At 63.5% G+C, this 57,671-nt stretch carries 48 protein-coding genes (1 of these 48 running past the window's edge); 28 read left to right on the plus strand and 20 right to left on the minus strand.

What is annotated here, in order from left to right; translation table 11 throughout:
- Nucleotides 1-348: 348 nt before the first annotated feature.
- The 9 genes from V6M89_RS23390 to V6M89_RS23430 all read left to right on the plus strand — a co-directional run bounded on the left by V6M89_RS23390 (nucleotide 349) and on the right by V6M89_RS23430 (nucleotide 8,814).
- On the plus strand, nucleotides 349-1,821 hold the full coding sequence (locus V6M89_RS23390; RefSeq protein ID WP_332855443.1) for a B12-binding domain-containing radical SAM protein: 1,473 nt from the start codon (nucleotides 349-351) through the stop codon (nucleotides 1,819-1,821).
- A gap of 68 nt (nucleotides 1,822-1,889) precedes the next feature.
- Nucleotides 1,890-3,017, plus strand: coding sequence for an MlaE family ABC transporter permease (locus V6M89_RS23395; RefSeq protein WP_332855444.1), 1,128 nt, complete (start codon nucleotides 1,890-1,892; stop codon nucleotides 3,015-3,017).
- Nucleotides 3,017-3,874 (plus strand): ABC transporter ATP-binding protein, encoded by an 858-nt coding sequence (locus V6M89_RS23400; RefSeq protein ID WP_332855445.1) that lies wholly within the window; start codon nucleotides 3,017-3,019, stop codon nucleotides 3,872-3,874. The genes V6M89_RS23395 and V6M89_RS23400 overlap by 1 nt, the downstream gene beginning before the upstream one ends.
- Nucleotides 3,874-4,812 (plus strand): MlaD family protein, encoded by a 939-nt coding sequence (locus tag V6M89_RS23405; protein ID WP_332855446.1) that lies wholly within the window; start codon nucleotides 3,874-3,876, stop codon nucleotides 4,810-4,812. Before V6M89_RS23400 ends, V6M89_RS23405 begins: the two co-directional genes overlap by 1 nt.
- Nucleotides 4,813-4,823: 11 nt before the next feature.
- Nucleotides 4,824-5,432 carry an ABC-type transport auxiliary lipoprotein family protein gene (locus V6M89_RS23410; RefSeq protein WP_332855447.1) on the plus strand — a complete coding sequence of 203 codons (609 nt, stop codon included), beginning with the start codon at nucleotides 4,824-4,826 and terminating at the stop codon, nucleotides 5,430-5,432.
- Nucleotides 5,433-5,434: 2 nt separating this feature from the next.
- The gene (locus tag V6M89_RS23415; RefSeq protein ID WP_332855448.1) at nucleotides 5,435-6,589 is read left to right on the plus strand and encodes a VanZ family protein; all 1,155 of its coding nucleotides are present in this window, start codon (nucleotides 5,435-5,437) and stop codon (nucleotides 6,587-6,589) included.
- A 41-nt stretch (nucleotides 6,590-6,630) separates the two neighbouring features.
- Nucleotides 6,631-6,948 (plus strand): (2Fe-2S) ferredoxin domain-containing protein, encoded by a 318-nt coding sequence (locus tag V6M89_RS23420; protein ID WP_116994064.1) that lies wholly within the window; start codon nucleotides 6,631-6,633, stop codon nucleotides 6,946-6,948.
- 6 nt (nucleotides 6,949-6,954) lie between these two features.
- Nucleotides 6,955-7,620: an alpha/beta hydrolase gene (locus tag V6M89_RS23425; protein WP_116994063.1), complete on the plus strand. Its 666-nt coding sequence runs from the start codon at nucleotides 6,955-6,957 to the stop codon at nucleotides 7,618-7,620.
- A 48-nt stretch (nucleotides 7,621-7,668) separates the two neighbouring features.
- Nucleotides 7,669-8,814, plus strand: a complete 1,146-nt coding sequence (locus tag V6M89_RS23430; RefSeq protein WP_332855449.1) for a D-alanyl-D-alanine carboxypeptidase family protein — start codon at nucleotides 7,669-7,671, stop codon at nucleotides 8,812-8,814.
- A gap of 85 nt (nucleotides 8,815-8,899) precedes the next feature.
- Here V6M89_RS23430 and V6M89_RS23435 read toward each other — a convergent pair whose 3' ends face one another.
- Nucleotides 8,900-10,198 (minus strand): EAL and HDOD domain-containing protein, encoded by a 1,299-nt coding sequence (locus V6M89_RS23435; protein WP_332855450.1) that lies wholly within the window; start codon nucleotides 10,196-10,198, stop codon nucleotides 8,900-8,902.
- A gap of 208 nt (nucleotides 10,199-10,406) precedes the next feature.
- Between V6M89_RS23435 and V6M89_RS23440 the strand changes: the two genes are divergently transcribed.
- Nucleotides 10,407-11,333: an aldo/keto reductase gene (locus tag V6M89_RS23440; protein ID WP_332855451.1), complete on the plus strand. Its 927-nt coding sequence runs from the start codon at nucleotides 10,407-10,409 to the stop codon at nucleotides 11,331-11,333.
- A gap of 48 nt (nucleotides 11,334-11,381) precedes the next feature.
- Here the strand turns inward: V6M89_RS23440 and pssA are convergent, their stop codons facing one another.
- Nucleotides 11,382-12,137 carry a CDP-diacylglycerol--serine O-phosphatidyltransferase gene (gene pssA / locus V6M89_RS23445; RefSeq protein WP_332855516.1) on the minus strand — a complete coding sequence of 252 codons (756 nt, stop codon included), beginning with the start codon at nucleotides 12,135-12,137 and terminating at the stop codon, nucleotides 11,382-11,384.
- A gap of 185 nt (nucleotides 12,138-12,322) precedes the next feature.
- Between pssA and V6M89_RS23450 the strand changes: the two genes are divergently transcribed.
- Nucleotides 12,323-13,294 carry a CAP domain-containing protein gene (locus V6M89_RS23450; protein WP_332855452.1) on the plus strand — a complete coding sequence of 324 codons (972 nt, stop codon included), beginning with the start codon at nucleotides 12,323-12,325 and terminating at the stop codon, nucleotides 13,292-13,294.
- Nucleotides 13,291-13,860, plus strand: coding sequence for an Hpt domain-containing protein (locus tag V6M89_RS23455; protein ID WP_332855453.1), 570 nt, complete (start codon nucleotides 13,291-13,293; stop codon nucleotides 13,858-13,860). Before V6M89_RS23450 ends, V6M89_RS23455 begins: the two co-directional genes overlap by 4 nt.
- A 15-nt stretch (nucleotides 13,861-13,875) precedes the next feature.
- On the opposite strand, the gene V6M89_RS23460 is transcribed toward V6M89_RS23455, so the two are convergent.
- A complete protein-coding gene (locus tag V6M89_RS23460) occupies nucleotides 13,876-14,082 on the minus strand; it encodes a hypothetical protein (protein ID WP_332855454.1) in 207 nt (68 codons plus the stop codon).
- A gap of 335 nt (nucleotides 14,083-14,417) precedes the next feature.
- On the opposite strand from V6M89_RS23460, the gene V6M89_RS23465 reads away from it, so the two are divergent.
- From V6M89_RS23465 to V6M89_RS23500, 8 genes are all read left to right on the plus strand, one after another.
- The gene (locus tag V6M89_RS23465) at nucleotides 14,418-16,601 is read left to right on the plus strand and encodes a sensor histidine kinase (protein ID WP_332855455.1); all 2,184 of its coding nucleotides are present in this window, start codon (nucleotides 14,418-14,420) and stop codon (nucleotides 16,599-16,601) included.
- Entirely contained in the window at nucleotides 16,598-17,212 is a 615-nt protein-coding gene (locus V6M89_RS23470; RefSeq protein ID WP_332855456.1) for a response regulator transcription factor, read from the plus strand. Before V6M89_RS23465 ends, V6M89_RS23470 begins: the two co-directional genes overlap by 4 nt.
- Before the next feature lie 60 nt (nucleotides 17,213-17,272).
- A complete protein-coding gene (locus V6M89_RS23475) occupies nucleotides 17,273-17,677 on the plus strand; it encodes a response regulator transcription factor (protein ID WP_332855457.1) in 405 nt (134 codons plus the stop codon).
- Nucleotides 17,674-19,830, plus strand: a complete 2,157-nt coding sequence (locus V6M89_RS23480; protein WP_332855458.1) for an EAL domain-containing protein — start codon at nucleotides 17,674-17,676, stop codon at nucleotides 19,828-19,830. Before V6M89_RS23475 ends, V6M89_RS23480 begins: the two co-directional genes overlap by 4 nt.
- Nucleotide 19,831: 1 nt before the next feature.
- Nucleotides 19,832-20,713: a sensor histidine kinase gene (locus V6M89_RS23485; RefSeq protein ID WP_332855459.1), complete on the plus strand. Its 882-nt coding sequence runs from the start codon at nucleotides 19,832-19,834 to the stop codon at nucleotides 20,711-20,713.
- A gap of 18 nt (nucleotides 20,714-20,731) precedes the next feature.
- Nucleotides 20,732-21,694 (plus strand): cytochrome-c peroxidase, encoded by a 963-nt coding sequence (locus V6M89_RS23490; protein ID WP_332855460.1) that lies wholly within the window; start codon nucleotides 20,732-20,734, stop codon nucleotides 21,692-21,694.
- Nucleotides 21,691-23,487 (plus strand): DAHL domain-containing protein, encoded by a 1,797-nt coding sequence (locus V6M89_RS23495; protein WP_332855461.1) that lies wholly within the window; start codon nucleotides 21,691-21,693, stop codon nucleotides 23,485-23,487. The genes V6M89_RS23490 and V6M89_RS23495 overlap by 4 nt, the downstream gene beginning before the upstream one ends.
- Before the next feature lie 71 nt (nucleotides 23,488-23,558).
- The gene (locus V6M89_RS23500) at nucleotides 23,559-24,548 is read left to right on the plus strand and encodes a sensor domain-containing diguanylate cyclase (protein ID WP_332855462.1); all 990 of its coding nucleotides are present in this window, start codon (nucleotides 23,559-23,561) and stop codon (nucleotides 24,546-24,548) included.
- Between the two features lie 16 nt (nucleotides 24,549-24,564).
- Here the strand turns inward: V6M89_RS23500 and V6M89_RS23505 are convergent, their stop codons facing one another.
- Nucleotides 24,565-26,535 carry a S9 family peptidase gene (locus V6M89_RS23505; RefSeq protein ID WP_332855463.1) on the minus strand — a complete coding sequence of 657 codons (1,971 nt, stop codon included), beginning with the start codon at nucleotides 26,533-26,535 and terminating at the stop codon, nucleotides 24,565-24,567.
- A 240-nt stretch (nucleotides 26,536-26,775) separates the two neighbouring features.
- Between V6M89_RS23505 and V6M89_RS23510 the strand changes: the two genes are divergently transcribed.
- Genes V6M89_RS23510 through V6M89_RS23525 form a run of 4 tightly spaced genes read left to right on the plus strand, consistent with a single transcriptional unit; the run spans nucleotide 26,776 to nucleotide 32,453 of the window.
- Nucleotides 26,776-27,555 (plus strand): SDR family NAD(P)-dependent oxidoreductase, encoded by a 780-nt coding sequence (locus V6M89_RS23510; RefSeq protein ID WP_332855464.1) that lies wholly within the window; start codon nucleotides 26,776-26,778, stop codon nucleotides 27,553-27,555.
- Between the two features lie 3 nt (nucleotides 27,556-27,558).
- Nucleotides 27,559-30,549, plus strand: coding sequence for a beta-galactosidase subunit alpha (ebgA, locus tag V6M89_RS23515; RefSeq protein ID WP_332855465.1), 2,991 nt, complete (start codon nucleotides 27,559-27,561; stop codon nucleotides 30,547-30,549).
- A complete protein-coding gene (locus tag V6M89_RS23520; protein ID WP_332855466.1) occupies nucleotides 30,546-31,001 on the plus strand; it encodes a beta-galactosidase subunit beta in 456 nt (151 codons plus the stop codon). Before ebgA ends, V6M89_RS23520 begins: the two co-directional genes overlap by 4 nt.
- Before the next feature lie 6 nt (nucleotides 31,002-31,007).
- On the plus strand, nucleotides 31,008-32,453 hold the full coding sequence (locus V6M89_RS23525) for an amino acid permease (protein ID WP_332855467.1): 1,446 nt from the start codon (nucleotides 31,008-31,010) through the stop codon (nucleotides 32,451-32,453).
- On the opposite strand, the gene ygjK is transcribed toward V6M89_RS23525, so the two are convergent.
- The 5 genes from ygjK to gcvPA all read right to left on the minus strand — a co-directional run bounded on the left by ygjK (nucleotide 32,395) and on the right by gcvPA (nucleotide 41,504).
- The gene (gene ygjK, locus V6M89_RS23530) at nucleotides 32,395-34,752 is read right to left on the minus strand and encodes an alpha-glucosidase (RefSeq protein ID WP_332855468.1); all 2,358 of its coding nucleotides are present in this window, start codon (nucleotides 34,750-34,752) and stop codon (nucleotides 32,395-32,397) included. The two genes, V6M89_RS23525 and ygjK, sit on opposite strands and share 59 nt — an antisense overlap.
- Before the next feature lie 76 nt (nucleotides 34,753-34,828).
- The gene (locus tag V6M89_RS23535) at nucleotides 34,829-37,339 is read right to left on the minus strand and encodes a TonB-dependent siderophore receptor (RefSeq protein ID WP_332855469.1); all 2,511 of its coding nucleotides are present in this window, start codon (nucleotides 37,337-37,339) and stop codon (nucleotides 34,829-34,831) included.
- 54 nt (nucleotides 37,340-37,393) lie between these two features.
- Nucleotides 37,394-38,527: an ATP-NAD kinase family protein gene (locus tag V6M89_RS23540; RefSeq protein ID WP_332855470.1), complete on the minus strand. Its 1,134-nt coding sequence runs from the start codon at nucleotides 38,525-38,527 to the stop codon at nucleotides 37,394-37,396.
- Nucleotides 38,524-40,101 (minus strand): aminomethyl-transferring glycine dehydrogenase subunit GcvPB, encoded by a 1,578-nt coding sequence (gene gcvPB, locus V6M89_RS23545; RefSeq protein WP_332855471.1) that lies wholly within the window; start codon nucleotides 40,099-40,101, stop codon nucleotides 38,524-38,526. Before gcvPB ends, V6M89_RS23540 begins: the two co-directional genes overlap by 4 nt.
- Nucleotides 40,102-40,106: 5 nt before the next feature.
- Nucleotides 40,107-41,504 carry an aminomethyl-transferring glycine dehydrogenase subunit GcvPA gene (gene gcvPA, locus V6M89_RS23550; RefSeq protein WP_332855472.1) on the minus strand — a complete coding sequence of 466 codons (1,398 nt, stop codon included), beginning with the start codon at nucleotides 41,502-41,504 and terminating at the stop codon, nucleotides 40,107-40,109.
- A 100-nt stretch (nucleotides 41,505-41,604) separates the two neighbouring features.
- Between gcvPA and gcvA the strand changes: the two genes are divergently transcribed.
- A complete protein-coding gene (gene gcvA / locus V6M89_RS23555) occupies nucleotides 41,605-42,540 on the plus strand; it encodes a transcriptional regulator GcvA (protein ID WP_332855473.1) in 936 nt (311 codons plus the stop codon).
- On the opposite strand, the gene V6M89_RS23560 is transcribed toward gcvA, so the two are convergent.
- The 9 genes from V6M89_RS23560 to rpmH all read right to left on the minus strand — a co-directional run bounded on the left by V6M89_RS23560 (nucleotide 42,524) and on the right by rpmH (nucleotide 49,025).
- Nucleotides 42,524-42,982 carry a hypothetical protein gene (locus V6M89_RS23560; RefSeq protein WP_332855474.1) on the minus strand — a complete coding sequence of 153 codons (459 nt, stop codon included), beginning with the start codon at nucleotides 42,980-42,982 and terminating at the stop codon, nucleotides 42,524-42,526. The two genes, gcvA and V6M89_RS23560, sit on opposite strands and share 17 nt — an antisense overlap.
- Nucleotides 42,960-43,352, minus strand: coding sequence for a hypothetical protein (locus V6M89_RS23565; RefSeq protein ID WP_332855475.1), 393 nt, complete (start codon nucleotides 43,350-43,352; stop codon nucleotides 42,960-42,962). The genes V6M89_RS23560 and V6M89_RS23565 overlap by 23 nt, the downstream gene beginning before the upstream one ends.
- Before the next feature lie 64 nt (nucleotides 43,353-43,416).
- Nucleotides 43,417-44,241 (minus strand): TIGR04255 family protein, encoded by an 825-nt coding sequence (locus V6M89_RS23570; protein ID WP_332855476.1) that lies wholly within the window; start codon nucleotides 44,239-44,241, stop codon nucleotides 43,417-43,419.
- 76 nt (nucleotides 44,242-44,317) lie between these two features.
- Nucleotides 44,318-44,983: a glutathione S-transferase family protein gene (locus tag V6M89_RS23575; protein WP_332855477.1), complete on the minus strand. Its 666-nt coding sequence runs from the start codon at nucleotides 44,981-44,983 to the stop codon at nucleotides 44,318-44,320.
- A 9-nt stretch (nucleotides 44,984-44,992) separates the two neighbouring features.
- Complete coding sequence (mnmE, locus tag V6M89_RS23580; RefSeq protein ID WP_332855478.1) at nucleotides 44,993-46,372, minus strand: tRNA uridine-5-carboxymethylaminomethyl(34) synthesis GTPase MnmE; 1,380 nt, start codon at nucleotides 46,370-46,372, stop codon at nucleotides 44,993-44,995.
- Between the two features lie 70 nt (nucleotides 46,373-46,442).
- Nucleotides 46,443-48,140 carry a membrane protein insertase YidC gene (yidC, locus tag V6M89_RS23585; protein ID WP_332855479.1) on the minus strand — a complete coding sequence of 566 codons (1,698 nt, stop codon included), beginning with the start codon at nucleotides 48,138-48,140 and terminating at the stop codon, nucleotides 46,443-46,445.
- Between the two features lie 11 nt (nucleotides 48,141-48,151).
- Nucleotides 48,152-48,418, minus strand: coding sequence for a membrane protein insertion efficiency factor YidD (gene yidD / locus V6M89_RS23590; RefSeq protein ID WP_332855480.1), 267 nt, complete (start codon nucleotides 48,416-48,418; stop codon nucleotides 48,152-48,154).
- Complete coding sequence (rnpA, locus tag V6M89_RS23595; protein ID WP_116994020.1) at nucleotides 48,415-48,855, minus strand: ribonuclease P protein component; 441 nt, start codon at nucleotides 48,853-48,855, stop codon at nucleotides 48,415-48,417. The genes yidD and rnpA overlap by 4 nt, the downstream gene beginning before the upstream one ends.
- Nucleotides 48,856-48,890: 35 nt before the next feature.
- Nucleotides 48,891-49,025 carry a 50S ribosomal protein L34 gene (gene rpmH / locus V6M89_RS23600; protein ID WP_040378179.1) on the minus strand — a complete coding sequence of 45 codons (135 nt, stop codon included), beginning with the start codon at nucleotides 49,023-49,025 and terminating at the stop codon, nucleotides 48,891-48,893.
- Between the two features lie 386 nt (nucleotides 49,026-49,411).
- On the opposite strand from rpmH, the gene dnaA reads away from it, so the two are divergent.
- From dnaA to gyrB, 3 genes are all read left to right on the plus strand, one after another.
- Nucleotides 49,412-50,809 (plus strand): chromosomal replication initiator protein DnaA, encoded by a 1,398-nt coding sequence (gene dnaA, locus V6M89_RS23605; RefSeq protein WP_332855481.1) that lies wholly within the window; start codon nucleotides 49,412-49,414, stop codon nucleotides 50,807-50,809.
- Nucleotides 50,810-50,914: 105 nt separating this feature from the next.
- A complete protein-coding gene (dnaN, locus tag V6M89_RS23610) occupies nucleotides 50,915-52,021 on the plus strand; it encodes a DNA polymerase III subunit beta (RefSeq protein WP_008453129.1) in 1,107 nt (368 codons plus the stop codon).
- 134 nt (nucleotides 52,022-52,155) lie between these two features.
- Complete coding sequence (gyrB, locus tag V6M89_RS23615) at nucleotides 52,156-54,660, plus strand: DNA topoisomerase (ATP-hydrolyzing) subunit B (protein ID WP_332855482.1); 2,505 nt, start codon at nucleotides 52,156-52,158, stop codon at nucleotides 54,658-54,660.
- Between the two features lie 98 nt (nucleotides 54,661-54,758).
- On the opposite strand, the gene V6M89_RS23620 is transcribed toward gyrB, so the two are convergent.
- Both V6M89_RS23620 and V6M89_RS23625 read right to left on the minus strand, forming a co-directional pair.
- On the minus strand, nucleotides 54,759-55,892 hold the full coding sequence (locus tag V6M89_RS23620) for a response regulator (RefSeq protein WP_332855483.1): 1,134 nt from the start codon (nucleotides 55,890-55,892) through the stop codon (nucleotides 54,759-54,761).
- Nucleotides 55,893-55,904: 12 nt separating this feature from the next.
- Nucleotides 55,905-57,671, minus strand: partial view of a sensor histidine kinase gene (locus tag V6M89_RS23625; protein ID WP_332855484.1) — the 3' portion only. 432 nt of this gene lie beyond the right edge of the window; 1,767 of the gene's 2,199 nt are visible here — the last part of the coding sequence; the start codon falls outside the window, past its right edge; its stop codon occupies nucleotides 55,905-55,907.

Genomic DNA, 57,671 nt, shown 5'->3' on the forward strand with positions numbered 1-57,671 from the left:
AGGCCACTATTTTCATAGCGCCTATTTCATTACTTCTTGTGAACATTTGATATTTTAAGTTTCACGCTGCCTAAGCAACGTGTGCACTTTCATCAAACGTCCACACTTATCGACTGTAAATTTTTAAAGAACTTCAATTCGGTACTGCTTGCAACCGGCGACAAAGCGTTGTGTTTGTCAGTTGCGAAGAAGGAAGATTATGAGGCGTTTCGCCGTTTTCGTCAACCCTCTTTTTCACCCCGCTTCACTCTGCAACATGTGCACCGTTTTGCGGGGAGGCGAACTATAGCAAAGGGGACCCACGCTGGCAAGGGTAAAATAGCGGTTTCACCGAAACATAAGTACGTCATGTCCATTCTGCTCACTACCCTCAACGCCCGCTACACCCACGCCTCGCTGGGACTGCGCTATCTATTAGCGAATATGGGAGAGCTGCAGGAGCAGACCCGCTTGCAGGAATTCGTCATCGGCGCGAAAACCACCGAGATCGTCGAACGCATCCTGGCGCATGCGCCGCAGATCGTCGGTTTCGGCATCTATATATGGAACGTCGAGGAAACCACCAAAGTCGTGGCCATGCTCAAGCGCGTGGCGCCGCATGTGGTGGTGGTTCTGGGCGGCCCGGAAGTGTCCTATGAATCGAACGAGCAGGAAATCGTCAAGCTGGCCGATTACCTGATTACCGGCTGGGGCGACGTCACCTTCCCCAAGCTGTGCGGCGAGATCATTCACGGCCCCAAGCCGCTGATGAAGATCCACGCCGGCGTGCAACCGCCGATGGCCGAGATCAAACTGCCCTACTCGCTCTACGCCGACGACGATATCAAGAACCGCACCATCTACGTGGAAGCCTCGCGCGGCTGCCCGTTCAAGTGCGAGTTCTGCCTGTCTGCACTGGACAAAACGGCGTGGCCGTTCGCGCTGGATAACTTCCTGGCGGAGATGGAGTCGCTGCACGCGCGCGGCGCGCGGTTGTTCAAGTTCGTCGACCGCACCTTCAACCTGAATATCAAGACCAGCCTGAAGATCATGCAGTTCTTCCTCGATAAACTGGAAGCCAACCCGGACGACCCGGTCTACGCCCACTTCGAGCTGGTGCCGGACCACCTGCCGGACGCACTGAAAGAGGGCATCAGCAAATTCCCGCACGGCGCGCTACAGTTCGAAATCGGCATCCAGAGCTTCAACCCGGCGGTGCAAACGCTGGTCAGCCGCAAGCAGGACAACCAGAAAGCCGCCGACAACATCCGCTGGCTGACCGACCACTCCAACGCCCACATGCACGTGGACCTGATCGCCGGCCTGCCCGGCGAAACCGTGGAGAGCTTCGCCGCAGGCTTCAACAAGCTGTGGGCCTTGAATCCGCACGAGATCCAGTTCGGCATCCTCAAGCGCCTGCGCGGCACGCCCATCATCCGCCACACGCAGGAGTTCGGCCTGGTGTTCGAGCCGTACGCGCCGTACACCATCCTCGCCAACCGCGACATTGATTTTCCGACCATGCAGCGCCTGGTGCGCTTCGCCCGCTATTGGGACCTGGTGGCCAACTCCGGCCGCTTCGGCCACACGCTGCCGGTGCTGCTGGGCGACGACGCCTTCGGCCGCTTCATGGCGTTTGCCGACTGGTTGTACGCCAATACCGACGCCACCCACCGCATCGCGCTGGAGCGCCTGGTGGCGATGGTGTGCAAATACCTGCAAAGCCAGGGCATGGACAAGGACGCCGCCGAAGCGCTGCTGGCCAGCGATTATGCGGGCGCCAAGCCGAAACCGGTCGAGACGCCGGCGCCCAAGCGGCAGGCCCGCCGGCTGGCCGCCTGAGTGCGGGAGCGCACTCCGCTGCACATCCATTGGTAGCCGCCGGGGCGAAACTCCCTTAAACTGACGAAATGCCTATTGCCAAAGAGCCCACACTCACTCTCAATCCCGGTGCCGCCAAGGGGCCTTCGGTCGCCGCAGGCGGCACGTGGCAAGTGCACGCGCTGGCGCAGGGCAGCACCATGGCCACCATCACCGCGCTGATCAAGACCCTCAAGGCCGACAACGTCAAATGGGATTTGACGGCAATCGACAGCATGGACCACATCGGCGCCCAACTACTGTGGAACGCCTGGGGCAAGACCCGTCCCGCCAACCTGCAACTGGCGCCCGGCCAGGAAGAATTCTTCAGCCGGCTGGAAACCACCGGCAAACTCGAACTGCCGCGCGCCCGCGCGCAGCGCCTGACGTGGGTGATGAAGCTCGGCTTCGCGATGATGCTGTTCTTCGAGCACCTGATCGCCCTGACCGCGCTGATCGGCCAGGTGGTGCAGGAATTCTGGCGCTTCCTGCGCGCGCCCATGCGCGGGCCGTGGAAGGAAATCTCCGCGAACATCTTCCATGCCGGCTTCCAGGCACTCGGCATCACGGCGCTGGTCGGTTTCCTGATCGGCGTGGTGTTCTCCTATCTGTCGGCGCAACAGCTGCGCAACTTCGGCGGCGACATCTTCCTGGTCAACCTGCTCGGCATGAGCATCATCCGCGAACTGGGCCCGCTGCTGGCGGCGATCCTGGTGGCCGGCCGCTCCGGCTCCTCCATCACCGCGCAGCTGGGCGTGATGCGCGTGACCGAAGAACTCGACGCCATGCTGGTCATGGGCATCTCGCACGGCTTCCGCCTGATCATGCCAAAAGTGCTGGCCCTGGCGATCGCCATGCCGCTGCTGGTGATCTGGACCGACACCATCGCGCTGTTGGGCGGCATGGTGTCGGCCAAGGTCGAACTGAATTTGTCGCCGCAGTACTTCATCCTCAAGCTGCCGGATGCGGTGCCGCTGGCGAACTACATGATAGGCCTGGGCAAAGGCGTGGTGTTCGGCATCCTGATCGCGCTGGTGTCCTGCCACTTCGGCCTGCGCATCAAGCCGAATACCGAAAGCCTGGGACGCGGCACCACCACCTCGGTGGTCACCGCGATCACCGCGGTGATCCTGGCCGACGCCGTGTTCGCAATCGTCTTCAGCGGCGTGGGGTTCTGATGGTCAGTCACGCACTCGTCCCCGAAAAAGCCTGCGGTCCCGGCGCCGGCGAACTGACGCTGGACGGCAGCGTTCCCATCGTCGAGATCACCGGCCTGTGGACCAAGTACGGCCGCACCGTGGTCCACCAGGATTTGAACCTGGAGATCGAACAGGGCGAGATCCTGTCCATCGTCGGCGGCTCCGGCACTGGCAAGACCACGCTGCTGCGCCAGATGCTGGGCCTGGAAACGCCGGCGCGCGGCTGCGTGCGCGTGTTCGGCGAAGACATCAGCGAGATCGGCTCCGAGCAGCTGCAGCAGCTGCGCAATCACTGGGGCATGCTGTTCCAGCAAGGCGCGCTGTATTCGGCGCTGACGGTGTTCGACAACATCGCCCAGCCGATGCGCGAGCTGCACACGCTGCCCGAAGACCTGATCCTCGACGCCGTGCTGCTGAAGATGAACATGGTGGGCCTGGGCCCCGAACACGCGAACAAGATGCCGTCCGACCTGTCCGGCGGCATGGTCAAGCGCGTGGCGCTGGCGCGTGCGCTGGCGCTCGAACCCAAGCTGCTGTTCCTCGACGAGCCGACCGCCGGCCTCGATCCCGACCTGTCCGAAGCCTTCGTCTCGCTGATCAAATCGCTGCACCGCGAGCTGGGGTTGACGGTGGTGATGGTCACCCACGATCTCGATACGCTGTTCGCCCTGTCGACCCGCATCGCCGTGCTGGCCGAAAAACATGTGATCGCGCTTGGCCCGCTGCGCGACCTGCTGAAAATCGATCACCCGTTCATCAAGGAGTTCTTCCTCGGCGACCGCGGCCGCCGCGCGCTGGAAGCGCTGGACGAAAAAACCAATACGGAGTCCCACTGATGGAAAACAGATCCCACGCACTCACCACCGGCTTCTTCACGCTCACGCTGCTGATCGCGGCCGTCCTGTTCGGCCTGTGGTTCAACCGCGACCGCGTCGAACGCGCGCCCTACGTCATCGCCACCGCGCAATCGGTGCCGGGCCTGAACCCGCAGGCGCCGGTGCGCTACCGCGGCCTCGAAGTGGGCAAGGTCGCCAGCATCGCCTTCGATCCCAAGATGGCCGGCCAGATCCTGGTCACCCTCAACATCAACACCGACGCGCCGATCACCAAGACCACCTTCGCCACGCTGGGCTACCAGGGCGTGACCGGCATCGCCTTCATCCAGCTCGACGACGACAAGGTCGGCTCGCCGCTGCTGGCGACCAACAGCGACAACCCGGCCCGCATACCGCTGCGCGCCGGCTTCTTCGACCAGCTGGAAAAACGCGGCAAGGAAATCCTGACCCAGTCCGAAGAAGTGACGCGCAAGCTGAACAACCTGCTCAGCCCTGAAAACCAGAAGACCATCATCGGCGCCTTCGCCGACGTCAGCGCCACCGCCAACGCCTACCGCGAACTGCCGGCCAAGCTGGAGCCGACCATCGCCAGGCTGCCGGCGCTGACCGAACAAACGCAGCGCACACTGAGCTCCTTCAACACGCTGGCCAACGATTCCGACCGCCTGGTGAAAACCCTGCAAGCGCCGGACGGTCCGATCGCCCGCATCGCCGCCACCGCAGAACGCATCGGCAGCTCGGTGGACGCGGTGGCCGGCGGCATAGAACTCGACACGCTGCCGCAGGTGAACTCGCTGTCCGACGACACCAAGGCCTCGATGCGCGCGCTGCGCAAGACCATGAACAAGATTAACGACCGTCCGCAAAGCCTGATCTTCGGTTCGCCCGGCACGCCGCCGGGCCCCGGCGAAGAAGGCTTTTCCGCCTCGTCCAAATAAGGATTACTGAGATGACCATCGCCATCCGCAACGCCATCCTCGTCGCCGCCATCGGCGTGCTGCTGGGCGCCTGCGCCAGCAAGGGCCAGTCGACCGCGCAGTACGATTTCGGCCCGCTGCCGCAAACTCCGGCACCGGCGCAGGCGCCGGCCGCCATCGGCTCAGTGATCGTGGCCGATATCGTCGGCCCGGCAGCGCTGGACACGGAACGCATGCAATACCGCCTGCTGTACGCCGACGCGCGCCAGTCGCGCCCCTACGCCTACAACCAGTGGACCGCCACGCCGTTCCAGCTGATGACCCAGCGCATGAAGGCGCGCATCGCGCAAGCCGGCGTCAAGGTGCTGTCGACCACCGACGCCGCCGCCAGCCCGACCGTGCTGCGCATGGAGGTCAACGACTTCGCGCATAACTTCGACAGCGCCACCAGCAGCGCCGGCATCATCAGCCTGCGCGCCTCGCTGTTCCGCAATCACAAGCTGGTGGACCAGAAGACCTTCAGCCGCAGTAGCCCGGCCCCGAGCCCGGACGCCGCCGGCGGCGCCCACGCGCTGGCCGCCGCCACCGACGCCGTCACCGCCGATGTGCTGGCATGGCTGACGGCGCTGCCGCCGCAGTAGGAATGACGGAGACCACCACCCTCACGCCGCCTCCGCCAGCGCCGGAGCCGGCCAGCAAGCCGTCGCCCTTCACGCGGGCGGCGCTGCTGGCCTATGTGCTGCTGATCGTCTACGCCAGCTGGTTCCCGTTCTCGGGCTGGCACAACCAGGGATTGTCGCCGCTGATCTTCCTGGAAAACACCAGCATGCCGCGCTACTGGACCAAGTTCGACGCCATCATCAACGTGCTCGGCTACATGCCGCTGGGGACGCTGATCGTCTACTCGCTGTACCCGCGCTTCAAGGGCATCGCGGCCTGGCTGATGGCGGCCGCCGGCGGCGTGCTGATCTCGGGCCTGATGGAGGGCGTGCAGACCTACCTGCCCAGCCGCGTGTCCTCCAACCTGGACTTCTACACCAACGCCGCCGGCTGCGCGCTGGGCGCCGTGGTCGGCGTGCTGACCGTGCGCCGCCTGCTGGACCGCAGCCAGTTGCAGCGCCTGCGCCAGGCCTGGTTCGCGCCGCACGCCAGCCAGGGCCTGGTGCTGCTGGCGCTGTGGCCGCTGGCGCAGATGTATCCGCAAAGCTTTCTGTTCGGCCTGGGCCAGCTGCTGCCGATTTTTTCGGAATGGCTGTCGCAGCTGCTCGACACCGAGATCGACCTGGCCAGCTATGTGCGGCCGGACGCCATCCTGACGGTGGAACAATACTGGCTGTCCGAGACCATCATCACCGCCTGCGGCATGGTGGGCGCGGCGCTGACCCTGCTGTGCCTGCTGCGCAAGCCGGCCCCGCGCGGCCTGCTGGTGACCGCCATGATAGGCTCGGCCATCGTCGTCAAGGCGCTGGCGACGGCGCTGCTGTTCTCGCCGGAAAACGCCTTCGTCTGGGTCACGCCGGGCGCCGAGGGCGGCTTCCTGATCGGCGCCATCATGCTGGCCGGCCTGGCGTTCGCGCCGCATGTGGCGCAGCGGCGGCTGGCCGTCACCACTCTGCTGCTGAGCCTGGTGATCGTCAACACCACGCCGGCCAATCCCTACTTCGTCGCCACCCTACAGACCTGGGTGCAGGGCAAGTTCCTCAACTTCAACGGCGCGGCCCAGTTCCTGACCTTGCTGTGGCCCTTCTTCGCGGTCTGGTTCCTGTGGCTGCCCTCACACAAGCTCAATAAGCCCTGAGCGGGTATCATAGCGGCTACAACTTTCCCCGAGATACAGCGATGAGCGATACACCCTATTTCAAACACCACGTCTTCTTCTGCATGAACAAGCGTGACGACGGCCGCAACAGCTGCGGCGACCACGGCGCGGAGACCGCGCAAAAGCACGCCAAGAAGCGCTGCAAGGAACTCAACATCAACGGCCAGGGCAATGTCCGCATCAACCAGGCCGGCTGCCTGGACCGCTGCGAAGAAGGCCCGGTGCTGGTGGTCTATCCCGAAGGCACCTGGTACACCTACGTCGACACCAGCGACATCGATGAAATCATCGACACCCATCTGGTGCAGGGCAAGGTTGTCGACCGTCTCAAAATCTAAAGAACCATGAACAAGAACGAAAAATTCACCCTGGCCGGCGGCGCCGGCCAAATGGAAGGCATCCTCGACTATCCAAAGAGCGCACCGCGCGGCGTCGCGCTGGTGGCCCATCCGCATCCGCTGTACGGCGGCACCATGGACAACAAGGTCGCCGTCACGCTGGCGCGCACCTTCGTCAACCTGGGCTACGTGGTGGCGCGCATCAACTTCCGCGGCGTCGGCGCCTCGGAGGGCGTGCATGACCACGGCCACGGCGAGACCGACGACATGGCCGTGCTGCACGCCTGGATGACGGCCAAGTATCCGGGCCTGCCGGTGGCGCTGTCGGGCTTCTCCTTCGGCACCTTCGTGCAATCGCAGCTGGCGCAGCGCCTGGCCGCCGCCGGCACGCCGGCCGAGCGCCTGGTGCTGGTCGGCGCCGCCGCCAAGAAGTGGGAAATGGCCGCCATCCCGGCCGACACCATCCTGATCCACGGCGAAAACGACGACACCATCCCGCTGATCGACGTGCTGGACTGGCTGCGCCCGCAGGACATACCGGTGATCGTGATCCCCGGCGCCGACCACTTCTTCCACCGCAAACTGCAGCACATCAAGAGCTGGGTGACGCAGCTGTGGCACCGCAGCACCGATGTTGCCGAGACGGAAACGGACACCGCAGCGGCCGACTAAGGCCCTATAATCGCTACGCCTTTAACTTTTCACCGAATAAAGCAACCCATGAAAAAAATTATCGCGGCACTGGCCACCAGTGTGATGTTGATGTCCTCCGCCGTCGCCCAAACCCTGCCGCCGCCGACCATCGCCGCCAAATCCTGGCTGCTGCTGGACGCCACCAGCGGCCAGATCATCGCCTCGCAAGACCCGAATGCCCGCATCGAGCCGGCCTCGCTGACCAAGATCATGACGGCCTACGTCACCTTCGGCGCGCTGCGCGACAAGAAAATTGACCTGAAGCAGATGGTCAACGTCTCCACCAAGGCGTGGAAGGTCGATTCCAGCAGCTCCAAGATGTTCATCGACCCGGCCACGCCGGTCAGCATCAACGACCTGCTGTACGGCCTGATGGTGCAGTCGGGTAACGACGCCGCCGTGGCCCTGGCCGAAGCGGTCGCCGGCGACGAGTCCGCCTTCGTGGTGATGATGAACAAGGAAGCCCAGCGCATGGGCCTGACGAATACCCACTTCGCCAACCCGCACGGCCTGCCTAGCCCGGAAAACTATTCGACCGCGCAAGACCTGTCGGTGCTGGCCAAGCGCGTGATCCTGGACTTCCCGGAGTTCTACAAGATCGATTCGGTCAAGAGCTTCACCTACAACAAGATCACCCAGCCCAACCGCAACCGCCTGCTGTGGCTGGACCCGACCGTGGACGGCATGAAGACCGGCCACACCGAAGCGGCCGGCTACTGCATGATCGCCTCGGCCCACCGTCCGAACGGCGCCGGCGAGCGCCGCCTGGTGTCGGTGGTGCTGGGCACCTCGTCCGACCAGTCGCGCACGCAGGAAAGCCAGAAGCTGCTGAACTGGGGCTTCCAGAACTTCGACACGGTCAAGCTGTACTCCAAGGGCCAGGCCATCGCCACGCCGGAAATCTGGAAGGGTTCGAAGGGCGTGGTCAAGATCGGCTTCGCCAACGACGTGCTGGTGACGGTGCCTAAGGGCGTGGCCGCCAAGATGAAGCCGCTGCTGGAGCGCAAGGACCCGCTGGTCGCGCCGCTGGCCGAGAACAGCCGCGTCGGTTCGCTGAAGATGATGGTGGACGGCAAGCCGCTGCTGGAATTGCCGGTGGTGGCGCTGGAAACCGTCGATCAAGCCTCGATCTTCGGCCGCGCCTGGGATTCGATCCGCCTCTGGCTGAAGTAATGTCATTCCCGCGTACGCGGGAATCCATACTGAAGCGACTGAGCACGCTGCCTATGGGTTCCCGCTTTCGCGGGAACGACATCGTTTAATCGTCGTTGGCGTGGGTGTGCTGTATCGATTCCTGCGCCCACTTGAAGGCCGCCTGGCCGACCATGCCCAGCCCGTCCATATCCAGCCCCTCCTTCTCGGCGATCTCCAGCGCCCGGTCGACCTTGTCGCGTTCGAGCAGCAGCACGATCGTCAGATACGGCCCGTAGACCCCATCACTGTTCAGCAAGACGTCGCGGATATCGTCCGACAGATGCATCTTGTCGACCAGGTTGGCCATCGGCACGCCCAGCAGGACATCGAACAGCGACAGCAAGCCCACCAGGAACAATTCGTCGCGCTGCGCCTGCGGCAGCTTGCTGCACGTCTCCAGGAAACGCGCCCGCGTCAGCGCCACTTCCAGCAGCGATTCATCGCGCGCCTGGTTGGCGCCGCCGCCCAGGCGGAACATCGACACCGTCAAGCCCCGGTACAGCTGATTGCGCCCCAGCACCATGAACGCTTGCTGCAAGCTGGTCACCTTGGTGGTCTGGCCGTTGCTCGGCGCGTTGGCCCATTGCAGCACCTGGTAGGTCATGCCGGGATCGCGCTTGGCCACCTCGATCATGGCCGGCAGTTCGGCGTCGGTGCGCAGCAGGTTCAGCAGTTCGATCGAGGTCATGCGGCTCTGGTCGACCTTGGCGTCCGGGTCCACCTTGTCGCTGGTGGTCAGGAAGTGGCCCATGAAGTAATTGCAGCCCCACGACATGCACATGCGCTGCTCGTCCCAGGTCTCGACGCCATCGACCGCCAGCTTCATGTCGGGATAGCGCATGCGCAATTGCTTGACCAGGGACTGGAAGTCGGCCAGCGTATGCTCGCCCAGCGACAGCATGGCGACGTCGCACACCGCCAGCAGCGGCGCGTCGACCGGGTCCAGCGAAATGCCGCGCAGCGCCACCTTGCAGCCGGTCTCGCGCAGCGCCGTCATGCGGCCGGCGATCTGCTCCACCGGCAGGCTGGCGCCCTTGCGGTCGAGCATGAAAACGGTGTGCGGCGCCACCAGCGGCGCATGGCGGTTGAAGATCACCGCGTCCATGCTCAACAGCACCAACGCGATGCGGTTCTGGGCAAACTGCGGCAGGCGGGCCGCGACCAGGGTCTCGACGAACACCGGCTCCGGCAGCGGCGCGCGGTTGCCGCCGAAGGGCACGGAAAAACGGTAGCCGCACAGGCGGTGGCGTTCGTCGACGATCTCGGCGCGCACCACGATCGCCTCGGGATCGCCTTCGGGTTCAGGCGGAGAGACGGGCGCAGCAGGCATCGCCTTGGCGGGCGCGCCGGCCGCTGCAGGCACGGGTTCCGGTTTGGTTTTTAGAAACGATAAGAAGCCCACTTGCTTACCCTCCATCACCGTATATTAATTTCGATCATACAATGAAAAACCGGGCGAAAAACGCCCCCTGCCCAAAAATTCATTGCCAGACAAACATAGGTCGGTGTAACTAAAGTACAAGCTTGCCGCTATAATCTCCGTCACTCCCACCACCCCTGAAAGTGCGACCATGAGCTACGCCCCGCCGACCGACCTGACCTGCCCCGCCATCGTCACCAGCAAAGGCGGGCTGACCCTGTCGCGCATCGTGGCCGGCATGTGGCGCATGAACGAGTGGCAGCTGACGCCGCAGCAGCGCGTCAGTTTCATCGAGCAATGCCTGGAGCTGGGCGTCACCAGCTTCGACCATGCCGACATTTACGGCGGTTACGGCGTCGAGGCGGTGTTCGGCGAAGCGCTGGCGCTGCAACCGTCGCTGCGCGCGCGCATGCAGCTGGTGAGCAAGTGCGGCATCAAGCTGGTCAACGAGGCGCGCCCGGAGCACACCATCCAGCACTATGACACCAGCGCCAGCCACATCGTCGCCTCGGCGGAGCATTCGCTGCGCCAGCTGGGCACCGACCACCTGGACCTGCTGCTGATCCACCGCCCGGACCCGCTGATGGATTTCGACGAGATCGCCGGCGCCTTCGAGCAGCTGCGCCAGGCAGGCAAGGTCAGGCACTTCGGCGTGTCCAATTTCAGCCGCCACCAGTTCGAGTGCCTGAACCGCCGCATCCCGCTGGCGACCAACCAGGTCGAGTTCTCGCCGCTGTGCGTGGCGCCGCTGTTCGATCAAACCTTCGACGGCCTGCAAGACCTGGGCGTGGCGCCGATGATCTGGTCGCCGCTGGCCGGCGGCCGCCTGTTCAGCCGCGACGACGCCGACGGCAGCCGCGTGCGGGCGGCGATCCAGAAGGTGGCCGACGAGCTGCGGCGCCCGTTCGGCAGCGTGGTGTTTGCGTGGATTATGCAGCTGCCGAGCCGGCCGCTGCCGTTGACCGGCTCGGGCCGCATCCAGGCGGTGGCCGAGGCGGTGGAAGCGACCCAGTTCAGCCTGAGCCGCAGCCAGTGGTTCGAGATCCTGCGCGCGGCGCGCGGCCACGAAGTGGCGTAACGCTACCCCGCACGGCCAGCGTATCGCTCAGGGCTTGCCGGGTTGATGTCAGTCTTCATAGACGCGCGGCGGCGCGATGCCGCGCCAGCCCTGCCGCCACGCCAGGTTCAGCGCCAGCGTGCCGGCGATGTAGACGGCGAAGAACAGCGCGAAGTACATGGACTGCAGCCAGGCCAGCAAGCCCAGGTTGACCAGCAGCAGCACCAGCGCGGCCTTGCTTTTCTTTTGCTTGGAGCTGGGGAAGCGCACCGTGGTCACCATCAGCCCGCCCACCACGAACAGCAGCGCGACGATCAGGCCGCCATGCAGCACCGAGGCCGCCGGGTCCGGCCACGCCACCACCACCGAGGCCACGCAGGCCGCGCCCGCCGTGCTCGGCATGCCGACGAAATAGCGCGGATCGGTACGGCCGACGTTCACATTGAAACGCGCCAGCCGCAGCGCGCCGCAGGCCACAAAAAAGAAACTGGCGATGCCGCCCACGCGCAACAGCGTCGGATGATCCACGCCCAGCTGCACGAAGCCGTAACAATACAACAGCAATGCCGGCGCGCAGCCGAAGTTCATCATGTCGGCCAGCGAGTCGAGCTGCATGCCGAACGCGGAGGCGGTGTTGGTGGCGCGCGCGACCAGGCCGTCGAGCGCGTCGAACACCCCGGCCAGCACCAGCAGCACGGCGGCCAGCCGGTAGTCATGGGCGGACCCGACCAGGGCGTTGTCGACCGAGATCACGATGCTGCCGAAGCCGCAGGCGATCGACATCAGGGTGACCAGGCTGGGCAAGGCGAACTTGGCGCGCCGCACGCGCGCATGGTGTATAGGCTTCAAATTGGGGCAATCAAAAAAAGCGCCGCTGAGCACAGCAAACGGCAAGCTTACCATTTTAACCCGCCGTCCTCCTTGTTCATACCGGGTGCTGCCAGACTGAAATCTGGCATAAAATTGCAACAGCCGGCCACGGCCCGGCGGCACACTGCACAGGAGTTTCCATGATGACCCACCGTCGATGCGCCCCCGCGCTGTCCGCCTTGCTGCTGGCCCCGCTGTTGAGCCTGCTTTTGTCCGCTTGCGGCGGCGGTGGCGGCGGCACGTCCTCCAGCGGCAGCCCCAGCGTCGCGCCGCCCGACCTGACCCAGGCGCCGGGCGCGCCCGTCTTCAGCGGCAACACCGCGCTCGACGGCTACAACTGGATCAACTACCGGCGCGCGCTGCTGGGCCTGTCCATCCTGGCGCGCAACGCCAGCATCGACGCCGCGGCCCAGGGTCATTCCAACTACCAGCGCCTGAACAACACCGTCAGCCACGAACAGACGCCCGGCCTGCCCGGCTTCACCGGCGTCACCCTGTCCAGCCGCCTGACCAGCGCCGGCTACAAGATTCCGGCGCCGTCCGCGATCGGCGAAGTGATTTCCGCCACCAGCAACCCGTCCGGCTTTTACCAGGCGGAGGAATTGATCACCGCGATCTACCACCGCTTCGTGATGCTCGAGCCGGTGTTCAAGGAAATCGGCACCGGCGCCGCGACCACCAGCGCCAACTACACCTATTTCACCGCCGACCTGACCGCCGTCGGCGGCTACGGCGCCGGCCTGGGCGCCGGCCGCATCGTCAACTATCCGGCCGCCAACCAGACCGGGGTGCCGGTCAACTTCTTCAGCGACAGCGAATCGCCCGACCCGGTGCCGGGACGCAACGAGGTCGGCTATCCGATCAGCGTCCACGCCGACACCATCCGCATCGGCGTCGGCGTGACGGTGCAAAGCTTCACGGTGGCGCCGCGCGGCGGCGCCGCGCTGGACGTGCGCCTGCTCAGCCACGCCGCCGACGCCCAGACGCCCGAGACGGCCGCCGCCATCGTGCCGCTGGCCCCGCTCAAGAGCGCCACCGTCTACGACGTCAGTTTCAGCGGCGTGGTGGCCGGCGTGGCGGTGACGCGCAACTGGTCGTTCACCACCCGATGAGCGCGCCCGCCGACGCCGTGCTGCATGTGGCCACCGGACTGCAACAGCTGATGGGCGACTACGCGCTGTACCTGAACATCGTGCGGCGCTTCCAGCAGCGCTACCACGCGGCGGCGGCCGAGGTGGGCGCGGCGCTGGCGGCCGGCGACCGCGCCGACGCGGTGCGCATCGTCCACACCGTCAAGGGCGCGGCCGGCATGATAGGGGCGCAGCAGGTGCAGCAACTGGCGGCGGCGCTGGAGGCGGCGTCCTGCGCCGGGCCGCTGGCGCCGCTGGAACAGGCGCTGGCGCAGCTGATGCGGGCGATCGACACGCTGCTGGCGGCAGCACCGGCGGCGGACGCGCGGCCAGCGACGGATACGCCGGCGCCGGACGCGCGCATGCTGGTGCAACACCTGGCGCGGTTGCTGGAGGAAGGCGATGGGGCGGCGATCGATGTGCTGGAGCAGTCGGCCACGGTGCTGGCCGGCGCGCTGGGCGTGGCGCGCTTCGCGCAAGTGACGAGCGCGGCCCACCAGTTCGATTTCGAGACGGCGCTGGTCCAGCTGCGCGCCGCCCCGGGCTAGGGACGTGGCCTGAACTCAGCGGGTATATTCCTTTTCCTCGTCGAAGGCGTCGGCGCACTCCTTGTCGCAGAAGCGGCGCACATTGTCCAACGGTTTGTCGCAGTACCAGCAGGCGCCCTTGGGCGGCAGCGTCTGCCGGGTGCGCGCGGGCGCAGGCGGCGCCGTGGCGGACGGCGCAACGCCGGCGCCATCATTCGGTACGCTCTCTTGTGTCGGTTCCACGATCGCCTCCTTTCCAGGCAGTGCTCAGGTCCACGTTGCAAGATTACTTCAGCGGAATTACCCATGTATGAGAATTCTCAACCAAATCATGATAGCAGGTTCGGCATGGCGGCCCCATGCGTCAAAAGCCCAAAACCGTGGTGTCCCAGCCGCACCGCGCGGGCCGTAGAATGAGGAAATATTTTTTTATGGAAAAGTAGAAAATGATAGTGAGTCCGGCAGGCAACATCAAGCCGCGATTTGTCGTGACTTGCCGGCCGTCTGCGGGCAAACTCGAGCGCAATCGACCGGCATTCCCGCCGTCCCGACGCCGCCGATAGAGCCCCCAGCGATCCATGACCTCCGCGCCCGCCCCGACCCGGCACCACGCTCCCGGCGTGCGCGCCAGTCTTGCGCTCCTGGCCATCGCTTGCATCTTGCCAGTCGTCATCGTGACCGCCTTCCTGATCGTCCATTTCTACCAGCGGGAACGGGCGCAGCTGATCGACAACACCGTCAGCCGCGCCCGCTCCATCATCATCGCCACCGACCGCGACATCGAAAGCACCCAGCTGGCGCTGCAAACGCTGAGCACCTCGAACATGCTGCTCAACCAGGACTTGCGCGGCTTCCACGCGCGCGCCACCGGCCTGGTGGACAAGCTGGGCGCCGACAGCATCGTCCTGATCGATACCGACGGCACCCTGCTGCTGTCGACCCGCCGCCCTTACGGCGCGCCGCTGGCCAAGCTGGGACGGGCGCCGCTGCTGCAACGCATCCTGGCCAGCGGCCGGCCGGGCGTGTCCGACATGTTCATCGGCCCGTTGTACGGGCGGCCCATCTTCGTGGTCGGCGTGCCGGTGATGCGCGCCGGAGCCATCGTCATGACGCTCAACGCCGTCTTCACGCCGCAACGCCTGCAACACGTGCTGAACGAGCAAAAGCTGACGCCCAACTGGCGCGCCAGCGTGCTCGACACCGGGGGCCGGGTGGCCACCCGCTCGCACGACCAGGACACCTACGCCGGCCGCCAGGTCAGCGCCGAATTGCGCCGGCAGCTGGCCAGCGCCAGCGAGTCCGGCATGGCGACGCGCACGCTGGACGGGCAGGACGTCTACGTGGTCTACAGCCGCTCGGCCCGCACCGGCTGGAGCGCCTTGCTGGGCATTCCGAGCGAGGAGCTGACGGCCAGCCTGTACCGCACGCTGGCCTGGCTGGTGGCGGTGACGCTGGCCGCGCTGGGCGCCGGCCTGGCGCTGGCGTGGCTGCTGGGCGGGCGCATCGCCGATTCGGTGCAGGCGTTGGTGGCGCCGGCGCGCGCGGTCGGCGCCGACGGCAGCCTGGCGATCCCGCCGCTGCACTTCCGCGAAGCCAATCAGCTGGGCCACGCCCTGCGCGACGCCGCGCTCAGCGTGCAACAGGCCCGCGCCGACATGCGCGAAAGCGAGCAGCGCCTGGCGCTGGCGGCCAACGCCGCCCACCTGGGCATCTGGACCCGCGAGCTGCGCGACCCGGACATCTGGTGCTCGGAGCAGTGGCGCGCATTATTCGGCTTCGCGCCGGAACAGCAACTGACGCTGGCCGACCTGCTGGCCAAGGTACACCCGGACGACCGCGCCGCCGTCCTGCACACCCTCAGCCACACGCAGCACGGCGCGCAGCGCTACGACATGGAATACCGGCTGCTGCTGGCCGATGGCGAGCAGCGCTGGATAGGCTCGCACGGCAGCATCGAGCACGACGAGCAGGGCCAACCGCTGCGGGTGCGCGGCGTGTCGCTCGACATCACCCAGCGCAAGCAGGCCGAGCTGGAGGTGCAGCAGAAGCAGAAGGAAGTCACCCACCTGGCGCGGGTGGCCATGCTGGGCGAGCTGTCGGGCGCGCTGGCGCACGAACTGAACCAGCCGCTGACGGCCATCCTCAGCAACGCCCAGGCGGCCCGCCGCTTCCTGGCCCAGCCGGCGCCCGACCTGGCCGAGGTGGCCGAGATCCTGGACGACATCGTCGACGAGGACAAGCGCGCCGGCGACATCATCCAGCGCCTGCGGCGCCTGTTCGGCAAGCAGGACATGCCGCACCAGCGGCTCGCGGCCGCCGAGCTGGTGAACGACGTGATCCGCCTGGTGCGCAACGACCTGATCCACCACGGCCTGACCGTGCGCACCGAACTGGGCGAGCCAGCGCTGACGCTCAGCGCCGATCCCGTGCAGCTGCAACAGGTGCTGATCAACCTGTTGATGAACGCCTGCGACGCCCAGGCCGCGCCGCAAGTGCCGGACGGCGTGATCGTGCTGCGCTGCGCGCGCGACGGCGATGCCGTGCAGTTCAGCGTGATCGACCGCGGCGCCGGCATCGCGCCCGACATCCTGGCGCATATCTTCGATCCCTTTTACACCACCAAGGCGCGCGGCATGGGGCTGGGGCTGTCGATCTGCCGCAGCATCGCCACCGCCCACCACGGCACGCTGTGGGCGCACAACAACCCGGACGGCGGCGCCAGCTTCCACCTGCGCCTGCCGCTGGCCGAGGGCGCGCAATGAGCGGCGAGCAAAGGGTGTTCCTGGTCGACGACCAGCCGGCCGTGCTGAAGGCGCTGGCGCGCTTGCTGGGCGCGGCCGGCTTCGCGGTGCAGCCCTACGCCAGCGCCCGCGCCTTCCTCGACGCGCTGGCGGCGGACGGCGCCGGCGGCTGCCTGGTGCTGGACCTGTCGATGCCGGAGATGGACGGCCTGGCGCTGCAACAGGCGCTGGCCGCACGCGCCAGCACCCTGCCCATCATCTTCCTGACCGGCCACGGCGACATCGACACCGGCGTGCGCGCCATGAAGCTGGGCGCGGCCGACTTCCTGACCAAGCCGGTCGACGACGAACGGCTGATCGCCGCCATCCACGCGGCACTGGCCCAGCACCGCCAGGCGCGCAGCGCGGGCGCCGAGCTGGACGAGATCCGCCAGCGGCTGGCCACGCTGACCCCGCGCGAGACCGAGGTGCTGCACCTGATCATCGAAGGCTTGCTCAACAAGCAGGTGGCGGCCGCGCTGGGCACGGTGGAGAAAACCGTCAAGGTGCACCGCGCGCGCGTGATGGCGAAAATGCAAGTGCGCTCGGTGACGGCGCTGGTGCGGCTGGTCGACCGCGCGCGCCTGGGCTAGCCAGCCGTATTGGCCCAAGGTCCAATAGCCGCGCCGTTGCCGCCGGGCTATTGTGCAGTCATGGATACCTCACTTCCCTGGGTGGCTGTAGTAGACGACGACGACGCGATACGGCGCGCGCTGCTGCGCCTGCTGCGCTCGGCCGGCGTCCCGGCCCAAGCCTACGCCGGCGGCGCCGACTTCCTGGCCGCGCTGGACGGCGGCCGCCCCTGCTGCGTGGTGCTGGACGTGCACATGCCGGGCCTGTCCGGGCTGGAAGTGCAGGCCCGGCTGGCCGCGCAGGCGCCCGAAGTCGGCGTCATCATCCTCACCGGCCACCCGACCCCGGCCGAACAGGCGCAGGCGCAACAGCACCGGCCGCTGGCCTATCTGAGCAAACCCGTCAACGATCAATTGTTACTGGACACCATCAGCCTGGCCTGCGGCCAGGCGGCGGCGCCCTTCACCGGAGGCCCACGGCCATGAACTCGATCACCCCACTGCATGCCGCCAAGATCCTGATCGTCGACGACCAGCCGCTCAATCTGACGCTGCTCGAGCACGTGCTGGCCAGCGCCGGCTACACCAACGTCAGCAGCACCAGCGACGCGCCGGCGGTGGCCGCCATGCACCGCCTGCACCACTACGACCTGATCGTGCTGGACCTGAACATGCCGGACATGGACGGCTTCGAAGTGCTCGACAGCCTGCGCCAGATCGAGGTCGAGCAATACCTGCCGGTGCTGGTGGTGTCCGCCGAGCCGGACTACAAGCTGCGCGCGCTCAAGGCCGGCGCCAAGGACTTCATCTGCAAGCCCTATGACTACGACGAGCTGCTGTCGCGCATCCGCAATATGCTGGAAGTGCGGCTGCTCTACACCCGCAGCCGCAACTACGGCCTGCGCATGGCCGGCCACGACCACCTGACCGGCCTGCCCAACCGCCAGCTGTTTGCGCAGACCATGGTGCCGCAGCTGGCGGCGGCCTGGCCGCGCGCCAGCGCCCTGCTGCTGGTCGACCTGGACGGCTTCACCGCCATCAACGACAGCCAGGGCCACGCCGCCGGCGACGCCCTGCTGTGCCAGTTCGCCAAACGGCTGGGCCAGCTGGCGCCGCCGCCCGCCACCATCGGCCGCCTGGGCAACGACGAATTCGCGCTGCTGCTGCCGGCCCAGCTGCCACAGGCCGGCGCGGTCGCCGACCAGATCCGCGAGGCGCTGCAGCAGCCGTTCGACCTGCCCGGCGGCCAGACCACGATGACGGTCAGCATCGGCATCGCCGCCTGCCCGTCCGACATCGACGACGTCGGCACGCTGCTGCGCTACGCCGACATCGCCCTGCACCAGGCCAAGCAGGAAGGGCGCGACCACTGCTGCTACTTCACCGACGCCATGGACCTGCAGGCGCAGACGCGCTACCAGCTGGAACACGCGCTGCGCCTGGCCAGCGAGCGCGGCGAGTTCGAACTGTACTACCAGCCCAAGGTGCAGATCGGCACCGGCCGCATGATAGGCGCCGAGGCGCTGCTGCGCTGGAACCGGCCCGGCCACGGCCTGGTGTCGCCGGCCGAGTTCATCCCGCTGCTCGAGCGCAGCGGCCTGATCGTGCCGGTCGGCGCCTGGGCCATCGACCAGGCCTGCCGCCAGATCGCCGCCTGGGCGCCGCACGCCAACGGCCCGCTGCCGGTGGCCGTCAATGTCGCCAGCCGCCAGTTCGCCGACACCAAACTGGAGCAGACCGTGGCCGAGGCCATCGCCCGCCACGGCATCGACCCCGGCCTGCTGTCGCTGGAAGTGACCGAGAGCGCGCTGATGGACGACATCGGCCGCACCGCCGCCACCCTGGCCGCGCTGCGCGCGAGCGGGGTGCACATCGCCATCGACGACTTCGGCACCGGCTATTCCAGCCTGGCCTACCTGAAGCGCTTCCCGGTCGACACGCTGAAGATCGACATCGCCTTCATCCGCGAAGTGACCAGCAATCCCGACGACGCCGCCGTGGTGGACGCCATCATCGCCATGGCGCACAGCCTGAAGCTGGAGGTGGTGGCCGAAGGCGTGGAGACGGCGGCCCAGCTGGCCTACCTGGGACGCCACCGCTGCGACCAGATCCAGGGCTATTACTTCAGCCGGCCGCTGCCGGCGGCGCAGCTGGACCAAATGCTGCGCGACGACATCCGCCTGCGCCTGCCGGCCGACGCCGGCGACGCCCCCGAGCGCACCCTGCTGATCATCGACGACGAGCCGCACATGCTGACCTCCCTGCAGCGCCTGCTGCGCCAGGACGGCTACCGCGTGCTGACCGCCAACGGCGCGGCCCAGGCCTTCGCGCTGCTGGCGCAATACCCGGTGCAACTGGTGCTGTGCGACCAGCGCATGGAGGAAATGAGCGGCACCGAACTGCTCGACAAGATCAAGCAGATGTACCCGGACACCTTCCGCATCATCCTGTCCGGCTACACCGACCTGAACACCATCATGGAGTCGATCAACCGCGGCGCCCTGTACCGTTTCTACACCAAGCCCTGGGACAACCGCACGCTGCGCAGCAATATCGACGCCGCCTTCCGCCACTACTGGCAGCTGCACGGCCTGCAGGAACCGGCGGCGCCGCAGCTGGCCATGGCCGCGGGAGCCTGACATGCATCCGCTGCTGGCCAGGCAGCTCAGCCTGCTCGATCAGGATGCGGCGCGGTCCGCCCCCGCCGCCTTCAGCGCCGCCGTCGACGCCAGTTACGAAGCGTACGACGAACAGCTGCGCGTGCTGCGGCGCCAGCTGGCCCTGGCCGGCAAGATGGCCAGCCTGGGCCAGGTCGCCGCCGGCATCGCCCACGAGATCAACAACCCGGTGGCCTATGTCTGCTCCAACCTGGAAATGCTGCAAGAGGGCCTGACTCCCCTGCTGGCGCTGCTGCAATCCTGCGAACAGCGCCCCGGCGCCGTCGACCTGCCCTTGCTGTGCCGCGACCTGCCGCAGCTGGTGCAGGAGTCGCGCGACGGCATGCAGCGGGTGCGCCAGATCGTGCTGGACCTGAAGGCCTGGTCGCACGCCGGCGACCAAACCCAGCAATGGGAATGGGCCGACTTGCACCACGGCATCGACGCCACGCTCAACATGCTGCGCAGCGAGATCAAGGGCCGGGCCGAGATCGTGCGCGACTACGGCGTGCTGCCGCCGGTGCAGTGCCTGCCCTCGCAGCTGAACCAGGTGGTGATGAACCTGGTCGTCAACGCCAGCCAGGCGCTGGGCCCGCAGCGCGGCCGCATCACCCTGCGCACCGGCGCCCAGGACGGCGAGGTCTGGTTCGCCGTCAGCGACACCGGCAGCGGCATCGCGCCCGACCATCTGCCGCGCCTGTTCGACCCCAGCTTCACCACCAAGCCGGTCGGCCAGGGCACCGGCCTCGGCCTGTCGCTGGTGCAGGACATCGTGCACAAGCACGGCGGCCGCATCGACGTCAGCACCGAGCTGGGCAAGGGCAGCACCTTCCGCGTGGTGCTGCCGCAGCGGCATACGGCCTGAGCGGCCAAGGAGAACCCCATGCATACCTTGACCACTTCCCGCCGCCTCGCCCTGCTGTGCCTGGCCGCCGGCCTGGCCGCCGCGCCGGCCGCGCCGGCCAGCGAACCGATCACGCCGGTGCCGCTGAGCTTGCACCAGGATCCCGCCAAGGCCGCGCTGGGCCGGCGCCTGTTCAACGACGTCCGGCTGTCGGGCAACAGCAGCGTCTCCTGCGCCAGCTGCCACAACGTCGCGCGCGGCGGCGGCGACCAGCGGGCCAAATCGCTCGGCCTGCTGGGCAAGCCGGGCGCGGTCAATACGCCCACCGTGCTCAACGCCGCGCTCAACTTCAAGCAATTCTGGGACGGCCGCGCCGACACGCTGGAAGCCCAGCTCGACATGGTGATCCGCAACCCGGTCGAGATGGGTTCGTCATGGGAGAGCGTGCTGGCCAGGCTGGCGGGCGACGCCGCCTACCGCGACGGCTTCGCGCAAGCCTACCGCGACGGCCTGACCATCGCCAACCTGCGCCACGCCATCGTCAGCTACGAGCGCACGCTGATCACCCCCAACGCCCGCTTCGACCAGTACCTGCGCGGCGACCGCAACGCCATCACGGCGGCGGAAAAGACCGGCTACGCCAAGTTCAAGCAGTTCGGCTGCGCGGCTTGCCACCAGGGCGTCAACGTCGGCGGCAATATGTTCCAGAAATTCGGCGTCATGGGCGACTACTTCGCCCAGCGCGGCGGCGTCAACGAGGCCGACCGCGGCCGCTACGCCGTCACCCACAATCCCGACGACCTGCACGTGTTCAAGGTGCCCAGCCTGCGCAACGTCGCGCGCAGCGCCCCGTACTTCCACGACGGCTCGGCCGCCACGCTGGAGCAGGCGATCGACGTCATGTTCAAGTTCCAGCTGGGGCGCAGCGGCAGCAAGCAGGACAAGGCCGACATCATCCTGTTCCTCAACACGCTCAACAGCACACCGGCGGGGCAGCCATGAACGGGCAGCGCCGCTGGTGGCGACAACGACTGCGGCCGTATCGGCTGCCGCTGGCCTGCCTGCTGCTGGCAGTCCTGCTGGGCACGATCTACGCGCGCAGCCTCAGCTATGACAGCAACGCTTACTTCGCCAACGTCGCGCTGCTGCGGCAAGTCGGCCAGCTTGATGCGCAATGGGAACTCGACGCGATGAAGTCGCGCATCGGCCTGAACCCGAGCTACGACGCGCTGGCCCATCCGCTCGCGGCCCTGCGCGAGCTGCCCTTGCAGATCGAGGCCTCGTCGCCGCAGCTGGCCGCCGCGCTGGACGCCTACCAGGAGACGCTGAGCGCGAAGGCGGCGCAGATGGAGGCATTCAAGTCGCACAACGCGGTGCTGCACAATTCGCTGGACTTCCTGCCCACCGCCGCCGACGACATCGGCGCGCTGGTCAGGCAGCAGCGCGGCCACCGACTGGAGGCGATGCGCCATGCGGAGGCAGCCGCCCACCGTCTGCTGCTGGCCTTGCTGATCTACACCGACGGTCCTTCCGAGAACGGCGTCGCCGAGGTCGAACGGGAACTGGCCGACCTGGCGGCCTCCCGCGCCGGCCTGTCCGGCGAGCTGGCCGAGCGCATCGACACCATGAGCGCGCATGCGCGCACCGTGCTGGCCGAACAAGCCAAGGTCGACCGGCTGCTGACCGGCATTTCGGCGGCCCCCACCGACGCAAGCATCGACGCCATCGGCACCCTGCTGGGCCAGCAACAGCAACTGGCGGTGCAGCGCCTGCACGCCTACCGCTACGGCCTGATGCTGCTGTCCGCGCTGCTGGTCGGGCTGCTGGCCTACACCGCGCTGCGGCTGCTGCGCAGCCACGCCACGGTCCAGCGCGTCAACGCCGAACTGCAGACCGCCAACGACCACCTCGAAGGCCGGGTGCAGGAACGCACCGCCGAACTGCTGCAAGCGAACCATCTGCTGCAGCAGGAGATGGCCGAGCGCAAGGCCCTGCAAAGCCGGCTGGTGCAGTCGGAGAAACTGGCCTCGATCGGCCAGCTGGCGGCCGGCGTGGCGCACGAGATCAACAACCCGCTGGCCTTCCTGGCGTCCAACTTCGGCACGCTGGAGGATTACCTGGACAAGCTGTTCGAGCTGCTGAACGCCTACGAGGAAGCCGAGCCCGACGGTGCCCCGCGCGAGGCGGTGGCGCGCTCCCGCAACCGGGTCGACCTGGCCTATCTGAAGGAAGACATTCCGGCGCTGGTGGCCGAGTCGCGCGGCGGCATGGAGCGGGTCGGCAAGATCGTGCAGGACCTGAAGCAGTTTTCGCGCGTGGACGCCACCCAGGACTGGGAGTGGGCCGACCTGCGCCTCGGCCTGCAATCGACGCTCAACCTGATCGGCGGCGAACTGGAAGCGGTGGCCGACGTCAAGACCGAGTTCGGCCCGATGCTGGAAATCGAATGCATGCCGTCGCAGCTGAACCAGGTGTTCCTGCACCTGCTGCAAAATGCCGCCCAGGCCATCGGCCCCGAGCGCGGCCGCATCACCGTGCGCTGCGGCAGCGTCGGCGCCGAGGTCTGGGTCGAGGTCGGCGACACCGGCGCCGGCATCCCCGCCGAAACGCTGCCGCGCATCTTCGACCCCTTCTTCACCACCCGGCCGATCGGCAAGGGCACGGGGCTGGGGCTGTCGCTGTCCTATGGCATCGTGCAAAACCACTACGGCCGCATCGACGTGCAGAGCACGCCGGGCCTGGGCAGCACCTTCCGCGTGACGCTGCCGGTCAGCCACCGCATGGCCGAGGCCTAGAAAGGGCGGCGGCGGCGCGGCTGCGCTTATAATCGCAAGGTCACTACCCAGTCACGCCAGGAAAACAGCGCATGCAAGCAAACACCACCGTCACCCCGCCTGCCGCCGGCAGCCACGCCCACCTGTCCGGGCGCGTGCTCGGGCTGGCCAACCTGGGCCTGATGGTGCTCGACGCCAGCGGCCGCATCGTCATGTGGAACCAGTGGCTGGCCAGCCACTCCGGCCTGTCCGCCCACCGCGTGCAGGGCAGCGATCTGTTCGAACAATTCCCCGAGCTGCGCGGCCAGCGGCTGGAGCAAGCGGTGCAGAGCGCGATGCAGAGCAACCTGCCGCAGCAACTGTCGCCGGCGCTGAACCGTTCGCCCTTCCCGCTGTACCCGACCGGCACCTGGGGCGGCGAACGGGTCGAGCAGGCGGTGTCGGTCACGCCCTTCACCGAAGGCAAGGAGCGCTACTGCCTGATCGAAGTGAGCGACATCAGCACCACCGTCGGCCGCGAGCGCCAGTTGCGCGGCCAGGCCGAGGCGCTGCGCGCGCAATCGTATGTGGATGGTTTGACCGGCATCGCCAACCGCCGCCACTTCGACGTCGCGCTGGACCGCGAGCTGCGCCGGGCGCAACGCAACAACGGCCAGCTGTCGCTGCTGCTGATGGACATCGATTCCTTCAAGGCCTATAACGACCACTTCGGCCACCAGCAGGGCGACGCCTGCCTGACCCTGGTGGCGGAAGCCTTCGCCGCCATGCTGCAGCGCCCGGCCGACCTGGCCGCGCGCTACGGCGGCGAGGAGTTCGCCGCCGTGCTGCCGGACACCGGCCCGGAACAGGCGGCCCAGCACGCCGAAGCGATCCGCGCCCGCATCGCCGCGCTGGAGATCACGCACGCGCCGGCCGCCAACCGTCCGCACGTGACGATGAGCATCGGCGTGGCCACCTACGACAAGGACCGCCTGTGTGACGCGGCCACCATGCTGGCCGCCGCCGACGCCTGCCTGTACGCCGCCAAGCGCGCCGGCAGGGACTGCGTGATCGTCGACCGTCCGGCGGAAAACGCCGCCTGACGGCGCCGGGGACAGCTTACTGCGCCAGCAGGTGCTGGTTCAGGAAGTTGATGGTGGAGTAGAACTGGTAGTCCGCGTTGGCCTTCTTGTTGAAACCGTGGCCCTCGTCGTTGGCCATCATGTACCAGACCGGCGTGCCGTTCTGCTTGACGGTGGCGACGATCTGGTCGGCTTCCTGGTAAGGCACGCGCGGATCATTCTTGCCCTGCACCACGAACAGCGGCCGCTTGATCTTGGCCGCGTTGTTCAGCGGCGCGATCTTCTCCATGAACTTGCGCATTTCCGCATCGCGCTCGTCGCCGTACTCCACGCGGCGCAGGTCGCGGCGGTAGGATTCGGTCTTCTCCAGGAAGGTGACGAAGTTGGAGATGCCGACGATGTCGACCGACGCCTTGATGCGGTCGGCATAGTTGGTCGACACCGCCAGCGACATATAGCCGCCGTAGCTGCCGCCCATCACCGCCACGCGCGACGCATCCAGGTCCGGCTGGGTGGCGATCCAGTCCAGCAGCGCGCCGATATCCTTGACCGAATCCTCGCGCAGCACGCCGTTATCGAGCTTGAGGAAAGTCTTGCCGTAGCCACCCGAGCCGCGCACGTTCGGATAGATGATGCTGATGCCCATCTCGTCCGTGTAGTAGTTGCTGCGGCCCATGAAGCCCGGCTGGAACTGGGCTTCCGGTCCGCCGTGGATGTTGATCAGCACCGGCCGCTTGCCGGGGAATTTGGCCGCCGGCGCGCGGTACAGGAAGCCGGAGATGGCCTTGCCGTCGAACGATGTCCAGCGGGCGAGGGTCGGCTCGGCGAACTTGCTGTTGTCGATATCGAGCTTTTCATGCTCGGTCCAGCGCGTGACGGCATTGGTCTTGACGTCGACCGCGTACACTTCCGACGGGCTGGTGGCCGAGGTCAGCGCCACCGCCAGGCTGCGGCTGTCCTTGTGCCACTCGAAATTGGCGATGGTGCCCTTCGGTAGCTTGAACGCGGGCAGCAGCTTGCGGTCTGCGGTGCGCATCACACGCAGCACGCTGGTGCCGTCTTCGTTGGCGACAAACGCGAGCAGCTTGTTGTCCTCGGACAGGGCGACGCCGTCGATGTCCCATGGGATATCCGCGGTGAGCACGGTGGACTTCATGGTCTTCAGGTCGAGATACGCCAGACGCTGGAATTCGCTGCCGGAGTCGGTGACGACATACAGGCCCTTGCCATCCTTGCTGAACAGCACGGCGGAATACGACACCGGCTCATCGCCGTTCTTGCCGGTGATGCGGCGGGTCTTGCCGGTGGCCACGTCCATCAGCCACAGATAGCTTTCGTTGGCCGACACAATTTCACTGTAGACCAGCTGCTTGTCGTCCGGCGAGAACTGGAAGCGGGCCCAGCCACCGCCAGGCAGCTCGGTCAGCGTGCGCGCGCTGTCCGGCTTCAGCGGATCGACGATGGCGATAGTGGAATTGATCTTGTCGGCCGATCCGGTGCGGCCGACCGGCACCGTGGTGTAGAGAATCTGCTTGCCGCTGCTGCTCCAGGCCATGTCATTCACGCGCTGACCGTCCGGCGTGAACGGCACGGCCTCGCCGCCGGCCACGTCGCGGCGATAGGCGCGGAATACTTCATTGCCGCCGCTATCTTTGATGAATACGAAGAACTTGCCATGCTTGGGCTGGAAGCTGGCGCCACGCACCGGTTCCGCATAATCGGTCAGCAGTTCCAACGGAGCGCCGGGCTTGGCCACGCGGTAGATCTGCGGCGTGTTCTTGTAGCGACGCACCACCAGCATTTCCTGTTTGGTCGGATGCCAATCGGTGAATCCGGTCGGCTTGAACTCGGTATACTTGGCCAACTGGCTGGCCAGCGCGACGGGCACCGGCGGCACATTCTCCATCACCAGCGCGGCGGGCGGCGCCAGCACAGCGTCATCGGCCATGGCGTAAGCGCTCAGCATCGACAGCAACAACAAGCGTACTACGGGTAGTGTTTTTGACATGGGGTCCCCTGTAAGGTTAAGAATCAAAGACAGCGCGCTGAGTATCCTTCAAAGCAACATTTATCACAAGAGCAATTGTTTCGGACTGTTGCATCCATCAACTCCATGCATGCCTGGCCATCGGCGCGGCGCCGCTTCACGCATTAGCTGGTGTTATGCATGCCATGCAGAGTATTCATTTGTCAACCCGGGCAAAATAAGGGCAACATAGCGCATAACCCATAAAAATGGAGACAGCACATGCATCAGCAAGGCGAACTGGCAGGCAAGGTGGCGTTGATTACCGGGGGAGCGTCCGGCATCGGCCGCGCCACGGCGGAATTGTTTGCGCGCGAAGGCGCCACCGTGCTGATCGCCGACCGCGATGGCGCGGCGGGCGAACTGGCGGTGGCGGCGCTGATCGAGGCCGGCGCGCGCGCCTCCTTCATCCGCACCGATGTCGCCGTGGCCGCCGATTGCGCGGCGGCGGTGGCGGCTGCCGTGTCGCGCTACGGCCGGCTCGACGTCCTGTTCAACAACGCCGGCATCACGCGCCGCGCCAACGTGATCGACACCACCGAGCAGGAATGGGATCAGGTCATGGCGGTCAACGTCAAATCGATTTTCCTGATGTGCAAACACGCGGTGCCGGTGATGCAGCAGCAAGGTGGCGGCAGCATCATCAACACCGCTTCCGGCTGGGGCCTGGTGGGCGGCAAGGATGCCGTGTCCTACTGCGCCTCCAAGGGCGCGGTGGTGATCATGACCAAGGCCATGGCGGTGGACCACGGCCCGCAGAACATCCGCGTCAACTGCGTCTGCCCCGGCGATACCGATACGCCCATGCTGCGCAACGAAGCGCAGCAGCTGGGGCTTGAGGAAACCGCGCTGGTGACGGCGGGCGCGGGACGGCCGCTGATGCGCGTGGGCCAGCCGCGCGAGATCGCGCAGGCGGTGCTGTTCCTCGCATCGGATCGATCTTCCTTCGTCACCGGAGACGCGCTGGTGGTGGACGGCGGCGGCCTGGCCGGATCGGCATAAACCGTGAACAAGTGGGAGAACCCCCAGCTGCTGGAGGAGCACCGGCTGCCTCCGCACGCCTACTTCTTTGCCTACGACGATGCCGAATCGGCGCGCAGCTTCGAACGTGAGCGCAGTCGCCGCTTCCTGTCGCTGAGCGCGCCGCTGAGCAGACCATGGCGCTTCGCCTGGTTCAGCCATCCGCTGCAGGTGCCGACGCAGTTCTACAGCGAATACATGGCGCACTGGGGCAGCATCGAAGTACCCGGCATGTGGCAGCTGCAAGGTCACGGCCAGTTGCAGTACACCGACGACGGCATGCCCTTCCCGGTCGATCCGCCCTTCGTTCCGTCGGCGAATCCGACCGGCGCCTACCAGTGCCGCTGGACGCTGGGCCCGGAGTGGCGCGGCCAGAACGTGATCCTGCGCTTCGACGGCGTCGAGACCTACTTCGAAATCCACGTCAACGGCCGCTACGCCGGCATGAGCAAGGGCAGCCGGCTGGCGGCGGAATTCGACATCACCGCGCTGCTGGTCGATGGCGAAAACCTACTCAGCGTGCGCGTACTGCAATGGGCCGACTCCAGCTATCTCGAAGACCAGGACATGTGGTGGACCGCCGGCATTTTTCGCGACGTCTACCTGATCGGCAAAGGCGCCATCCACGTGCAGGACGTCTGCGTGCAGACGCGCTTCGACGACGCCTGCCGCGATGCGCGCCTGTCCTGCGCGCTGGCCGTGTCGGCGCAGGACGGCTACCGGATCGATTGGGCGCTGTACGACGGGCCGCGCCCACTGCAGCAAGGCGGCGGCCAGGCGCTGGCATGGGAAGTGGACGTGCCGGCCCCGCGCCAGTGGAACGCCGAAGATCCCTATCTGTACCGGCTCGAAATCAGCCTGTACGATGCCAACGACGAACTGCTGGAAGTGGTGCCGCTGCGCGTCGGCTTCCGCGAGGTGAGCGTGCAGGATGGCCTGATGTACGTGAACGGCCGCTATTTGAAACTGCACGGCGTGAACCGCCACGACAACGACCACCTGCGCGGACGCGCCGTGACGATGGCGCGCGTCGAGCAGGACATCGTGCTGATGAAGCAGCACAACATCAACTCGGTGCGCACGGCGCACTATCCCAACGATCCGCGCTTCTACGAACTGTGCGACCAGTACGGCCTGTTCGTGATGGCGGAGACGGACGTGGAAACGCACGGCTTCGTCAACGTCGGCAACCTCAGTCAGATCACCGACGATCCGGCGTGGGAAGCGGCCTTTGTCGACCGCATCGAGCGCCATGTGCACGCGCAGAAGAATCATCCGTCCATCATCATCTGGTCGCTGGGGAACGAGTCCGGCTACGGCTGCAATATCCGCGCGATGGCCGCGCGCTGCCGCCAGATCGATCCGACACGCCTGATTCACTACGAGGAAGACCGCGACGCCGAGGTGTGCGACGTGGTCAGCACCATGTACTCGCGCGTGCAGATGATGAATGCTTTCGGCGAGTACCCGATGGACAAGCCACGCATCCTGTGCGAGTACGCGCACGCGATGGGCAACGGGCCTGGAGGCCTGAGCGAGTACCAGGCGGTGATGGACCGTCATCCGAACCTGCAAGGGCACTATTTGTGGGAATGGTGCGACCACGCCATCCTGCAACCGGACGTGCCGGGACGGTCGTTCTACGCCTTCGGCGGCGACTACGGCGACTATCCGAACAGCGGAAACTTCTGCTGCGATGGCTTGATCTATCCGAACCAGCGTCCCGGCCCCGGCCTGCGCGAGTACAAGCAGGTGATCGCGCCGGTGAAGGTGCGCGCCATCGATGCCGCCGCCGGCAGGCTGGAAGTGGAGAACCGCTACTGGTTCAGCAGCCTCGATTGCCTCACGCTGCTGATCGAAACCAAGGCCGATGGCGAATCGCTCCGATTGCAGCGCGTGCCCCTGGCGCCGCTGCCGCCGGGCCAGAAGCAGGAGATCCGCATCCAGGAGCCGCCATCGGGCAGCGGCCGGCGCTATCTGAACATACGTGTGGTCCGCGACCAAGCCACCGCCTACAGCGCGCCGCAGCATGAGCTGGCGGTGTACCAGTTTGCGCTGCCTTCCACGCCCTCGCCTGCCATACTGCCTGCCGCTCCAGCCGCGCCCAAGCTCACCGAGCATCGCCTTGAATACCGGATCGAAGGCCATGGCTTCCACATGGTGTTCTGCAAACTCACCGGAAAAATCAAGGAGTGGGTGGCGCATGGCGCGCCCTTGCTTGCTCGCCCGCCGCAGCTGACGTTCTACAAACCCTGCATCGACAATCACAAGCAGGAGAACGAAGCCCTGTGGCTGCCGCAGCACCTGGACATCATGCAGGAGCATCTGCGCGGCATGGAGATCAGACGCAGCGACGCGGCGGTGGAGATCATCATCGATTGCCAGATCGCGCCGCCGGTACTCGGCTACGGCATGCGCTGCCGTTACCACTACCACGTCGACGGCGAGGGCAAGCTGAGGCTTACCTTGTCCGGAACGCCCTACGGCGGCTTCCGCGACATGATCCCCAAGATCGGCATGACGCTGGGGCTGAACCGCCAGCTGGACCAGATCGAATACTTCGGCCGTGGCCCGGGCGAGAACTACCCGGACAGCAAGGCGTGCAGCATCATCGACCGTTACCGCAGCAGCGCGGCCGACATGTTCGAACACTATCCCAAACCGCAGGACAATGGCAACCGCCAGGACGTGACGTGGGCCACGCTGCGCGACAGCCAGGGCAAGGGCTTGTACATTCAGGCGCCGCAAGGCATCCACTTCAGCGTGTGGCCCTACAGCGCCGGGCAGATCGCCGCCACGCGGCATGACAACGAATTGCGCGAAGAAGACTTCTGGACCGTCAACCTCGATCACAAGATGAGCGGACTCGGTTCCAATTCCTGGGGTTCCGAAGTGCTCGATTCGTACCGGGTCTACCTGGAGGCGTTCAGCTACAGCGTGGACTTGTCGCCGCTGAATGGGGAGGACAGCCTGTGATCATCCTGAACAGCGTGGACGAATTCCGCCAGCGCTACCACTCCGCACGCAAGTGGCAGCGCTGCATCGAGGCCATCGCCAACCTGCCAACGCTGAAACCCGGCGTGTGCCACTCCATCGGCGACTCGCTGGTCTACCGGCTGGTGGACGGCCCGGCCGCCGTGGCGCCCAGTTTCACCGGCAACCGCCGCTACGTCGAGATGCACTACTACCTGTCCGGCAGCGAGACCATCGCGTATGCGGCCAAGCCGTCGCTGGTCCGCCTTGCGGCCTACAGCGACGAGACCGACCGCGAGACCTTCAGCGGCGACGGTGCTCATCGCCACACCGCCAGCGCCGGCCAGCTGCTCATCTTCGACAACGACTACGCCTACCGGCCGCTGGGCTCCGATCATCTGCGCAAAATGGTGCTGATGGTGACGATAGAAGGTGCGACTTTCCACAATAAGTGAGCTGACATGGCAATTTCAAGCAATGCGCAAATCGGCCGCTTCATGCTGCTGTCGATGGCGGTGGCGGCGATCTTCAATATCCGCAATGTGGTCAACAGCAATATCGCCATCGGCATGGTGGCTGTGCCATCCTTCCTGTTTGCGACGGCGACCTTCTTCATTCCCTATGTGCTGATCATCGCGGAATTTGTCAGCTTGAACAAGGACGCCAAGTCCGGCATCTACCAGTGGATACGTTCGTCGATGGGCGACAAGTGGGCTTTCGTCGGCGCCTACTGCTACTGGTTCGTCAACCTGTTCTACTTCACGTCGGTGCTGCCCAATATCCTCGTGTATTCGTCTTATGCGTGGCTGGGATACGAGTACCAGTTCTCGTCGCTGGTGACGGTGCTGCTGTCGATCGTGTTGTTTGCATTCGCCACCTGGGTCTCCACCAAGGGCGCGACATGGGTGGGCCGCGTGACTTCCATCGGCAGCTCGCTGGTGCTGTTGATGGCGTTCGGCTTCGTGGGATTGAGCCTGGCCGACTGGATGGGCGGCGTGGTGCCCGCCACGCCCATCACCGCCGCCGCGATGACGCCGACGTTCAGCTGGGGTTTCATGGGCGTCATGGCGTGGATACTGTTTGCCGCCGGCGGTGCCGAGTCGGTGGGCGTGTTCCTGAATGACGTGCGGGGTGGCGCCAGGACCTTTGTGCGCACCATCGTTTTCGCCGGCCTGCTGATCGGCGTGCTGTATTCGGTGTCTGCGCTGGTGCTGAACCTGTACGTGCCCGCTTCCAAGTTGAGCTACACCTCCGGCGTGTTCCAGGTATTCGGTGCGCTGGGTGCGCATCACCAGGTATCGCCGATGCTGCTGAACCGTTTGGTGGGCGCGGTGATGCTGCTCGGTTCCTTCGGCACGCTGATGGTGTGGACCGCCGCGCCGGTCAAGGCGCTGTTCTCGGAGATCCCGAAAGGTATTTTTGGAGAGCGTGCCATCGCCTTGAACCGTCATGACATGCCCGAGCGCGCCGCGTGGATACAGTTTTGTGTGGTGGTGCCGCTGTTGGTGATACCGGCGCTGGGGTCATCCAATGTGAACCAGCTGCTCAATGTGGTGATCAACATGACGGCGGCCACCGCGCTGCTGCCGCCGCTGATCATCATGGCGGCCTACTTCCACCTACGTTTGCGGCTGGACCATCTGCCGCGCGACTTCCGCATGGGATCGCGCCGCGTCGGGCTGGCGATCACCAGTGTGTTGCTGGCGTTCTTTGGCATTGCCTTCATCGCCGCCATCTTCCCGGCCGGCCAGAACCTGCTGCTCACGCTGGGTTATAACGTGGGCGGCGTGGTCCTGTTCCTGGGATGGGCGTTGTGGAAGTACCGCCTGTATGAGCGCGGCCTTGTGATTACTTCTGAGGTTTTGCATCCCGCGCCAGCATCAGCAGGTGCGCGGCGCTCCAGCTGAAATTGGTGGCGCCCTGCATGCGGCCGGTGATGGGGTGGTAGTTCTCCCGGATCGGTGCGTCGCCTTGCAGGCCTTCCGCGCCAGTCGTGAAGCGTTTGGCGATGGCGTCGGCTTCCGCAGCGTGGCCGTAGTTGCGCAGACCGGCCGCGCCGAAATAGACCTGGTCCAGCCATACCCTGCCGCGCCAGTAGATCTCCGGATCGTACGATGGATTGGAGACGGCCGCCGTCGGCATCGGGATGGGCGTGCCGAATTCGGCCGGGTCCAGCATCTTCGCGATCACCGCGTCGGCTTGCCGCTGTTCGGCGGCGCCGGCCCATAGCGCGGTCCAGCCTTCGGGGCCGCGTCCGCGCATAGTCAGCAGCGTGCCGCCGAGTTTCCGGTCGTAGTAAAAACCGCTGGCGGGATCGAAGAAGCTGGTGTTGATCAGGCCACGCAGATGCACCGCCTGTTCTCGCCATGTGCGCGCGGCGGCCTGGTCGCCCAGTTCTTGCGCGATATCGGCCAGGATCAGCTTTTCACGATAGAGGAAAGCATTCAGGTCCACCGATTCCTGGTCGATGGAATAGCCCAGCAGCTTGCCTTGTTTGTCGCGGTTCTCCACCACGCGCACCTGCCAGTCGCGTCGCGCGGCGGCCAGATCTCCACCGTGGACTTTGTCGGCATAACGCTGCAAGGCGGTGGGTTCGATGAAACCGAAGCGCGCCGCGTTGTCCATGCCGGATTCGTAGCCCGCAGCCTGCTGCACCGGCAGTTCAATGGCCGCGTACTGGCCGGTATCGACGATGTGGCTGTAGGCAGCAAGGCCCAGGCAGTCGCGCATGCCGTCCTGCTCCGTTCCGCAGCCTTCGAGCGGCGCCGGCGACAGTGGTTTGACGCGGAAGCGCAGTTGGCCAACGTCGTCGTTGTGCAGCGGGTGCACCGTCGCGCCGTATTCGGCCAGGCCGTTGTGATCGTGGTCGCGGTTGCGATACCACCAGCGATGGTAGGCCTCCAGCTTGGGTAGCATCTCTTGCAGCCAGGCGCGGTCGCGGGACTGGCGGTAGATTTCCCATACGGTCCATGCGGCCAGCGGTGGTTTGGTATCGCGTTCGTTCCAGTTGTCGCCGTCGCCGCCGCGCGCGGCGTCCATGTTGTAGAAGACGTTGTCGGGCACCATGCCCTCGTCTTGAGGACGCACCGCATCGCTGGCCTGTATCTGGTAGTCGAACAGCGAGCGTACCGTGTTGGCGGCCAGCGCGGGATCGATGGCCGCCAGTGCGTAAGCCTGCTTCCACGTGTCCCAAGTCCAGGCGCCGTTGAACCAGCGTGCCGTGGTGGACGGCACCATCGCATCATGACGGAAGGCGCCGCGCGGCGTACGCCAGTTGCCGATCAGGGTTTCCAGCGCCTTGGTGCCAAGCGTGGATGCAGGAAGCCTGGCCTGCCACGCGGCCCAACGGCGCTCGTTCGCCGCAATCGCCTGTTCCACGCGCGTGGGGCTGGACAGCAGCGAGGCCGCTTGAGCAGCGGCAGCATCCGTGTCATCCAGCTGATAACTGTAAGCGCTATAGATTGTTTGCTGCCGGCCGGCGGCCAGCAGCGGCAGGTCGGCGCTGCTGTCGTAATGCTGGCTACCTACCCTGTCCTGCGCGCGTACGCTGCGTTCGATGCGGTAGCGCGAACGGCCGCTGGTCATCACGTTGCCGGCGTCACGCACCTTGCCGAAAGTGACGCTGACGCCGCCGGCATCCTGCACCAGCTGCGGCTTCCACGCCGGCTGGCGCGCGGCCACGGAGCCATCCTTGCCCCATTGCGCCATCAAGTCTCCCTGCCAGTGCGCCTTCAGCGACAGCGCTTTACCGGACGTATTGCGCAAGCGGTAGCGCACTAGCGCGCTGCTGGAGCTGACGAAATGCAGATCCACGTCCAGCTGCAATCCCGGCCACACCAGCCGCTGACTCAACACGCCGGGACGCGCGGCACTGGTCCAGCGGGCCTGCTCCGGCCTGAAGCTGCGGCCCGTGCGGCGATCGCTCAGGTCCAGCCGCTCCAGCGCGGAGGCGACATACAGGCTGTACTCCTCGGCGATCACCAGCGGGCCGCTGAAGGTGCCGGCCAGCGCCGGCGCGTCGGGCAGCAGGTAGCCGTGCCAGCTGCCGGCGTCGAACATGGGATTGAAGCGCTGGTTTTGCTCGGCGTCGAAATCGCGCGCGGCGGCCGGGGTTCCGTATCGATTGATGGAGGGCGATTGCGCGTGCGCGGCCCAGGCGGCGGTGCATGCCGCAATCAGCAGCAAGTTGCGAACAGATGAGGACATAGGCGGGAATGAAAACGAGTTATCAGGAAGGGTAACACGATGAGGCCGGGCGTTTAATACGCCCGGCCCCTGCACATCAGAAGCGATAAGACAACGAGGCCGTGGCATTGCGCCCCAGGATAGGCCGTGCGTAGAACAGACTGCCGTTCGAGCTTTGGTTAAAGCCGCTGCGTGGATTCCCTTCGGTCAGGCCAATCGAGTTGCTCACGTTGTTCACCTTCAGGTTCAGCTTCCACTTCTTGTCGATCTTGATCTCCGCGCCCATGTCGATCACATGGTAGGCAGGCAGCGCCAGCGCATTCTCAAAGTCGGCGAAGCGCTTGCCGATATGGCTGTAGACCAGGAACACATCGCCGAAACCGAAATGCAGCGTCGGGATCAGGCGCACCTGCGTGTTCGGCGTGCGCATCACCTGGTTGCCGTTTTGCTTGGCCTCTTCCGCGTTTGGATCGATGCCGTTGATGGTGGCCTTCTGCAGGGTAGCCACGTACTCCAGCGAGAACTGCTTGAACGGATTGATGATGCCCTCCAGCTCAATGCCGGTCGACAGCGTCTTGACGAACACCTGGCGGAAGTCGCCCGTGGCCTGGTTGGTTTCGCCGAAGGACAGGTTGTCGAACTTGGTGTGGAATACCGTGGCCGATGTGGTCCAGAACGGCGATATGTAGCGCACGCCAGCCTCGGTGAAACTGAGCCGGCTGGCGCCATCGACAAAGCTGTCGCCGCTGTACAGTGTCGGCATGTTGGTGCCGCTGGCATAACGGCCGTACGTGGCCACATGGTCGTTGAAGGCGTAGTTGAAGCCCGCCGTGTACGAAGCTTCCTTGATCGTCTTCTGCTTGCGCGTCCACACGCCGGTGCCGGCGCGGCGCATGTAGTTGTTGGCGATGATGTTGTCCTTGTCGCTGCCGTCGGGATTGAGAGAACCGGGGATGATGGCGCCGCCGGTCAGGCTGTTGCCAGGCAGGTCGTCGCCCGCCGCCAGCACGCCTTCGTCCTGCACGTCGTAGCGGGCCACCTCATAGCGCACGCCGGCGTCCAGGCGCAGGTTGTTGGTGACCTTCCATTCGTCGTTGACGAAGTAGGACAACGACTTCATATCGCCTTTGTGGCGCTCGTAGAAGTAGCCATTCCGCAGCACGCCCTTGTCCGACAGGTAGCCGAGGATCTTGTTGTTGGCGTCGACGGCGACGATATCGAGCCGGCTCGGTTGGTCGCGCACGTCGGTGATGATGCGAGCGCCGTAGTCGGAATCGTCGTACAGCTTTTGCGCCGCGAACAGAATGCCGGCGGTGAAGCTGTTCTTGTCGTTCTCCTTCGTCACCGACAGCTTGTCGACGAAGTGGCCCAGTGAGCGGAAGCGCGTTTCGGCCACCGCGTCGGTGGTGAAGCCGTTGCCGTTCAGGGTGGAAGGATCGTTGATCACTTGTCCAGTGCCGGCATAGGCCAGCTTGGCGGTGCCGCCGAAACGCTTCAACAACTCGGCGACGTCGCTGGACTGCGCAGGATCGAGCCGGTTGCTGGCGCGGACCAGATAACTGTTCGGGCCATTGAACACCGAGTGCGGCGCGACGTCGTAGCGGGTGTAGCGCGCATTGTTACGGAACGACCAGTCGCCGCCCAGTTCATGCTGCAGATCCGCGCCGATCATCTTGGCCAGCACGTGGAAGCCGGTGTTAAGGTCGGTGGTAACGGGACCGTTGGTGGTCTGGTTGGTGATGTGCGCAACATCCGGGCCGTCCAGCGAGCCGTAATGCGGATTCACGCCCGGCACGCCGGTCGGGTTGCCGGGGTTGGTCAGCGGGATAGGCAGGTAGAAGGTGTTGTGGTCATTGACGTACTTGGCCGACAGGTTCAACTCCCCATGTTCAAGCTTGCGCGTCACGTTCAGGCGAAGCTGGCCGCCATGGTCGGCGGTGATGCCGATCGGGCGCACGCCCTTGCCTTCGCGGTAGTAGCCGCCGACCGCGTAGGTCCAGTCGTCGTTGATCGGTCCCGAATACACGCCTTCGGTGCGCACCATGCCATAGTCGCCGATGGTGACCTTGGCCTCGCCCTGCGGCGTTTGCGTGCCCTTCTGGCTGATGAAGTTGACGATGGCCGCCGGGCCGTTGGTGGACAGGATAGCGGAGGTGCCGCCGCGGATCGCCTCGAAGCGTTTGATGGTGACGTCCTCGCGCATCAGCACGTCCACCAGTTCGCCGTCGTAGATCACCGGCAGGCCATCTTCCTGGAGGCTGATGAACTGGAACGCGGCGCCGCCACTCAAGCCGCGCGGTGAGACGTTGTTCGATACCTCGCCGCCGGACGCCTCCACCCACAGGCCGGGCACTTGTTGCAGCGAATCGGCCAGGCTATGCGGCGCGAGCTTCTCCAGCTTGGCCAGGTCCACGGTCGTAATGGCGACCGAGGATTCCAGCTTGGTGCGATTTCTGGCGGTGGTACCGGTGACGACCACCTCCTGGATGGGTGCGCCCTTGTCGGTGGCGCCCGCCGCGTCGGGCGCTGTTTGCGCCTGCGCGCCGTGCATGGCCGCCAGCTGGGCCAGGGTGGCGACCGAAAGGGTCAACCCGGTTTTTTGTCTCATTTGGAATCTCCAGATAGTTATCGTTATGTTTGCTGCTTTGCTTTTTTACTGCCGCTACACCGAGACCGGCCACATGGTCTGCTCCCGGTAGCCGGTCGTCACCGGCAAATACCCATTGAATTGCGCATCGAGTTCCGCGTCGCCGCTGTCGATGCGTAGCACGCCGCCGTGCAGCGACAACAGCTTGTCCTGTGGCGCCAGCACATGCAGCCCGCGCCGCCCGGCCGCGCGCAGCAGGCGCGGTGAAATCTGCTGGTTGCCGCGTCCCAGCACCAGCCCCTGTCCGCCGATCGGCGACAGCACCAGGTGCAGCAACGACTGCCAGCTGCCGGCCAGGTCTTCCAGTTCACGGCGCGAGGCGTCGCGCGCCAGCAGCGTGCCGTCGCCCAGCACCGCGTCCACGCCCAGCAAGGTGCCGTCCACGCCCAGCAGCGACAGCAATGCCTGCGTGGTCGAGCCGGGGCCGACCAGGTACAGCGAGCGCGCCTCCATGCCTTCCGCAAAGCTGCGGGCGATGGCCATGCGCTGCGCACCGCTGCCACTGGCATGGCGCGACTTGCCGCCTTGCGTCAGCGACGGCGCCAGCGGCAGTTGCAGGTAGCCGTACAGGCGCGGCACGATCTGGTTGCGCCGCAGCGCTTCTTCGTCGAGGTCCATCACTTCGGCATCGCTGCAGATGGCCAGGCCGTTCTGCTGCAACTGGCGCAGCAGCAGCCCTGCTGCCGTTGGATGGTTGGCGAATACCGCCGATTGCATCTTCACGCCGGCCGGCACACCCAGCACCGGCAAGGTGGCCATTGCGCCGGCATCGCGCAAACCATCCAGCACATCGCGCGCGGTGCCATCGCCGCCGGCGAACAGCAGCAGGTCTATCCCCATGCCGGCCAGGATGCAGCTGGCGCGGCGTGTATCCGCCGCCTGAGATGGCGAGGCAACCGGCACCACGGCGCAGGCCTGCAAGCCCGCCGCGTGCAATGCGTGCAGGCCCATGTCGCCGTCGGCCGTGTACCAGCTGACGGCTTGCGCCGCGCCGCCGCAGGCCCCGAACATGGCGGCCAGGCGCGCGGCCACCTGCGGCAGGACGCCGGCCGCCAGCGCCGCCTGCACGCTGTCGGCGCCGTCCGAGCCTTTGAGGCCGGCCGGGCCGCCGATGCCGGCCCAGGGATTGACCACCAGCCCGATCTTCATGCCAGTCCGCGCTCGCCCAGCTTGCGTTGATAGGCGCGCCAGGTGATAGACCAGCGCTCCGGATCGTCCAGCATCTCGCCCTGCACACGGTGCACCGGGCAGTTGTGCGGCGCCGTCTTGACCAGATCCGGATCGCTGTGCGCCTCGCCGGCGATGTGGCGCATCACGCCGATGAATTCATCGAGGTCGGCGCGCGAGTAGGATTCGGTCGGCTCGATGGTGGCAGGCTCCGGCACCACATACGGATGGTGGCTGGTCCAGTAGTGCACGCCAAAGTCGGCGGCGCGCAGGCCGATTTCTTCCGACGTCACGCCGGTGGCCTCGGTCAACCCCGCCCAGCTGTAGCGCACCTGCTCGATGCGGCGCTTGCCTGCCGCGTAGGGCGCGGACATGCCCTCAATCTTCAGCAGCTCGTGCATCATGTAGTTGTTGTTCAGGACCGCGATCTCGGACACGGTGCGCAAGCCCTCGGCGCCCAGGTTCATGATCCACGCATAGGCGCGCAGCATGATGGAGGCGGTGCCGGTGAAGCTGCTGATCTTGCCGATCGATTGCGGCGCGCCGCTCACCAGGCTGTAGCGCCCTTCCTTCTGCCGCACCAGGGGGCCGGGCAGGAACGGCGCCAGCGCCTCCGTGCAGCACACCGCGCCGACCGCCGGACCGCCGCAGGCGTGCGGCGTGGCGAAGGTCTTGTGCAGGTTGAAGTGGCACAGGTCGAAGCCTGCCTCGCGTGCGCGGGCGATGCCCAGCAGGCCGTTAGCGTTGGCCTGGTCATATACGCACAGGCCACCCACCGCGTGCACCGCGTCGACGAATTCGCGGATGCGGCTGTTGAAGATGCCGGTGTCCTCCGGATTGGTGATCACCAGCGCGGCGGTGCGCGGCGATACGGCGGCCTTCAGCGCGTCCAGGTTGGGGTAGCCATTCGCATCCGGATACAGCGTGATCACCTTGTAGCCAACCAGCTTGGCGCAGGCAGCGTCCGACGGGTGCGAGAAGATGGTGGTGATGACTTCATCACGCCGGCCGGCGTCGCCACGGCTCTCGTGCCACGCACGCACCATCGCCATGTTGGCGAAGATGGCTTGCGAACCGCCGCGCGGCTGCAGCGACACAGCGTCCATGCCGGACACTTCGCGCATCACGCCTTCGACCTTGTCGATCACTTCCAGCATGCCCTGCACGGTGCTGTCGGGCTGGCGCGGATGCAGCTCCGACATGCCGGGCTGGCGCGCCAGCTGGTCGTTGATCTTCGGGTTGTACTTCATGGTGCAGGTGCCCTGCCCCACGTCCACGTTGAGGTCCGCTCCCAGCGTCTCCTGCGACAGGCGCAGGTAGTGGCGCAGCACGCGGTTCTGCGACATCTCCGGCAGCGCCGGTGCACGCTGGCGCAGCATGGTGGCGGGCAGTCCGGCCAGCGGCTGGCCGGCGGCGCGCACGATGTCCGGCTCCACTTCAGGTATCAGGATGCCGCGTTCGCCGGGCTGGCTCAGTTCAAAGATGACCGGTTCGTCCCAGCGCGCCTGATGGTAGCGGCGCATCTGCTGTTTGCGGTGGTGGGCGATGTTATCCATGGCGTTCATTGGTTGAGGACTTTCTCTAGCGTTGCGCACAGCAGGTCGATGTCTTCCTGCGCGTGGACTTCGGAAAAGGCGTACAGGGCCGACTGGCCCAGCGCGGGGAAGGCGGCGCTCAGGTCATGGCCGCCGAACACGCCCTGCTGCAGCAAGGCGGCGTTGACGGCGGCCACCGGCAGGCCGGTGCCGTCGAAGTTGACGACGAACTCGCGGAAGTGGCAGCTGCCCTCGTGCGTGATGCGCACGCCGGGCAGGCGCGCCATGCGCTGCCTGGCGTAGGCGGTGCGCTGGGCGATTCCGGTGGCCAGTTCGGTCATGCCTTGTGGCCCCATTAGCGCGAGATAGACGCCGGCCGTGATGCCCCACAGCGCGGCGGCGGTGCCGACGAATTCGTTACCGTTCTCGCGCTTGTCGAACGAGGTGCGGCTGTAGGCAACGTCGCCGAAGCCGTACTCGCCCGGCACGCTGGTCGGCACGATGCCGAACAGCCGCGATGGATACTGCATGACGATGGCGGGATCGTCGTGGCTGGCGATGAAACCACCCTGGCCGCCGCCGTAGTTCATGTGCATGCCCAATGGCTGAATGTCGCCGCAGACGATGTCGGCGCCGTAGTTGGACGGCGGCGCCAGCACACCCAGCGAGACCGGATCGACGCCGACCACCAGCAGCGCACCCACCGCATGCGCGGCGGCGGCCAGCGCGGCGCCGTCGTCGATGGTACCGAGGAAGGATGGGATATCGACGTACAGCGCGGCGGTGTCCTGATCGAGCAGTTGCTTCACCGTGGCCAGGTCGAGCAGGCCGGTTTTCGGATCGAACGGCGCGCTGACGAAATCGAGGTCGGCGCGGCCGTAGGTCTGCATCACGGACAGCTTGTCCGGATTGATATGGCCGGCCACGACGACGCGGCGGCGGCCGGTGTGGCGGCCCGCCATGCGCACGGCGGTGGCGGCGGCCTGCATGCCGTCGTACACCGGCACGTTGACCACGTCCATCTCCAGCAGCGCGCCCATCATGCTGCAGTATTCGAACAGCGCCTGGAAACGGCCATGGTCGTCATACGGTTCACCGGCATAGGCGGTGGCGAACTCGCTGCGGCCGTTGATCTCATCGCAGACGGCCGGCACGTGGTGCTGGTAGCAGCCGCCGCCCAGGAAGCTGAGCTGCCCGGCGCAGTGGCTGTTCTTGCGCAGCAGGCCGTCCACGTGGCGCTTGAGGCGCGCCTCCGACAGGTGCGGCGCGGCGATCGCCAGCGGCGCCTGCATGCGCAGGGCGGCGGGGATGTCGGCAAAGAAGTCTTCAGTGCTGGTGGCGCCCACGGCGCGCAACATGGCGTCGCGCACGGCGGGGACCGAGTTGGGGATGTAGGGGTGGATGAAGGGCTTGCCAGGTTCCATGTCATTTCCTGTTGATCGAGGGTGGATACCCCATCTTGTAGGAGCGAAATAACATTGACAAATGATCAGTATGCATGCGATACATTAGAAAAATTCATGCATGGGGAACGTCTTGGTTCATTCTTCCAGTCTGTTGAGGCAGTTGAAAACGTTTGAAGTCACGGCGCGGCACATGAGTTTTACCCGTGCCGCCGATGAGCTGTGCATCTCGCAGGCGGCGGTCAGCCACCAGATCAAGACGCTGGAAGACGCGCTGCAAATCAAACTGTTCAAGCGCATGACGCGGGCCATCACGCTGACCGGCGAGGGGGCGATTTTGCAACGCAGCCTGGTCGATGCCTTTGGCCGCATCGACCGTGTGCTGGCGCAGTTGGCGCAGGGCGAGGGACGCGCGCGCAAGCGGTTGACGGTGGCTGTGACGCCGGCCTTCAGCTCGCGCTGGCTGGTGCATAGGCTGGACCGTTTTCTGGCGGCGCATAGTCAGCTTGAAGTGCGGCTGGTGCACACGGTGATGCATACGGACCTGGGACGCGACAGCATCGACCTGGCGATACGCTGGGGGGATGGCAAGTGGCCGGGCGTGGAGTGCGAACGCCTGTTCGGCACCGAGCTGCTGCCGGTGTGTTCACCTGCGATGTTGAAGGACGGCCCGCCGTTGTTGGAGCCGTCCGATCTGGCGCATTACACGCTGCTGCACGAGGACAGCTGCGACGATTGGGAACGCTGGTTCGAGCAGGCGGGTTTGGCGCCATCGCTGGCGCTGCGCGGGCCGCTGATCGACGACAGCAACGCGCTGATGCAGGCGGCGCTGAACGGCCAGGGCATCGCGCTGGGCCGCATGGCGCTGATCCGCGACGACCTGCGGCGCGGCACCTTGGTCAGCCCATTCAGCCAGACGCTGTCCACACAGGGCGCCTACTACATGTGCTGGCGCCCTACCCGTACGGAGCAGGAGGCGTTGACGTGGTTCTCGGACTTCCTGCGCGACGAGGCACGTGAACAGGAAAAGGATCTCGCCCCTACCTCGGAATCATGACGTCTGAAATTTCAACGAACCATTGCGCCTGCCGTAACAGGCGCTTGATTTTCCCTTGAGTCATGTCACCCCAGATTTGGCCGTGATAAGGGTTCACGCGAATCGGATCATCGTAGATAGGATCAAACCCTATCATGAGTGTTTCTTGTCGAAAGTCTCGTGCGATAAATCGGACTGCGCCGATCGCCGCAGGCGGGGGAAGCATGATCTGGACTTGTGGATCAAGTCCATCATCCAGTATCAACTGCTCAAGGTCCACAGAGATACCGGTGGTTGGAGAACTAATTTTCAGCAGTAGAGAAGAAAGCCGACGTCCCCCCTTCCCATCCGGGACCAGATGATGTTCCGTAACCTTCCGCAAAATGCCGTCGGTATCGTGTATTCCGTCGTGATCGTGCGGTGTTACGTTTCCATCTGCGTCACGCGGCGGCAGGGATAACACCTGCGCCCTCGGTGATCACAAGCAACCACTTTGCCACTTGAGAGAAATCCCTAGTAAGCGACAACTCCTCGTCATTCTCATAGTCAGTAAAGCTGACAAATGCGCGGACGTCATACGGCTTCACAATGTGCAGTTCCAGATCTCCATGCACAGTATGCCATTCAATCTGAAGGTCCCCGGCAGATCCAGGGACAATTGCCGGTGTTGGAGTGTTCGCTCCACATATCTGCGATAGAAGCTGCGCCGCAAAATAGGCATTCTCGTAAGAGACCGCCATACCTCTGTAGCCATCCCAACCATACGTTAGCCGTCGCAGCGCAGTAAGTTTGGCAAGGACCGCATCCATTAATGACGAACTGGATGCGGTCATGCTAATCGCTCGGTCAACGGTCTGGGCCCGCTCGTGGCGTGTCACAGCTCCGGAAAATGTTGAGTTAGACATTTTTTATTCCCCATTTCTCATGCGCATATGGAGTAGTAATTTCTCGGAATTTTTTTACGATTGCGCTGCGACCACAAATCATAAAGTCCATTGCGGATGCCACGGTAGGCTCCAGCGGCGTTCCCCGAATCGAGATGGTCAGTCCGAATGTTGGCCTGCCCTTGGTATCAACCCCGGAGCCGCAGTCGATAAACATTCTTGCGTAAGGCGATCCATTGTCTCTCGTGAGAACATATCGCAGGCTAATGCCTACGCTCTCTGGTTCCGCCGTGCTTCCAGCCCAAAGTGTGAACCACTTCGCGAGCGCTCGTTCAGCATCCGATTCGATAGCGATCTTATTGATGTACGAAATTTCGCATTGATTGACGACGAGCGCCTGCTTTTCAAGCTTGCCCGCATATTCCTCAAGAAGAGAAAGTTCGTTGTTGTAGGCAGTGGCCATTGCTTCGAAGTGGGGATAGATACCGGAACCTTCGACGTTGCGCCAATTGTGCAGAAGCCGGTCTGGCTGAAATTGAATCAGTTGACTCCCTGCTGGATCCAAAAACCAAAATCGATCATGCAGCGGGCCATCGATCAAGTTCAGCTGATTCATGGAGTTGATGGGCGCATGTCCTCCGAATATTTCAAACGAAGGAGGTAACGGTGAGCGCTCCTCAACGCGAGGATATCTGTCACGATACAGCGCCCAGACTTCTCCGCACTTTATCTGCTGATAGCCAACAAGGGAGTCAAATTGAACACCAAGAACTACCTCATCGAGCGGAGGAGCGTCGAAGTCAGGCAAATCGGCAGGTCTTTTGAGAGAAATATTCATCAAGGGAACAATGACATGTTTAGAACACTATACTCCAATGATCCTGGACTGCAATCCACAACAACAACCAAAGCGCCTAGGTTGGCAGTTCTGTTGCGGGCCGCGACGACACGCCCTGAGCCAACGCGGCGGCCTGCTCGGCGGCCTTCGCGCGCAGGAAGGCGGGACGCTGGCGCAACCGCTGCCAGTAGGCGGCGACGGCTGGCGTAAAGGACGTGTGTAATCCCAGTTGCTCGGCCAACAGCAGCGCGTAGCCGACCGAGACGTCGGCCGCCGTGAAGCGGCCGGCGCACAGGAATTCGTTTTGCTCCAGACGCGGCGTCAGTGTTTTCAGGCGCGATAAGAACCAGCGCGAATAATCCTCCACCACCTGCGGCTGCAAGCGCTCCTGCGATTCGAAGCGGCTGTAACGCAGCACCAGCGTTTGCGGGAAGGTCAGCGTGGCTTCACCGAAGTGCAGGTAGTTCAACCACGCGCCGTAGTCCGTTTCATCCAGCGCGACGTTTAGTCTGGCCGCCGGATGGCGCTCGGCCAAATACTGGCAGATCGCCGCCGATTCCGTCATCCGCATGTCGCCATCGAAGAAGGTCGGCACAGTGCCGCAGGGATTGATGTCGAGGTAGGACTTGTCGTGCACGCGCGGCGGGAAAGCCATCATGCGCAACTCATATGTCAGCCCCAATTCCTCCAGCATCCACAGCGGACGGAAGGAACGTGCGGCGATGCTATGGTAGAGGATCATGGGGCTTCCTTATTTTCCGATGCAGAAACGGGAGAAGATCACACCCAGCAAATCATCCGACGAGAAAGCGCCGGTGATGCTCGACAGCTGCACTTGCGCCAGCCGCAGCTCTTCCGCGAACAAGTCCAGCGACTGATCGTTCTGCGCCGCGTGTTCGCCTGCGCGCTCCAGATGGGCGCCGGCGTTCTTCAGCGCGATCAGGTGGCGTTCGCGCGCCAGGTACAGCGATTCGCCAGTCTGCTGCCAGCCGGCGATGCGCAGCAGCTCGGCGCGCAGCAAATCAATGCCGATATGCTCGTGCGCCGACAGATACACGTGCGTGGCATCCTCCATCGGATCGACGCCCGGCTTGTGGCCCGACAAATCGATCTTGTTCCAGATGCGCAGCACCGGCACGCCCGGCGGGAAGGCGGCGACGATGCCGTCGTCCGCGCGCGACGGGCCGTGGTCGGCGTCCAGCAGGTGCAGGATGACGTCGGCCTTGCCGACCTCGCCCCAGGTGCGCTCGATGCCGATGCGCTCGACCACGTCCACGCCATCGTCGATCGCGCGGATGCCGGCGGTGTCGATGATGTTTAGAGGGATACCTTCAATCTGGATCGTCTCGGTGACTTTGTCGCGCGTGGTGCCGGCGATCGGCGTGACGATGGCCACGTCCGTGCCCGCCAGCGCGTTCAGCAGCGAAGACTTGCCAACGTTGGGCTGGCCGACCAGCACCACGTTCAAGCCCTCGCGCAGCAGCGCGCCTTGCGACGCCTGCTTGAACACCTGCTCCAGCGCAGCGACGATGCCGGCCAGCTGGCCGCGCGCGTCGGATTTTTCCAGGAAGTCGATTTCCTCTTCCGGGAAGTCCAGCGTGGCTTCGACCAGCATGCGCAGGCCGGTCACGCCATCCACCAGCGCGTTGACCGTCTTCGAGAACGCGCCCGACAACGATTGCGACGCCGACTTGGCCGCCGCTTCGGTGGAGGCATCGATCAAATCGGCCACCGCCTCGGCCTGCGCCAGGTCGAGCTTGTCGTTGAGGTAGGCGCGGCGGGTGAATTCGCCCGGCTCGGCCAATCGCAGACCCAGTTCGGCACCCGCCTCCAGCACCCGCGCCAGCAGCAGTTGCAGCACGATGGGGCCGCCGTGGCCCTGCAGTTCCAGCACGTCTTCCCCGGTGTAGGAGTGCGGCCCTTTGAACCAGATGGCGATGCCCTGGTCGATCAGGGCGCCGTCGGCCTGCTTGAACGGGATGTAGGTGGCGTGGCGCGGCTGCAAGGCGGTGGCGCCGAACAGCGCGGTAATCAGCGGCTTGAGGTTCTTGCCGGAGGCGCGTACCACGCCGATGCCGCCGCGGCCCGGTGCGGTGGCGATGGCGGCGATGGGGGAAGAGTCGATATTCATAGGGGAATTGTAAAGTAAAAAAAAGCCCGCGATTAACACGGGCTTTTCTGCAACAGCATTTATCTGGCTATCAGGAGTTGGCGGCCGCTGGCGGCGCGAACTTCTTCGAGATCACGTACTGCTGACCGATCGACAGCACGTTGTTCACGACCCAGTACAGCACCAGGCCGGACGGGAAGAAGAAGAACATGACCGAGAACGCCAGCGGCATGAACAGCATCATCTTCGCTTGCATCGGATCGGCAGGAGCCGGGTTCAGCTTGGTGGTGATGTACATCGAGATCGCGTACAGCACTGGCAGGATGTACCAAGGATCCGGCGCGGCCAGGTTGGTGATCCAGCCGACCCACGGCGCGCCGCGAATCTCCACCGACGCTTGCAGCACCCAGTACAGGGCGATGAAGACCGGCATCTGCACCAGGATAGGCAGGCAGCCGCCCAGCGGATTGATCTTCTCGGTCTTGTACAACTCCATGGTGGCCTGGTTCATCTTGGCCGGATCGCCTTTGTAGCGCTCGCGGATCGCCTGCATCTTCGGCGTGACCAGCTTGACCTTGGCCATGCTGCGGTAACCGGCAGCCGACAGCGGGAAGAACGCCAGCTTGATCAGGATGGTGAAGGCGATGATGGTCCAGCCCCAGTTGCCCAGCACCTGGTGGATTTGGTCCATGACCCAGAAGATAGGCTTGGCGATGATGGTCAGGAAACCGTAGTCCTTGACCAGTTCCAGGCCAGGGCTGACTTTTTCCAGCAGCTTCGACTCCTGCGGGCCCGAGTACAGCTTGGCCTCGTTGGTCACGGTGGCGCCCGGCGCCAGCGTACCCAGTTGCTGGATGGTGCCGATCGCGTACTGGTTGGTCGTCACTTTCTTGGTGAAGATGGTGCGCGCCAGCTTGTCCTGCGGGACGAAGGCGGACACGAAGAAGTGCTGCGAGATCGCGAACCAGCCGTTGTCGGCCTTGGTCGGGTGATCCTGCACGGCATCCTTGCCGGTCTTGGCGGCTTCAACGGCTTCTTTTTCCAGCGTTTCGAACTTCAGCTTCTTGTAGTGGTCTTCGGCGGTGTACAGCGTCGGGCCGGTGTAGCTGCTGTTGAAGTAGGAGTCGCCGGCCGGCTTGTTGCCGTCGTGGACCAGTTGCAGGTACAGCTCAGGCTTGACCGGAGCGGCGCCGACGTTGGTCACGTCGTGGCGCACGTCGATCGTGTAGTCGCCGCGCTTGAAGGTGTAGGTCTTGGTCAGCTTGACGCCGGCCGATTCCGCTTCCAGCACCAGTTGCACCTGGTTGGCGTCGCCCAGCATGCGCGGGCCAGGCTTGGCGACGAAGCCGGTCTGGTGGTTCGGCAGGCCGGCGGCGCCGATCAGGCCGGATTGGGCCAGATAGGTCTTGCCGGTACCGGCGTCGACGTCGAACAGCACTTCGTTCTTGGTGGCGTCCACGCCGTCCTTGAACTTCAGCAGTTCCAGGCGCTTGATGGTGCCGCCCAGGGTGTCGACGTCGACACGGAACAGATCGGTGGTGACGGTGATGCGCTCACTCTTGAACGCCTCGGCCGCTGCGGGCGCGCCCGGCAATGCCGAAGCACCTGCTGCGGCGGTCGCGGTGGCGGCCGGCAGATCGGATTTCTTCGCTTCCGGGGCCTTGGCGGTCTGCGCCGGCGCGGGAGCAAACATGGAAGGTTTGCCTGTCGAGACCATCCAGTTGTTCCAAAGAACTACCAGCGACACGGCAAACACGATCCACAGGATGGTACGTTTATTGATATCCATTAGGCTATTTGTCAGGAGTGGTTGCAACCGCAAGCGGTCGTAGAAGAAGAATTCGTTTTGCCGTCCGCAGGGGGTACCGGATCGTGTCCGCCCGGATTCCACGGATGGCAGCGGCACACGCGCTTGGCCGCCAGCAGGCTGCCCTTGGCGGCGCCGTGCACCTGCAGCGCTTCCAGCGCATAGTTCGAGCAGCTCGGATGGAACCGGCAGCTCGGCGCCATCAGCGGGCTGATGGCCAGCTGGTAAAAGCGCACCAGGAAGCGTAGCAGTTTTTTCATGATGCCACAGGTGGAGGCGGCGGCGTCGAAGGCAAGGCCGGTTTCGGCAGCTTGGCCACCTTGGCCTGCGCGAACAGACGTGCCAGTTCCACCCGCAAAGCCGCTTTCAGCTTGGCAGTGGTGGCCGGTCCGTCCTTGCTGTTGACCGGCTTGGCCAGGCGCACCAGGCAGTCGATCGCCGGCAGGCCGGTCTGGCGGAACAATTCGCGGGTAACGCGTTTGATCGTGTTGCGCGTGACGGCGCGCGGCGCAAATCGCTTGGCCACAACGACGCCCAGCCGCGCATGCGGCAATTCATTCAGACGGGTGTAAAGCACGAAGTGCGCGCTTTTTTGGGTAGGGCGCAAACGAAAAACGGATGAAAATTCATCCGTTTTAACGATACGCCGAACGCGCGCGAAGTCGTGTGAACCTTCGCCTGTCGAGCCGCTTGAAATACAGCTTTCCACGCGATCAGCTAACAAGAGTTGGCTTATACAGCCAGACGCTTGCGGCCTTTGGCGCGACGTGCGTTGAGCACTTGGCGGCCACCACGGGTAGCCATACGAGCGCGGAAGCCGTGGGTACGCTTACGGCGTACAACGGAAGGTTGGTAAGTACGTTTCATGTTGGTCTCGCTAAAAGCAGAAAAAAATGCAAAATCGGGTTGTGGCCCCGTCAGTTTTTGGTGCCAATGACACTTCGCGCACCCATGCCAACGCTACCGGCACAAGCTGGGTCCATCTCATCGCCCGCTAAATCCACGCTTACTCCATATTGACGTTCATGTGAATAAACTAGGAATACGGGCGGGGAACCCTGAATTATCAGCATTTCGGTCCCGCTTGTCAACAACTGATGGTCTCTGGCCGCCATTCGGGGGCCGCCTAAAGTGCGAAAATAAGCGTCGTGCCTGTGGATAACTTGGGCCGGCGAGAGTAGAATAGCGCGTTACGTGTGGCGAACCCGGGTTCGCCGACACCCTTATCAGCAGTAAAGAATAGATAAAGATTCATGGAAAATTTCTGGCAGACCTGCTCCGCCCAGCTGGAGCTGGAGCTGACGCCGCAACAATTCAGCGCGTGGATAAAACCGCTCATCCCCCTCGACTACGAGGCGGGCAAGTTGCGTGTGGCCGCGCCCAACCGGTTCAAGCTGGACTGGGTGAAGTCCCAGTTCGCCAGCCGCATCACGGCCCTGGCCTGCCAGTATTGGGAAGCGCCGACCGAGGTGCAGTTCGTGCTCGACCCGCGCCTGGCGCTACCGAAAAAGCCGGCGACCGTGGTGCCCGCGCCCGACTACAACGACGGCAACCCGAACGGCCACGCGCGCAACTCCGACCCGGTGCCGTCGGTGCCCGAGTTGCCGGCTTCGGCCGCGCCGCGCCGCGAACAGAGCCGCATCAACACCGACCTGACCTTCGACAGCTTCGTGACCGGTAAGGCCAACCAGCTGGCGCGCGCCGCCGCGATCCAGGTGGCCAACAATCCGGGCGTATCGTACAACCCGCTGTTCTTCTACGGCGGCGTCGGCCTGGGTAAGACCCACTTGATCCACGCGATCGGCAACCAGGTGATGGCCGACCAGCCAGGCGCCAAGATCCGCTACATCCACGCCGAGCAGTACGTGCGCGACGTGGTGACGGCTTACCAGCGCAAGGGCTTCGACGATTTCAAGCACTACTATCATTCGCTCGACATGCTGCTGATCGATGATATTCAATTCTTCGGCGGCAAGAGCCGCACGCAGGAAGAATTCTTCTATGCGTTCGAAGCGCTGATCGCTGCCAAGAAGCAGATCATCATCACCTCGGATACCTATCCGAAGGAAATCACCGGCATGGACGATCGCCTGATTTCGCGCTTCGATTCCGGCCTGACGGTGGCGATCGAGCCGCCGGAGCTGGAAATGCGCGTGGCGATTCTGCTCAAGAAAGCCAAGCAGGAAGGCGTCACCTTCTCGGACGACGTCGCCTTCTTCGTGGCGAAGCACCTGCGCTCCAACGTGCGCGAGCTGGAAGGCGCGCTGCGCAAGATCCTGGCGTACTCGCGCTTCCACGGCAAGGACATCACGATCGACATCGTGAAGGAAGCGCTGAAGGATTTGCTGTCGGTGCAGAACCGCCAGATCTCTGTAGAGAATATTCAGAAGACGGTGGCGGACTTCTTCAACATCAAGGTAGCCGACATGTACTCCAAGCGTCGCCCTGCCAACATCGCGCGGCCACGCCAGATCGCGATGTACCTGGCCAAGGAGCTGACGCAGAAGAGTCTGCCGGAGATCGGCGAACTGTTCGGCGGCCGCGACCACACGACCGTGCTACACGCCGTACGCAAGATCGCGCTGGACCGCACCAAGAACCCGGAATGCAACCACGAGCTGCACGTGCTGGAGCAAACGCTGAAAGGCTAGCCGGACAGTAGGTTTGGCTTTATGATCTAGGCAAAAAAGCACGTCTGCTCACAAGGCAACATTGTTATAAAAATATCGTTTAATCTTTACTATTGAGGATAATCTATGCAATTGGTCAAAACCACCCGAGATACCCTTCTCCGGCCACTGCAGATCGTGAGCGGTATTGTCGAGCGTCGGCACACTATGCCGATTCTGGCCAATATCCTCATCCGCAAAGAGGGCGAGAGCGTATCCTTCCTGTCGACCGACACCGAAGTCCAGATCACCACCAACGCCGAGATCGGTTCCGGCAGCGAAGTGACCGGCACCACCGTGGCCGCGCGCAAGCTGCTCGACATCCTGCGCGCGCTGCCTGAATCGGGCGACGTGACGATGACCTTGCTGAACAAGCGCCTGACGGTACAAACCGGCAAATCGCGCTTCGCACTGCAGACGCTGGCCGCCGAAGAATTCCCGACCGTGCAGCAGGCCGACAGCTACAGCGCCTCCGTCACCTTGCCGCAGAAAACGCTGAAGCACCTGTTCAACATGGTGCACTTCTCGATGGCCCAGCAGGACATCCGCTACTACCTGAACGGCCTGCTGCTGGTCCTGGACGGCAAGAACGTGATCGCCGTGGCCACCGACGGCCACCGCCTGGCCTTCTGCCAGGTCGAGACCGAGCAATCGTTCGAGCGCCAGGAAGTGATCATCCCGCGCAAGACCATCATCGAACTGCAGCGCCTGCTGGAAGAGAACGACGAGACCGTGCAGCTGGACATCGCCGCCAACCAGGTCAAGCTGACCTTTGCCGACATCGAGCTGATCTCCAAGCTGGTCGAGGGCAAGTTCCCCGACTACACGCGCGTGATCCCGAAAGGCTACAAGAACGAATTCACGATCGGCCGCGATGAGCTGCTGCGTTCGCTGCAACGCGCCGCCATCATGACCAGTGACAAGTTCAAAGGCGTGCGCTGCATCATCACGCCGGGCAGCATGAAGATCAGCTCGACCAACGCGGACCAGGAAGAGGCCGTGGAAGAACTGGAAATCGACTACGGCGGCGACAGCGTCGACATCGGCTTCAACGTGACCTATCTGCTGGACGTGTTGAACAACCTGAAGTGCGACCAGGTCAACGTCGCGCTGGGCGATTCGAACTCGTCCGCGCTGATCTCGATCCCGGACAATGCCGACTTCAAGTACGTCGTCATGCCGATGCGCATATAAAAACGTAGCAGCAGCACCGTCATTCCCGCGAAAGCGGGAATCCATACTGAGCGATATAGGATACTCAGCATGGGTCCCCGCTTTCGCGAGGACGACGCAGTCCCCAGTAATTCGTCATATTGAGAAAGCAGCACATGTCCGCCATCCCAGAAGAGAATCCAGTACCAGTACCGGCCAAAACCGAAGAATACGGCGCCTCATCGATCCAGATCCTCGAAGGTCTGGAAGCAGTCCGCAAACGACCCGGCATGTACATCGGCGACACCTCGGACGGCACCGGCCTGCACCACCTGGTGTTCGAAGTGCTGGACAACTCGATCGACGAATCGCTGGCCGGCCACTGCACGGAAATCCACGTCACCATCCACTCGGACAACTCGATCTCGATCACCGACAACGGCCGCGGCGTGCCGACCGGCCTGAAGATGGACGACAAGCACGATCCTAAGCGCTCCGCCGCCGAGATCGTCATGACCGAACTGCACGCCGGCGGCAAGTTCGACCAGAACTCGTACAAGGTGTCGGGCGGCCTGCACGGCGTGGGCGTATCGTGCGTGAACGCACTGTCGAAACTGCTGAAGCTGACCATCCGCCGCGACGGCAAAGTGCACTACATGGAGTTCGTCCGTGGCGTGCCGCAGAACCGCGAACTGGCGGAGAAGGACGGCTTCGCCGTCTCGCCGATCAAGGTCATCGGCGACACCGACAAGCGCGGCACCGACGTGCACTTCTGGGCCGACGAGGAAATCTTCACCCACGTCGAATTCCACTACGAGATCCTGGCCAAGCGTATCCGCGAACTGTCGTTCCTGAATAACGGCGTGAACATCAAGCTGACCGACCAGCGCAACGGCAAGGAAGAGATCTTCGCGTTCGAAGGCGGCACCCGCGGCTTCGTCGAGTACATCAACAAAGCCAAGACCGTGCTGCACCCGACCGTGTTCCAGGCCACCGGCGAACGCCTGTCGGACCAGGGCACCAACATCTCGGTGGACGTGTCGATGCAGTGGAACGACGCCTACAACGAACAGGTGCTGTGCTTCACCAACAACATCCCGCAGCGCGACGGCGGCACCCACCTGACCGGCCTGCGCGCCGCGATGACCCGCGTCATCAACAAGTACATCGAAGAGCAGGAATTCGCCAAGAAGGCCAAGGTGGAAATCTCCGGCGACGACATGCGCGAAGGCCTGACCTGCGTGCTGTCGGTCAAAGTGCCTGAGCCGAAGTTCTCGTCGCAGACCAAGGACAAGCTGGTGTCGTCCGAAGTGCGCGGCCCGGTCGAAGAGATCGTCGCCAAGACGCTGTCGGACTACCTGCAAGAAAAACCGAACGACGCCAAGATCATCTGCGGCAAGATCGTCGAAGCGGCGCGCGCGCGCGAAGCGGCCCGCAAGGCCCGCGACCTGACCCGCCGCAAAGGCATCATGGACGGCCTGGGCCTGTCGGCCAAGCTGGCCGACTGCCAGGAAAAAGATCCGGCGCTGTGCGAACTGTACATCGTCGAGGGTGACTCCGCAGGCGGCTCCGCCAAGCAGGGCCGCGACCGCAAGTTCCAGGCGATTTTACCGCTGCGCGGTAAGGTGCTGAACGTGGAGAAGGCGCGCTTCGAGAAGATGCTGTCGTCGGAACAGATCACCACGCTGATCGCCACGCTGGGCACGTCGATCGGCCCGGACGAATTCAACGTCGAGAAGCTGCGCTACCACCGCATCATCATCATGACCGATGCGGACGTCGACGGCGCCCACATCCGCACGCTGCTGCTGACCCTGTTCTATCGCCAGATGCCGCAGCTGGTAGAGCGCGGCCACATCTACATCGCGCAACCGCCGCTGTACAAGGTCAAGGCCGGCCGCGACGAGCGCTACCTGAAGGATGACGCGGAAGAAGCGAGCTACATGATGAACGTGGCGCTGAACACCGCCGCGCTGATGCCGCGCGAAGGCGCCGATCCTATCGTCGGCGAACCGCTGGGCGAGCTGGTGCGCCAGTTCAACCTGGCCAACGTCATCATGACGCGTCTGACGCGCGTGATCGACCGTGCGGCGCTGACGGCCATCATGACTGGTGTGACGCTGGATCTGAGCACGCAGGAACTGGCTGATGTGTCGGCCCGCGCGCTGGTGGCGGAGATCAACGATATCGCGGTCAAAGTGACGGTGATTTCGGATGAGCTGTCCGAGAAGCACGCGCTGCGCATCGAGCGTATGCATCACGGTAACATCAAGGTCAGCTCGATCGATGCGGACTTCGTGCAGGGCGCGGACTACAACGTACTGGCCAGCGCGGCAGCCACGTTCAAGGGCCTGATCGGCGAAGGCGCCTACGTGCGCCGCGGCGAAGGCGAGCGCACCAAGGAATCGGCCGTGGTGGACTTCCACCAGGCGATGCAGTGGCTACGTGATGAGGCGGAACGTGTGGTGTCCAAACAGCGCTACAAAGGTCTGGGTGAGATGAATCCGGATCAGCTGTGGGAGACCACCATGGATCCGACCGTGCGCCGTTTGTTGAAGGTGCAGATTGAGGACGCGATTGCTGCGGATCAGATCTTCACTACGCTGATGGGTGATGACGTTGAACCACGACGTGCCTTTATCGAAAACAACGCGCTGCGCGCTGGTAACATCGACGTGTAGTGCCGCATCCCGTGGGCTACTCAATTGAAACCTGAATGACCGATATACGATAAAAATGGCCCTCACGGGCCATTTTTATTGCAGAAAAGAATCAAAATCTACTTCGTAAGCTGACTTACCAATGCATCCCATTCCAAATCCGGGGTGCCGACTCGACCGTAATATCGGACATATCTACTTTGAACTGATTCCGCAAATGGAGTGTCGAGAGTTGCCAATCGGCGATACCCTCCATCAGTATGAATTTCCATGACTGGTACTTGCAATAGATGCTGATAGTCAACAATCAAATCTGGTAGGAAGCTAGTCCCTGGTAAAAATTTATACCTATCGGGTTGAACTTTTTTCCCTTGACGATTGTCGGCTAAAAGGCTGCGCAAGGCGCTCGTGATCGATTTTGGAAGTGGCTCAGTACTTGTCTTTCTATGATTCTCGGCGTTTGTGAATTCCGTCGTACTCGTCAAGAGCTCACACTCAGCAAGCAACGCCTTTTCAGCTTTACATTGAGAAAAATCGCATGCGGGATTTAGCACAACAAAATACCTCTTTCCTTCCTCACTATCCCTTTCAAGAATATCGCCAAAACCTACACTGTCCGCCATTGGCGGCCAAATATACAGCTCAATCGGATGAATAGTTTCACTTTCATCGTGCTCAGGCTTAAAGAACCGGCGAATTGCCTTTCCGGCTAGCGCATTTGCCAATCGCCGCCCCAATAAAAAGGCCAGCTCATTCGGTGCAGCCTCTCCATGATTCCCACCCGAAGATTGCTCCACATGCTCCCACAGAAATTTCCGCTGTTCCTCTTGAATATGACGAATCAGCTGTGGCAAATTTGTGGAGAATACCTCTCGAATCGCTTCTCGTAACCGTTCAGTATCATCGCCTTTTCGCACAACCTTTACAAAAGCGCTACTTTTATCCTCCACTTTTTGCGCAAAACCAGTATAGAAGACGACTGGCGTAAACTGCCGTTGCCGCAGCTGCTCCATAACCCTTTCGCCGCTAAGCTCAGCATTTGGGTCATCGCCATCGTGCGCCTCATCCTTTAAGTCTAAAATAATTAAGTCGAATTTTGAGTATTCTATTAATTTAAGCGCCTGATCAAAACCATCTGCAATGACCGCATTTATTTCTTTTCCATCACCCAAGGTCCTTTTACTGGCAACGATTGCTTTAGTAGTTTCCGCTTGATCTCGCTCATCATCAACGATTAGAACATTCCAATTCATTAAGATCTTCTCCTAAACTCGTTTTCGTAAAATTATCTGAAATGCAGCACCACCCAATTTATTTGTATCCAACAGCGATAAGGATCCACCATAATAGTCCCGAATAATGTCGCCGCAAACTGCCAAGCCCAATCCTGTTCCATCTGGTCTCGTAGAAAAATATGGATCAAAAATTACTTCTTTGAATTCATCTGAAATTCCAGGCCCACTATCTGCGAAGATAATTTCGACAACACTCGCTTCGGTCCGGGTAATCTGCACGGCAATCTTCCTTTTCTCTTTTTCCACGGAAGCTAACCAATACAGGCTATTTTGGATTAAATTAACAAAAACTTCTTGCAGTTCAGCCGGATCCACTGTGACCAGGGTACTCGTGGAAGGGCGAAATATAACCACTCCTAGTTTTTCAATTTTATCGGCAAAAATATCAATTGCATCGGATAGAATTTTCTCAAGGTAAAGTTGCCCCGGTCGTCCTCGTTTTCTACCACCAAAGGGTTCGACTCTATGGAAAACTCCATCCAAAACCGCACTTTGCGTGCGGATCTTTTCAAATCTGCCATGCAGCTTCGCAAGTATCGGATTTTCAGCTAATCCGTGGTCCTCTAAATCCTCTTTACCTAGTGTAGATTCGGCGACGATTTTTGACAGAGGTTGACGCCCTTGGTGCAGGAGCATATCAATAAGCTGACCAAGGGTCACCAGCCCATGATAACGGGCAACAGTTTTCTTTATTTCATCCAACTGAATCGTAAAATTATCTTCGATTTGTTTAATGAGTTGCTGGGTTTCGACGTCAGCCGGATGTGACTCCTTCAAGTGCGCGCTAAAACTTGATAAATCTGGTTTGGCAAAAAGTCCTCCCCCGGATTGGTCCCTTCCAACAGGAGTTGAGTCTTCTCTTCTTGATTTTTTCCTTATCGCTTCCAAATGCGACAACACCGCGATCATAATTTGCATCAAATCCTGCTTGGCATCACTTTCGCGTAAACCTTCACGATTGGATTGATCTTTCAACTCAGGATTTTCATTTGCACCTATGGAAATATATCCAAGAATTTGATTGTTAGAAAGCCTCAGCGATGGATTTTGAACTCGACGAATATCTAAGCGAAGCCAATCATTATTTGGTTCACCGTATGGTAATACACGAAATCCATCTCGGTAAATATTGATGCCTGCGTACAAATCCAACTCACGCCGAATATTTGATATCGAAGCGCCTGTGATTTGAACTATATTTCCAAGATCATCACGATCCCAAACTCTGAGTTCGATTTTTAAAGGCCCGCATTTTGGTTCAGACTGCCCACTCAACGCTGTATTCGACTCACCTAACAGCCAAGTTCCGTTGAAATTTTTCAATTTACCGACTAATTTCTCGTGCGTGCCGCTACGCTCCACAGAATAATTAATCGCATATTCACCCAGCGAATCAACCTCGCCCGAAACAATATAGTGAGGAAACTTCACCACCTCGGGTGGACCTATATCTTCGGAGAATCTCTCAAACTGATCCGATGCATCAAGTTTTATTGAAAAATCTTTAAAACCAGAAAATGGTGAAATCAACCGGGACAGCGCTCGTCTTAAGTCTTGGAAATTTGCTTCAGACCAATCATTTTTTAACCCATTCATGCGCAGGCAAGTACCATGTATGTTTTTTTTCGCATTAGTATCGGAAACGTCCTTTACGTTAAAAAAATTTCCTAAGGCGTCAGACACCGCACGATTTTCAGTAAGTATTTCGACCTCATCCAAATATTTCTCATTATCATC

It is taken from the genome of Duganella sp. S19_KUP01_CR8 (assembly GCF_036688705.1).
Taxonomy (GTDB): Bacteria; Pseudomonadota; Gammaproteobacteria; order Burkholderiales; family Burkholderiaceae_D; genus Rugamonas.

Coding starts and splice junctions, on each gene's coding strand:
- V6M89_RS23525 (WP_332855467.1), top strand. CDS start 31,008: ATGGCAATTTCAAGCAATGCGCAAATCGGCCGCTTCATGCTGCTGTCG.
- V6M89_RS23450 (WP_332855452.1), top strand. CDS start 12,323: ATGATGACCCACCGTCGATGCGCCCCCGCGCTGTCCGCCTTGCTGCTG.
- dnaN (WP_008453129.1), top strand. CDS start 50,915: ATGCAATTGGTCAAAACCACCCGAGATACCCTTCTCCGGCCACTGCAG.
- V6M89_RS23495 (WP_332855461.1), top strand. CDS start 21,691: ATGAACGGGCAGCGCCGCTGGTGGCGACAACGACTGCGGCCGTATCGG.
- V6M89_RS23410 (WP_332855447.1), top strand. CDS start 4,824: ATGACCATCGCCATCCGCAACGCCATCCTCGTCGCCGCCATCGGCGTG.
- V6M89_RS23490 (WP_332855460.1), top strand. CDS start 20,732: ATGCATACCTTGACCACTTCCCGCCGCCTCGCCCTGCTGTGCCTGGCC.
- ygjK (WP_332855468.1), bottom strand. CDS start 34,752: ATGTCCTCATCTGTTCGCAACTTGCTGCTGATTGCGGCATGCACCGCC.
- V6M89_RS23480 (WP_332855458.1), top strand. CDS start 17,674: ATGAACTCGATCACCCCACTGCATGCCGCCAAGATCCTGATCGTCGAC.
- V6M89_RS23465 (WP_332855455.1), top strand. CDS start 14,418: ATGACCTCCGCGCCCGCCCCGACCCGGCACCACGCTCCCGGCGTGCGC.
- yidC (WP_332855479.1), bottom strand. CDS start 48,140: ATGGATATCAATAAACGTACCATCCTGTGGATCGTGTTTGCCGTGTCG.
- V6M89_RS23420 (WP_116994064.1), top strand. CDS start 6,631: ATGAGCGATACACCCTATTTCAAACACCACGTCTTCTTCTGCATGAAC.
- V6M89_RS23540 (WP_332855470.1), bottom strand. CDS start 38,527: ATGAAGATCGGGCTGGTGGTCAATCCCTGGGCCGGCATCGGCGGCCCG.
- V6M89_RS23575 (WP_332855477.1), bottom strand. CDS start 44,983: ATGATCCTCTACCATAGCATCGCCGCACGTTCCTTCCGTCCGCTGTGG.
- V6M89_RS23620 (WP_332855483.1), bottom strand. CDS start 55,892: ATGAATTGGAATGTTCTAATCGTTGATGATGAGCGAGATCAAGCGGAA.
- gyrB (WP_332855482.1), top strand. CDS start 52,156: ATGTCCGCCATCCCAGAAGAGAATCCAGTACCAGTACCGGCCAAAACC.
- V6M89_RS23565 (WP_332855475.1), bottom strand. CDS start 43,352: ATGACCGCATCCAGTTCGTCATTAATGGATGCGGTCCTTGCCAAACTT.
- V6M89_RS23395 (WP_332855444.1), top strand. CDS start 1,890: ATGCCTATTGCCAAAGAGCCCACACTCACTCTCAATCCCGGTGCCGCC.
- V6M89_RS23510 (WP_332855464.1), top strand. CDS start 26,776: ATGCATCAGCAAGGCGAACTGGCAGGCAAGGTGGCGTTGATTACCGGG.
- V6M89_RS23475 (WP_332855457.1), top strand. CDS start 17,273: ATGGATACCTCACTTCCCTGGGTGGCTGTAGTAGACGACGACGACGCG.
- V6M89_RS23400 (WP_332855445.1), top strand. CDS start 3,017: ATGGTCAGTCACGCACTCGTCCCCGAAAAAGCCTGCGGTCCCGGCGCC.
- V6M89_RS23415 (WP_332855448.1), top strand. CDS start 5,435: ATGACGGAGACCACCACCCTCACGCCGCCTCCGCCAGCGCCGGAGCCG.
- V6M89_RS23405 (WP_332855446.1), top strand. CDS start 3,874: ATGGAAAACAGATCCCACGCACTCACCACCGGCTTCTTCACGCTCACG.
- gcvA (WP_332855473.1), top strand. CDS start 41,605: ATGGGGAACGTCTTGGTTCATTCTTCCAGTCTGTTGAGGCAGTTGAAA.
- V6M89_RS23440 (WP_332855451.1), top strand. CDS start 10,407: ATGAGCTACGCCCCGCCGACCGACCTGACCTGCCCCGCCATCGTCACC.
- V6M89_RS23390 (WP_332855443.1), top strand. CDS start 349: ATGTCCATTCTGCTCACTACCCTCAACGCCCGCTACACCCACGCCTCG.
- V6M89_RS23505 (WP_332855463.1), bottom strand. CDS start 26,535: ATGTCAAAAACACTACCCGTAGTACGCTTGTTGTTGCTGTCGATGCTG.
- yidD (WP_332855480.1), bottom strand. CDS start 48,418: ATGAAAAAACTGCTACGCTTCCTGGTGCGCTTTTACCAGCTGGCCATC.
- rpmH (WP_040378179.1), bottom strand. CDS start 49,025: ATGAAACGTACTTACCAACCTTCCGTTGTACGCCGTAAGCGTACCCAC.
- V6M89_RS23535 (WP_332855469.1), bottom strand. CDS start 37,339: ATGAGACAAAAAACCGGGTTGACCCTTTCGGTCGCCACCCTGGCCCAG.
- V6M89_RS23455 (WP_332855453.1), top strand. CDS start 13,291: ATGAGCGCGCCCGCCGACGCCGTGCTGCATGTGGCCACCGGACTGCAA.
- gcvPA (WP_332855472.1), bottom strand. CDS start 41,504: ATGGAACCTGGCAAGCCCTTCATCCACCCCTACATCCCCAACTCGGTC.
- mnmE (WP_332855478.1), bottom strand. CDS start 46,372: ATGAATATCGACTCTTCCCCCATCGCCGCCATCGCCACCGCACCGGGC.
- V6M89_RS23425 (WP_116994063.1), top strand. CDS start 6,955: ATGAACAAGAACGAAAAATTCACCCTGGCCGGCGGCGCCGGCCAAATG.
- V6M89_RS23430 (WP_332855449.1), top strand. CDS start 7,669: ATGAAAAAAATTATCGCGGCACTGGCCACCAGTGTGATGTTGATGTCC.
- V6M89_RS23570 (WP_332855476.1), bottom strand. CDS start 44,241: ATGAATATTTCTCTCAAAAGACCTGCCGATTTGCCTGACTTCGACGCT.
- gcvPB (WP_332855471.1), bottom strand. CDS start 40,101: ATGGATAACATCGCCCACCACCGCAAACAGCAGATGCGCCGCTACCAT.
- V6M89_RS23485 (WP_332855459.1), top strand. CDS start 19,832: ATGCATCCGCTGCTGGCCAGGCAGCTCAGCCTGCTCGATCAGGATGCG.
- V6M89_RS23500 (WP_332855462.1), top strand. CDS start 23,559: ATGCAAGCAAACACCACCGTCACCCCGCCTGCCGCCGGCAGCCACGCC.
- V6M89_RS23470 (WP_332855456.1), top strand. CDS start 16,598: ATGAGCGGCGAGCAAAGGGTGTTCCTGGTCGACGACCAGCCGGCCGTG.
- dnaA (WP_332855481.1), top strand. CDS start 49,412: ATGGAAAATTTCTGGCAGACCTGCTCCGCCCAGCTGGAGCTGGAGCTG.